Origin of the sequence: Streptomyces noursei (assembly GCF_001646665.1) — a bacterium.
In the GTDB taxonomy this organism is placed as follows: domain Bacteria; phylum Actinomycetota; class Actinomycetes; order Streptomycetales; family Streptomycetaceae; genus Streptomyces; species Streptomyces lavendulocolor.
On record NZ_LWBU01000011.1, the window covers coordinates 241,755 to 291,264 of the forward strand.

The following is a 49,510-nucleotide window of genomic DNA, read 5'->3' on the forward strand; positions in this document are numbered from 1 at the left end:
GTGCCGCCCACCGCCTCCGTGCCGCCCGCCGCGCCCGTGCCGCCCACCGGGCCGGTGCCGCCCGCCTCCGCACCGCCCGCCTCCGCACCGCCGCTCGCCGCCGCGCAGGCGTCCAGGGCCACGTGGGCCGTGATGTCGCACGTCCCGTCCGGCACCGGGGGCACCTCGCGGCCCGCGCGGAAGCCGGTGAGCGTGCCGAACGGGGGCCGGGCGCCCGCCGTGTGTGCGTAGTCCACCGCCACCGCCAGGCCCGCCGCCAGCGTGCCGGTCGCCCGGGCCCACGCCTCGTCGCGCGACCGGCCGATCTCGGCGCGCTCGCCCGGCTCCCGCAGCGGCCACCAGCGGGCCAGCCACGCCGCGTCCGCGCCCGCCACCGGCGCGCCCAGCCGCTCCGTGCCGTCGGGCGCCACCTCCACGTACCGGTCCGTGCCCGACCCGTCCCGCTCCGCCACGTCCACCGGGACGTTGTCCAGCCACTCGTTCGCGAACAGCAGCCCCCGCACCCCCGCCGGCGGCTCGGCCACCCACGCGACGCGCGGGTCGAGCCCCTCGGGCGGAGCGGCGCGCTCGACGGCGTACGCCCGTACGCGCAGCCCCGCCGGCACGGCCGAGAGCACGCCGCTCAGCAGCTCGCCCCGCCCCGCGCCCATGTCCACCACCGCGACGTCGTCCGTGCCCAGCTCCGCCGCGACCTCCGCCAGCAGCCGGGCCACCGCCCCGGCGAACAGCGGCGAGGCGTGCACCGAGGTGCGGAAGTGCCCCGCCGGTCCCTCGGGCCGCAGGAAGAAGCCGCCGGGCCCGTACAGCGCCGTCTCCATGGCCGCCCGCCAGCCGCGCCAGGGCCCCGATCGACCGGTGTCATCATTCACGGGCACCAGTCTCCACCTTGCGGAGTATGCCTCCGCCGCCTGGATCGGCCCTCCGGTTGACCCATGCACCTATCCGGTTTCCCTACGCTGGGTCACGTGCAGCGCCTTTATGACTTCCTCCGCAGACACCCCACGGGCGTCGACAGTTTCTGGGCTGTGATGCTCCTGGGGTTCTCCATGCTGTGGGTGGTCCAGGAGCCCGTGGGAGCCGACCCCCGCCCCGCGGCGGCCGGCGTCGTCCTGCTGCTCTGCCTGGCGCTCGCGCTGCGCCGCCGCGCGCCCGAGAAGATGCTGCTGCTCGTCGCGGGCATCGGGGTCGCCCAGCTCGCGCTCGACATCCACACCAACCCGGCCGACTTCGCCATGCTCGTGGTGATCTACACGGTCGCGGCGCAGGGCGACAGCCCCCGGTGGGCGTCCCGGCTCGCGCTCCTCGGGGGCGTGAGCGCGGCGCCGCTCGCCCAGCTGCGCTGGCCCCCCGAGAACGTCTCGACCGCCGGCAAGGTCTTCTTCACCGTCGTGATGACCGTGCCGTTCGTGCTCGCCTGGGTGCTCGGGGACTCGATGCGCACCCGCCGCGCCTACTTCGACCAGCTGGAGGAGCGGGCCTCCCGGCTGGAGCGGGAGCGCGAGGCGCAGGCCAAGGTCGCCGTCGCCGCCGAGCGTGCCCGCATCGCCCGCGAACTGCACGACGTCGTCGCCCACAACGTGTCCGTCATGGTCGTCCAGGCCGACGGTGCCGCCTACGTCCTGGACGCCTCCCCCGAGCAGGCGAAACAGGCCCTGGAGACCATCTCCGGCACCGGCCGCCAGGCCCTCGCCGAGATGCGCCGGCTGCTGGGCATCCTGCGCACCGGGGAGCCGCAGGACTCCGAGGACTACGTGCCCCAGCCCGACGTCCAGCAGATCGAGCACCTGGTCGAGCAGGTCCGCGCCGCGGGCCTCACCGTCGACTTCAAGGTCGAGGGCACCGCGCGCCCCCTGCCCAGCGGCGTCGAACTCACCGCGTACCGCATCGTCCAGGAGGCGCTGACCAACACCCGCAAGCACGGCGGTCCGGACGCCGGGGCGAGCGTGCGGCTGGTGTACTTCGACGACGGCCTGGGCCTGCTGGTCGAGGACGACGGCCGCGGCGCGGCGCACGAACTGTACGAGGACGGCGGCGCCGACGGCCGGGGCCACGGCCTGATCGGCATGCGCGAGCGGGTCGGTATGGTCGGCGGCACCCTGGACGCCGGCCCCCGGCCGGGCGGCGGCTTCCGGATCAGCGCCCTGCTCCCCCTCAAGCCCGCCCACTGACACCGAGCCCGCCCGACCCCCCCCGAGCCCGCCCACCGCCCCGTGAGGAACCGCATGTCCATCCGCGTGATGCTCGTCGACGACCAGGTGCTGCTGCGCACCGGCTTCCGCATGGTGCTCGCCGCCCAGCCGGACATGGAGGTCGTGGCGGAGGCGGGCGACGGGGCGGAGGCCATCGAGATCCTCCGCTCCACGGCCGTGGACGTGGTCCTGATGGACGTCCGCATGCCGAGGCTCGACGGCGTCGAGGCGACCCGCCGCATCTGCGCCGCCCCGCAGCCGCCGAAGGTCCTCATCCTCACCACCTTCGACCTCGACGAGTACGCGTTCTCGGGGCTGAAGGCGGGCGCCAGCGGCTTCATGCTGAAGGACGTGCCCCCGGGCGAGCTGCTCAGCGCGATCCGCTCCGTGCACAGCGGCGACGCGGTCGTCGCGCCGTCGACCACCCGGCGCCTCCTGGACCGCTTCTCGCCGATGCTCCCGGTCACCGGCAGCGAGCCGCGCGACAAGACGCTGGAGAAGCTGACCGAACGGGAGCGGGAGGTGATGATGCTGGTCGCCCAGGGCCTGTCGAACGGGGAGATCGCGGCCCGGCTGGTGCTGTCGGAGGCCACGGTCAAGACCCATGTGGGCCGCATCCTCACCAAGCTGGCGCTCCGCGACCGCGTCCAGGTCGTGGTCCTCGCCTACGAGACGGGCCTCGTCCGGGCCGGCGGCGGAAACGTGTAGCGGCGGCTGGACCGGGCACCGGCGCCCCGCACGCGCCACTCCCTAGCGCAGGACCGTCTCCAGGAAGTCGCTGCCGATGCGGGCCACCGCGGCCACGTCCAGCTGGTGCAGCACGTACCGGCCGCGGCGCCGGGTCGTCACCAGGGAGGCCTTCTTGAGCACGGCCAGGTGGCGGGAGACCTCCGGCGAGGTGATGCCGTACGTCTCGGCCAGCTCGCCCGTCGTGTACGCGGCGCGCGCCAGCTGCCGGCACATCCGCATCCGCATGGGGTGGGCCAGGGCGTCCATGCGCAGCTGGAGCAGCTCCACGGAGGCCGGGCCGGGCAGCTCGGGGGCGCCGACCGGGTAGTGGACGACGGGGCGCCAGCCCGGGGCGTGCAGCACCATCAGATGGGGCCAGCCGAAGCTGGACGGCACGAACGTCACACCCGCCCCGACGGCGGGGTCGGCGGCGGTGGTCCGGCCGTTGGCGAGCTTGTCCACCTCGATGCGCTGCTGGGCGCCGCCGTCCTCGGAGAGCCCCAGCGTCACGGCGGGCGAGACCGCCCGGAGCGTCTCGGGCAGCCCCTTGCGGCGCAGCAGCTCCGTCTTGTGCCGGGCGTCCGCGGCGAGCGCGGGCGCGACCCTGCGCCAGGTGTCGGCGAAGAACGCCCGGTCGCAGTCCTCGAACAGCCGGCGCAGCCAGGCCCGTACGCCGGCGGGGTCGGCCAGCAGGCGGCGCGTGAAGTCCAGCTGCTTGGGCCCCCGGTTGGCGGCCAGCTCCAGGGCCCGCTCCGTGCGGACGGGGCCGCCGATCGCGTACTGCTCGGAGCAGGTGAACTCCAGTGCCGCGGTGACGAACCGGTCCTCGTCCAGCCGGTCCAGCAGGTCCAGCTCGTCGGCGAGGGTGGCGCCGGTGCGGCCGTCGCCGCCGCGGATGCCGGCGTACGGCATGAAGACGTCCGAGAAGCTGGTCGTCCAGAGGAAGTTCGCCTCGTGCAGCCGGTCGGCCAGGTCGGGCTTGAGGGCGGCGGAGGTGGCGGTCGCCCAGCCGTGCAGGCCCGGGTGGTGGCCGGGTTCGGCCAGCGCGTGCAGCGCCACGCCCAGCTCGGCGAGGGGCGACGGCTCGAAGACGATGCGTTCGGGCGGCAGGCCCGTGATGTCGATGATCACGCTCACGCCCCCATGGTGAGGGGTGCGGCGGCGGACCTCGCGCCGATTGACGGGCCTCGTCAATCCACGCGCCGGTGCCGGACGGGCGGGCGGAGGGTGGGACGCATGAACGCCCTGCACCAGCACATGATCGACGCCTACCGGGCCGCCCGGCACGGCGAGGAGCCCCCGCCGCCCCCCGGCCGCGACGACCTGGCGGCCCTCCGGGCGGCCCGCGACCACCACCTGCGCCGCTCCCGCGCGGGGGACCGGTCCACAGGCTGTGGACAGGGAGGTAGCCCCGCGTAACGCTGGCGTAGCATGACGAGAAATCGTCCGGTACCCCCCGCGGACTGGAACGGAAGGCCGTCGACGCGTGAACGCACCCGCACAACCCCGCCCCGCCCGGCTCTCCGTCGGCGTCGTCGGCGCCGGCCGGGTAGGACCCGCCCTCGCCGCCGCGCTGCGGCTCGCCGGGCACCGCCCCGTGGCCGTCTCCGGCGTGTCCGACGCGTCCCGCCGCCGCGCCGCCGAGCTGCTGCCGGACGTCCCGCTGGTGCCGCCCGCCCAGGTCCTGGAGCGCGCCGAGCTGGTGCTGCTCACCGTCCCGGACGACGCCCTGCCCGGCCTGGTCCAGGGGCTGGCCGAGACCGGCGCCGTACGCCCCGGGCAGCTGCTGGTCCACACCTCCGGGCGGTACGGCACGGCGGTGCTCGACCCCGCCCGCCGGGCCGGCGCCCTCCCGCTCGCCCTGCACCCGGCGATGACGTTCACCGGCACGAGCGTCGACGTCGACCGGCTCGCCGGGTGCTCGTTCGGCGTCACGGCCCCCGAGGAGCTGCGGCTGGCCGCCGAGGCCCTGGTGATCGAGATGGGCGGCGAGCCCGAGTGGATCGAGGAAGCGGCCCGCCCGCTCTACCACGCGGCCCTCGCCCTGGGGGCGAACCACCTGGTCACCCTGGTCGCCCAGTCCATGGAGCTGCTCCGGCAGGCCGGCGTCGCCGCCCCGGACCGGATGCTCGGTCCGCTCCTGGGCGCGGCCCTGGACAACGCCCTGCGCTCGGGTGACGCCGCCCTGACCGGCCCCGTCGCCCGCGGTGACGCGGGCACCGTCGCCGCGCACGTGGCGGAGCTGCGCAAGCACGCGCCCGCCACCGTCGCCGGGTACCTGGCCATGGCCCGTACGACCGCGGACCGCGCACTCGCGCACGGACTGCTCAAGCCGGAGCTCGCGGAGGACCTGCTCGGCGTCCTCGCGGACGGCTCCGCCGGCCCGGGCGGCCCCACCGGCCCCACCGACACCGACCGACCCACCGGCCCCACCGACCCCAGCAGTCCGGGCGGACCCGCCGGGCCGGAAGGAGACAGCGGCCGATGAGCACCGCCTTCGAACTGATCCCCACGCGCGAGGACCTCGAGTACGTCCTCGATCACTTCGCCCCCCGCGGCCGCACCGCCGTCGTGATGACCATGGGCGCCCTCCACGAGGGCCACGCCACCCTGGTCCGCGCCGCCCGCGAGCACGTCGGCCGCGACGGCTACGTCCTGGTGACCGTGTTCGTCAATCCGCTGCAGTTCGGCGCGGGCGAGGACCTCGACCGCTACCCGCGCACCCTGGAAGCGGACCTCGCGACCGCCGAGCGGGCGGGCGCCGACGCCGTGTTCGCCCCGTCCGCCGACGAGGTCTACCCGGGCGGGCAGCCCCAGGTGCGGATCACCGCCGGCCCCATGGGGGAGCGGCTGGAGGGCGCCTCGCGCCCCGGCCACTTCGACGGCATGCTCACCGTCGTCGCCAAGCTGCTGCACCTCACCCGCCCCGACGTGGCGTTCTTCGGCCAGAAGGATGCCCAGCAGCTCGCCCTGATCCGGCGCATGGTGCGCGACCTGAACTTCCCGGTCGAGATCGTCGGCGTGCCGACGGTCCGCGAGCCCGACGGCCTGGCCCTGTCCAGCCGCAACCGGTACCTCTCGCACCGCGAGCGCCGTACGGCCCTCGCCCTGTCGGCCGCCCTGTTCGCCGCCCGCGACCGGCTCGCCGCCCAGACGGCGCTGCTGGCCCGCGCCGAGACGCTGCCCGCCTCCGAGGGCCGCGCCGAGGCCCTGTCCCGGATCGGCGAGGCCCGTGCCGCGGCCGACGCCCACGCGGTGGCGGCGGCCGTCCCGGGCGGCGGCGCCCACGCGGTTCGGGCGGCGGCCCGCGCGGTACTCGACGAGGCGGCGAAGGCCGACCCGCCGCTGCTCCTGGACTACGTGGCGCTGGTGGACCCCGCCGACTTCACCGACGTCCCCGACGACCACACCGGCGAGGCGGTCCTCGCCGTCGCCGCGAAGGTCGGCACCACCCGGCTGATCGACAACCTCCCCCTCACCTTCGGAGCCCCCGCATGACCGGCATACGCCTCCAGGCCCCCGCCCCCGGCTGGTCGATCGACGCCGACGTCGTCGTCGTCGGCTCCGGGGTCGCGGGCCTGACCGCCGCACTGCGCTGCACGGCCGCCGGGCTGCGTACCGTCGTCGTCACCAAGGCCCGCCTGGACGACGGCTCCACCCGGTGGGCGCAGGGCGGCATCGCGGCGGCCCTGGGCGAGGGCGACACCCCCGAGCAGCACCTCGACGACACCCTGGTCGCCGGCGCGGGCCTGTGCGACGAGGAGGCCGTACGCCTGCTGGTCACCGAGGGCCCCGACGCGGTGCGCCGCCTGATCGAGACCGGCGCCCGGTTCGACACCGACGCCTCCGGCACCATCGAGCTCACCCGCGAGGGCGGCCACCACCGCCGCCGCATCGCCCACGCGGGCGGCGACGCGACGGGCGCCGAGATCTCCCGCGCGCTCGTCGACGCGGTGCGCGACCGTGCCGTGCGCACCATCGAGAACGCGCTGGTCCTGGACCTGCTCACCGACTCCGAGGGCCGCACGGCCGGCGTCACCCTGCACGTCATGGGCGAGGGCCAGCACGACGGCGTCGGCGCCGTGCACGCCCCCGCCGTGGTCCTCGCCACCGGCGGCATGGGCCAGGTCTTCTCCGCGACGACCAACCCGGCCGTCTCCACCGGCGACGGCGTCGCCCTCGCGCTGCGGGCCGGCGCCGAGGTCAGCGACCTGGAGTTCGTCCAGTTCCACCCGACGGTCCTCTTCCTCGGCCCGGACGCCGAGGGACAGCAGCCCCTCGTCTCCGAGGCGGTACGCGGCGAGGGCGCCCACCTGGTCGACGCGGACGGCGTCCGGTTCATGGTGGGGCAGCACGAGCTGGCCGAGCTGGCCCCGCGCGACATCGTCGCCAAGGGCATCATGCGCCGCATGCGCGAGCAGGGCGCCCGCCACATGTACCTCGACGCCCGCCACTTCGGGGCCGCCATGTGGGAGTCCCGCTTCCCCACGATCCTCGCCGCCTGCCGCGCCCACGGCATCGACCCGGTGACGCAGCCCATCCCCGTTGCGCCGGCCGCCCACTACGCCTCCGGCGGCGTCCGCACCGACCTGCACGGCCGCACGACCGTCCCCGGGCTGTACGCGTGCGGCGAGGTGGCCTGCACGGGCGTCCACGGCGCCAACCGGCTGGCGTCCAACTCGCTCCTGGAGGGCCTGGTCTTCGCCGAGCGCATCGCCGACGACATCGCCGCCTCCCCGGCGCGGGCCGGCGCCCCCGTCGCGCACCCGGCACCCCGCCCCCTGCCGCTCCTGGACCCCGCCGCCCGCGCCCGCGTCCAGCACGTCATGACCGCCGGCGCCGGGGTGCTGCGGTCCGCCGCGAGCCTCGCGGAGGCCGCGGACGCCCTGGATGCGGTGCACGCCGAGGCGCTGAACGACGCCGGCAAGGCCGCCGAGCCGGGCGTCGAGTCCTGGGAGACCACCAACCTGCTCTGCGTGGCCCGCGTGCTGGTGGCGGCCGCCCGGCGCCGCGAGGAGACCCGCGGCTGCCACTGGCGCGAGGACCGCCCCGACCGCGACGACACCGCCTGGCGCCGCCACCTGGTGGTGCGCCTCGGCCCGGACCGGGCCCTGGACGTCCGGCCCACCGACACCCAAGACTTCCCCCCGACCGACGCCGACGCCCCCAGGGAGCCGTAACCGTGAGCACGCCCGAAGAACGCCCGCAGCCCGTGGACGTACCCCTGATCAACATCAGCGCCCCGGCCGGCCAGGCCGTCGGCGGCTGCGGCGACGGGTGCGGCTGCGGTGGCGACGACGAGGTGTACGAGTGCGGGCTCGACCCGGCGCTCGCCGCGCTTCTGGTGAACGCCGGCCTCGACCCCGTGCTCGTCGAGGACGTGGCGTACCGCGCCATCGAGGAGGACCTGGACGGCGGGGTGGACGTGACGTCCGCCGCGACCGTCCCCGAGGACGCCGTCGCGACCGGTGACTTCACCGCGCGCGAGGCGGGCGTCGTCGCCGGCATCCACGTCGCCGAGGCGATCCTGTCGGTCGTCTGCACCGAGGAGTTCGCGGTCGAGCGGCACGTGGCGGACGGCGACCGCGTCGAGGCGGGCCAGAAGCTGCTGTCGGTCACCACCCGCACCCGCGACCTGCTCACCGGCGAGCGCAGCGCGCTGAACATCATGTGCCGCCTGTCCGGCATCGCCACCGCCACGCGCGCGTGGGCGGACGCCCTGGAGGGGTACAAGGCGCGGGTCCGCGACACCCGCAAGACCACGCCCGGCCTGCGCTCCCTGGAGAAGTACGCGGTCCGCTGCGGCGGCGGCGTCAACCACCGCATGTCGCTGTCCGACGCGGCGCTCGTCAAGGACAACCACGTGATCGCCGCGGGCGGCGTCGCCCAGGCCTTCAAGGCCGTACGGGAGGCCTTCCCCGAGGTGCCGATCGAGGTCGAGGTGGACACCCTGCACCAGGTCCGCGAGGTCCTGGACGCGGGTGCCGACCTGATCCTGCTGGACAACTTCACGCCCGCGGAGACGGAGGAGGCCGTCACGCTCGTCGCGGGACGGGCCGTGCTGGAGTCCTCGGGCCGCCTGACGCTGGAGAACGCCGCCGCGTACGCCGCGACCGGCGTCGACTACCTGGCGGTGGGCGCCCTCACCCACTCGTCCCCGATCCTCGACATCGGCCTCGACCTGCGAGAGGCGGAGCAGGGCTGATGCTGCTCACGATCGACGCGGGCAACACCCACACGGTCCTGGGCCTGTTCGACGGCGCGGAGATCGTCGAGCACTGGCGCATCTCCACCGACGCGCGCCGCACCGCCGACGAGCTGGCCGTCCTCCTCCAGGGCCTGATGGGGATGCACCCGCTGCTCGGCGACGAGCTGGGCGACGGCATCGACGGCATCGCGATCTGCTCGACGGTCCCGTCCGTGCTCCACGAGCTGCGCGAGGTCACCCGGCGGTACTACGGCGACGTCCCGGCCGTCCTCGTCGAGCCGGGCATCAAGACGGGTGTGCCGATCCTGACGGACAACCCCAAGGAGGTCGGCGCCGACCGCATCGTGAACGCGGTCGCGGCGAACGAGCTGTACGGCGGTCCGGCGATCGTCGTGGACTTCGGTACGGCGACGACGTTCGACCCGATCAGCGTGCGCGGCGAGTACATCGGCGGGGTGATCGCCCCGGGCATCGAGATCTCCGTCGAGGCGCTCGGCGTCAAGGGCGCCCAGCTCCGCAAGATCGAACTGGCCCGCCCGCGGAGCGTGATCGGCAAGAACACGGTCGAGGCCATGCAGGCGGGCATCGTCTACGGCTTCGCCGGCCAGGTCGACGGCATCGTCAGCCGTATGAAGCGCGAGCTCGTCGGCCGGGACGGCGACCCCTCGGACGTACGGGTCATCGCCACGGGCGGGCTGGCGCCGATGGTCCTCGGCGAGGCCAAGGAGATCGACGAGCACGAGCCGTGGCTGACGCTGATCGGCCTGCGCCTGGTCTACGAGCGCAACGTCTCCCGCATGTGACACCGCACGCCGCCCGACGTCCCCGCATGTGACACCGCACGCCGCCCGACGTCCCCGCATGTGACACCGCCCCGCCCGCCGGCGGTCCTCCCCGCCCGCCGGGGGTCGGGCAGGCCGGGCGGGCCGTGCGCAACGCGCCCACAGGCATCCGTTAAACGAATTTTGTCTGATTAGACCGTATTGTCATGCCATGCCCACGCCCTACGGATCCCGCGGCGGCCTGGCGTTCGGCGCAGACGAGCTGCGTGTGCTCCGACGCGCCCTCGCCCATGCCCTCCACCCCACGCCCCTCGACGACGAAGACGTGCAGGACTGCCTGCGACTCGCCGGCTCCGTGGACGAGGCCGTCCGCGAAGCCGGCCGGATGCGGGCCTTCCTCCTCGCCGACCTCGCCCGGTACCGCGACGCGCTGCCCGGCTCGGCGGCCGGGTACCTGGAACTGCTCCAGGACGCCCTCGCCGCCGGCTACGACCCCCGCCCCGAGGATCTGGCGGCCCTCCGCGGCCTCAGCGGCAGCCCCGTCGGCGCCGCCCTCCTGGCGCGGTGCCGGACGCTGGCCGAGCACTCCGTGCGGGCCCGGCTGGCCGGACGGCACGTCGCCCCCGCACCGCGCACCCGGCTGCTGGCCCTCCCCGGCGGGCGCGCCGCCGCGGCGGACGAGCCCGAGCCGCGCCCGGCGAAGCCCGCCCCGGGGCCGGCGCCCACCCCGCCGCCGTCCGACCGCCCGGTGCCCAAGCCCTCCGAGGTGTTCCCGCCCCGCCGCCGCCCCGCCGCGCCCCCGCCCGAGGAACGCGCCGCCGGCTAGCTACCCTGGATCCATGGAATACGTATCCGCGCTCCTGCCCCCCGTGGTGATGGCCGCCTTCTTCACCGCGCTCGTGGTGACGATCGTCAAGAGCCAGGGCGGCCCGAACAAGGCCAAGGAGGACGCGGTCGTGGACGCGGCGTTCGCCCGCGCCGAGGCCACCCGCCAGGCGGACGGCAGCGCCGAGCCCAGCGGCGCCTGACCGCTCGCTCCCGCACCCGCACCGCACCCGTACCAGCGCCGAGGGCGTACGACCCACCCGTCGTACGCCCTTTTTGCTCCGTCAATAGCCAGTTATTCGGACATCTCCCACTATGGTGAAGATGTGCCCCGTCAATTGGGAGAGCTGGAAGACGCCGTCATGACGCGCGTCTGGCAATGGAACCGGCCCGTCACCGTCCGGGAAGTCCTGGAGGATCTCCAGCAGGAACGGTCCATCGCCTACACGACCGTCATGACCGTAATGGACAATCTCCATCAGAAGGGCTGGGTGCGCCGGGAAGTCTCGGGCCGCGCCTATCGATATACGGCGGTCTCCACCCGCGCCGCCTACTCGGCCGCACTGATGAACGAGGCCTGGTCGAAGAGCGACAACCCCGCCGCCGCACTCGTGGCCTTCTTCGGCATGATGTCCGCGGAGCAACGCGAGGCCCTCAACGACGCGGTCCGCATCGTCCAGCGGGACACCCCCGAACAGGGCGGCGAAGAACCGCGGGAAGAACCGCGGGAAGAACCGTCGGCGGGCGAGGCCGCCGAGGGGGAGGCGGGGGCGGGGCGATAACGTCCAGCCATGCCGTCCTCCTCCTCCCCGTCCCCCGAGCTCCCGCCTCCCGGACCGGCGAAAGCCGTGACCGTGCGCCGGGCCCGGACCAGTGATGTGCAGGCGATCCGCCGGCTCGTCGATCCGTACGTCACCGAAGGCATCCTGCTCGACAAAGCACCCGTGACGCTTTACGAGGACATCCAGGAGTTCTGGGTCGCGGAACGCGACCAGGACGGCACCGTCGTCGGCTGCGGCGCACTGCACGTGATGTGGGAAGACCTCGCCGAAGTGCGCACTCTCGCCGTCGATCCCGACTTCACGGGCGCCGGCATCGGGCATCACGTGCTCGACAAGTTGCTGCACACCGCCCGCTGGCTCGGCGTCCGCAGGGTTTTCTGCCTGACCTTCGAAGTCGACTTCTTCGCGAAGCACGGCTTCGTCGAGATCGGTGAGACCCCGGTCGACGGAGATGTCTACACCGAGCTGCTCCGTTCCTATGACGAGGGCGTCGCCGAGTTCCTCGGTCTCGAACGAGTGAAGCCGAACACCTTGGGCAACAGCCGGATGCTTCTGCATCTGTGATCTGCCGATCCCCGATCCCGGCACCCTATGTCCGAATCGCGCATGTTTCCCGCTCTCCCGGGGATCTGAACCTCTCCCAGGGGTTTGTGTTTTCCAGGGAAAAGCGGTTTCCTTTCCGCGTACTGCATTTTCGATGAAAGGAAATCCGGTGGCACAGAAGGTTCAGGTCCTTCTTGTCGACGACCTCGACGGCGGCGAGGCGGACGAGACGGTGACGTTCGCTCTGGACGGCAAGACCTACGAGATCGACCTCACCACCGCCAATGCGGACAAGCTTCGTGGGCTGCTCGAGCCGTACACCAAGAGCGGCCGTCGCACCGGTGGCCGTTCCTCGGCCGGGCGGGGCAAGGGCCGTGCCGCGACGAGCGGCAGCCCCGACACCGCGAAGATCCGCGCGTGGGCCAAGGAGAACGGTTACAACGTGAACGACCGCGGCCGCGTCCCCGCCGACATCAAGCAGGCCTACGAGGACGCCAACCGCTGAGTGCGGTACGCACCCAGCAGCCGGACCCGGTGGCATTCCGATGCCGCCGCGTCCACGAGCCGCACCAGGCAGGGGGCGCCGGCGCCGCCCGCCACGGCGGACACGGCCGCGAGTGTCGGCTCCACCTCGCGCCCGGGCTCGGGGGGGCGCAGCCACGAGACGGCGTCGGGCGAGCCGGATCCGCTCCATCCTGGGGGAACAGGAGCGGCCATCCGGTCACCGGCGCCCAGGGCCACCAGGTCCAGGGCGATCCCGCCCCAGTCCAGCCAGTCGAGCAGCCCCGGCAGCTCGTCCGCGGACCCCGCGGCCACCAGCAGCCGCATCCTGCTCCCCGCGAGGGCGACCGGCCACCGGCCCCCGAGCCGCCCCAGCACGGCGAACCCGGCCGCGGCCGGCAGCTCGAGGACGTCGAAGCGCAGCCCCGTGAGCAGCTCCACCGGACCGCCGGCGTCCCCGCGCGCGGTGGCCCAGCCCAGCTCGTGCGCGTACCACCGCGCGACACCCTCGCCGTCGAACGGTGAACGGGGTGCCGGGAGGGGAAGGGTGAACGCCATGACCGGGGAACTCGTCACCCGCGCTCCGGGTTACGCAGGGCGTCCGTGCGAACACTCTCCGTGTTTTCCAGGGGTACGCGCGAAGGCATGGCCGAGCGCAAGGGTGTTCGCCCGTAGCTGAGGGAACCGGGGTGTGCCGCATGGAGTGTCCGTGCTTACGGGTAAGACATTCCTAGTGAGGAGGGGCGACACGCAGGATCGGGCGGTCTCACGTTCGCCATCGGCGTACTGCCGTTGAGGGTAAGTGCCTGGCCTGCGGGAACATCGTCTCGGACCATTGGGTTGGAGCATTTGTCGGCGTTCGGGTCAGGAGGCCAGAGACGGGTGTCGGCAGTTGGAATGAGCGGTCCCCGCTTGCGGGACTAAGCTGCGGAAGGACAGGGAGGGGACCGACCCCTTACTGCCTGACCGCTCTGAGGAGCGATTAACGATGTTCGAGAGGTTCACCGACCGCGCGCGGCGGGTTGTCGTCCTGGCTCAGGAAGAAGCCCGGATGCTCAACCACAACTACATCGGCACCGAGCACATCCTCCTGGGCCTTATCCACGAGGGTGAGGGTGTCGCCGCTAAGGCCCTGGAGAGCCTCGGGATTTCGCTCGAGGCGGTCCGCCAGCAGGTGGAGGAGATCATCGGCCAGGGCCAGCAGGCCCCGTCCGGGCACATCCCCTTCACGCCCCGTGCCAAGAAGGTCCTGGAGCTGTCGCTCCGCGAGGCCCTTCAGCTCGGCCACAACTACATCGGCACCGAGCACATCCTGCTCGGCCTGATCCGCGAGGGCGAGGGCGTCGCCGCCCAGGTCCTCGTGAAGCTGGGCGCCGATCTCAACCGGGTGCGGCAGCAGGTCATCCAGCTGCTCTCCGGCTACCAGGGCAAGGAAGCCGCCACCGCCGGTGGCCCTGCCGAGGGCACCCCCTCCACGTCCCTGGTCCTCGACCAGTTCGGCCGCAACCTCACCCAGGCCGCCCGTGAGTCCAAGCTCGACCCGGTCATCGGGCGCGAGAAGGAGATCGAGCGGGTCATGCAGGTGCTGTCCCGCCGGACCAAGAACAACCCGGTCCTCATCGGCGAGCCCGGCGTCGGCAAGACGGCGGTCGTCGAGGGCCTGGCGCAGGCCATCGTCAAGGGCGAGGTGCCCGAGACCCTCAAGGACAAGCACCTCTACACCCTGGACCTCGGCGCCCTCGTCGCCGGCTCCCGGTACCGCGGTGACTTCGAGGAGCGCCTGAAGAAGGTCCTCAAGGAGATCCGCACCCGCGGCGACATCATCCTGTTCATCGACGAGCTCCACACCCTGGTGGGTGCGGGCGCCGCCGAGGGCGCGATCGACGCGGCCAGCATCCTCAAGCCGATGCTCGCCCGCGGCGAGCTGCAGACCATCGGTGCCACGACGCTGGACGAGTACCGCAAGTACCTGGAGAAGGACGCGGCCCTGGAGCGCCGCTTCCAGCCCATCCAGGTCGCGGAGCCGTCGCTGCCGCACACCATCGAGATCCTCAAGGGTCTGCGCGACCGCTACGAGGCCCACCACCGCGTCTCCATCACGGACGAGGCGCTGGTCCAGGCCGCCACCCTGGCCGACCGGTACATCTCGGACCGCTTCCTCCCGGACAAGGCGATCGACCTGATCGACGAGGCCGGCTCCCGGATGCGCATCCGCCGGATGACCGCGCCGCCGGACCTCCGCGAGTTCGACGAGAAGATCGCCGGTGTCCGCCGGGACAAGGAGTCCGCGATCGACTCCCAGGACTTCGAGAAGGCGGCGTCTCTCCGCGACAAGGAGAAGCAGCTGCTGGCGGCGAAGGCCAAGCGGGAGAAGGAGTGGAAGGCCGGCGACATGGACGTCGTCGCCGAGGTCGACGGCGAGCTGATCGCCGAGGTCCTCGCGACCGCCACCGGCATCCCGGTCTTCAAGCTCACGGAGGAGGAGTCCTCCCGCCTGCTCCGCATGGAGGACGAGCTCCACAAGCGCGTCATCGGGCAGAAGGACGCCATCAAGGCCCTCTCGCAGGCGATCCGCCGTACGCGCGCCGGCCTGAAGGACCCCAAGCGCCCCGGTGGCTCGTTCATCTTCGCCGGCCCGTCCGGTGTCGGTAAGACCGAGCTGTCCAAGACGCTCGCCGAATTCCTCTTCGGCGACGAGGACGCGATGATCTCCCTCGACATGTCGGAGTTCAGCGAGAAGCACACGGTTTCCCGTCTCTTCGGTTCCCCGCCCGGATACGTGGGTTACGAAGAGGGCGGCCAGCTCACCGAGAAGGTCCGCCGGAAGCCGTTCTCCGTCGTCCTCTTCGACGAGGTCGAGAAGGCCCACCCCGATATCTTCAATTCCCTTCTCCAGATCCTGGAGGACGGTCGCCTGACCGACTCCCAGGGCCGGGTCGTGGACTTCAAGAACACGGTCATCATCATGACGACCAACCTCGGGACCCGGGACATCTCCAAGGGTTTCAACCTGGGCTTCGCGGCACAGGGCGACGTCAAGACCGGCTACGACCGGATGAAGGCGAAGGTCAACGAAGAGCTGAAGCAGCACTTCCGGCCCGAGTTCCTCAACCGAGTCGACGACACGGTCGTCTTCCACCAGCTCAGCCAGGAAGACATCATCCAGATCGTCGACCTGATGATCGCCAAGGTGGACGAGCGCCTGAAGGACCGCGACATGGGCATCGAGCTCAGCGGTTCCGCCAAGGAGCTCCTCGCCAAGCACGGCTACGACCCCGTGATGGGCGCCCGGCCGCTGCGCCGGACGATCCAGCGCGAGATCGAGGACATCCTGTCGGAGAAGATCCTCTTCGGCGAGCTGCGCCCCGGTCACATCGTGGTGGTCGACACCGAGGGCGAGGGTGCGGAGAAGAAGTTCACCTTCCGCGGCGAGGAGAAGTCCGCCCTGCCGGACGTCCCCCCGATCGAGCAGGCCGCCGGCGGCGCCGGTCCGAACCTGTCGAAGGACGCGTAAGCGGTAACCTCCGCTGACTGAAGGGTCTGCCCCGGGCGAGAACGCCCGGGGCAGACCCTTGTCGCTTTTCAGCAGCGCACCGGCTTCGCCCACGAGCATTCCAGCCCGCCGGGGGCCTCGGCGGTCCGCGCGCGGTCCGGGCGGACGGGGGCGATCGTGCCCTTGGCGGTGTCGGACGCCGCCAGGGTCACCACGATGGCGTCCTCGACGCTCTTCACGGACGGGGCCAGGTGGTTGTTGAGCACGACGCTGTAGACGAGCAAGCGGCCACCGGCGTCCGTGACGTACCCGGAGAGGGCGGAGGCGCCGGTCAGGGTCCCCGTCTTGGCCCGGGTGTTGAGGGCGGCGGCCGTGCCGCACATCCGGGTGCGGAGCGTGCCGCCCGTGGCCCGGTCGGGGGCGCAGGCGACGGGCAGGGACGCGTACCAGTCGGCGAACCAGGGGGCGTCCTGGACGGCGAGGAGCAGGCGCGTGAGCTCGGCGGCCGGGAACAGGTTCATCCGGGAGAGGCCCGAGCCGTCGACCTGCCGGACGGTGGACGTCCGGACGCCCTCCTCGCGCAGGTACGCGTCGACGGCGGCGAGCCCCGCGCCCCAGGTGCCGCGGCCGGCCGTCTCGTACCCGATCGTCTTGGTGAGGGCCTCGGCGTGCATGTTGTTCGACAGCTTCATGAACGGGCGCACGAGGTCCTTGAGCGGCATGGAGCTGTGCGTGGCGAGGACCCTCGCGGCCGGGGGAGTGGCCATCCCGAGCCGGGGCGGCCCCCCGACCCGTACGCCCCGGGCGGCGAGGGCGTCGGCGAAGACGGCCGCCGCGTACCCGGTCGGCTCCCAGACGGTGATCCACTCCTTGGTGGGCGCGCCCTCGAGGGGAATCTCGCCGGTCACGGTGAGGGTGTTCGTGCCGTGCTCGCGCTCGATCGTGAGCGTGTCCGGGCGGCCGGCGGGGACGGTGACGGCGCGGTTGTCGACGCGTACGTAGTCGGTCGCGGGCGTCACGGTCACCCGGGGTCGCGCGCCCGCCCCGGCCGCCGGAGCCGCCTCGACGACGACCGTGCCGGAGTCGTAGTCGGTGTCGGGGGCGACCGTGAGCGGGGAGATCTGCGCCGAGTAGTACGACGACTCGTCGTCGGCGGCCCAGGAGCGTCCCAGCCGGTTCGCGTCGAAACGGGTGTCGTCGGCGACCAGCCGGCCGGCCACCCGCCGGACGCCGGCGGCCGCGACCTGGGCGGCCAGTGCCTCGTAGTCCCTGGCGAGGGTGGTCGGGTCGCCCGTGCCGCGCAGGTACAGGTCGCCGAGGAGGACGCCGCTCCTGGGGCGGGCGGTGGCCAGGACCTCCGTACGGAACCGGTACTCCGGGCCGAGCAGCGCCATGGCGGCGACGGAGGTGGCGATCTTCGTGTTGGAGGCGGGCATGAGCCGGTCGCCCCCGTCGCGCTGGTACAGGGTCTCGCCGGTCCGGGCGTCCGCGACGACGACCCCCGCCGCGCCGCCGTCCAGCCGTGGGTCGGTGAGGATCGTGTCGATGGCCCCCTTGAGCCCGGTGTCGGAAGGTCCCGCCCCGGCGGTGAGGGTGCTCGCCGTGAGGAGTCCGGCAAGCCCTAACGCGAGGATGGTGACGCGCGTCACATGTCTGCTCATGAGGAGGAGGATGGCGGAGCGTGCCCGGGCTGGGAAGGAGGCGTGTCAGGCGGGCGGGTGCACCTCGACGTACATCTCGGCGGGGAGGCGGTCCGCGCCGGTGACCTGAAGCCGTCGCGTCTCGATCCGCCGCAGCGAGCGCAGCCCGGCGAGGGGGGAGAGGTCGACCGGGGCCGCCGGGCCCGGTCCCGGGCTGATCAGGCTGAGGTTTCGCAGGTGGGGGAACACGTCGGCCAGTCGGTGGAGCGTCCGGTCGCCGTCGGCGATAACGAGGCCGATCCCCGTGACGCCGGGAAGCGCGAGGGACGCGGGGCAGGACGCCAGGGAGGCGGACGCGCAGGCCAGGTACTCCAGGCTCGGCAGCTCGGCCAGGTCCTGCCAGTCGTCCGCCGACAGCCGGCCCAGATAGGCGGCGAACCGGAGCGCGGGGTAGCGGCGCAGCCCGCCCAGCCCCTCCTGGGGAGGCGCCGGCATCTCCAGGTGCTCGAGCGGGGCCTTCGGCGGCAGGCAGGCGAGGCTCCACGTGGTGTCCTCGGAGACGTACACGCGCAGCGTCCGCAGTTGGTCGAGTGAGGCCAGACAGTCCAGGTCGGGGTGCGCCCTGGGCCTCGCCACCCGGAGCCCCTCCGGGGAGACGTGCCGCAGCACGGCGGCCAGTCCGGTGGCGGAGACGCCCTCCCGTACGTCGAGCCGGGGCATCCGCAGGCCGAGGCGCAGCAGGGCGTCGGCCTGGTCGTCGGAGGCGATCGTGAAGTCGAGCCCGTCCGGGTCGACCCGGGAGACGATCTCCTCGGCGTAGGCGGCGGTGTCGAACCGGGACCACGCCCAGATGAGCTGTGACCGCACCGGGAGGTACGGGTGGCCGGCGAACCGTGCCAGGTAGGGCAGGGCGGCGTCCGACGCGATGTGGGTGGCGGTGATGACCACCATCCGGGCCTGTTCGTCGTCCAGGTCCTCCGGGCCCGGGAGCAGGTCCAGTACGAGGGGGCCGACCGAGGCCAGTTCGCGGGCCTCCTCCGGGCTGCGGGGCGGGATGACCTCCGCCGTGCGGTCCAGCAGGGCGCGCCGGAGGCCGGGGGCCAGTTCCGTGGCGTGTTCGAGGGCGGCCGCCGCGACGAAGAGGATGCGGAGCCGGGTGCGGCGGTCGGTGGCGCGGTCGGCGGCGGCCAGCAGCTCGGTGAGGATCTCGGCGCATTCGCGCGGGCGGGCGTGGGCGACCGCCATGCGGATGACGTCCTCCCACTGGTCGTCGCCCGCGTGGTCGGTCAGGACCCCGATGTGCCAGTCGTCGACGATGGCCTTGGCGGCGAGGTAGTCCTGGAAGGTCCGGTGGACGAAGTCCACGGCGTCCGGGCCGGGCTCCCGCAGCAGGCCGCTGCGGTGGAGCAGGTGCTGGAAGACGGCCTCCGGTTCGCCGGCGGCGGCCGCGTCCGGGATGGCCGCGATCGCGTCGAGCACGATCGTCCGGGCGCGGGACCGGTCCATCTCGGTGCGGCCGTTGATCGTGAGCCAGTACGCGAGCCGCTGGATCAGCCGGATCTGCGGGGCCTCGCCGAGGTCGACGCCGGTCGGGTCGCCCATGTCGCGCTCGCGGTCGCGGCGGGCGAGCAGCATGTCGAGCGCGGCGTCGTACAGGCCCTTGCGGCCGCGCGGGAGGAAGCCGCGCCGGTCGCGGTGCAGGGCGCAGATCAGGCCGCACATCAGGGGGTTGGTGGCCAGCCTGGCGAGGTCCTGCTTGGTGCGCAGGGCGTCGAGCAGCGGCTGCTCGTACGACGTGGCGTCCGGGCCGGCGGCCGCGTGCCAGCGGCGGACGAACGCGGTCGCTTCCGTGCGGCTCATCGGGGTCAGCGCCAGCTCGGTGAAGCCGTCCGCAGCCAGCCAGTCGTCGCGTACGGCGGACGGGCGGGAGGTGACGAGCCAGCGGTTGCCGGTGCCGTACGCGGCGAGCAGGTCGCGCAGCCAGCGGCGGGTGCGGTCGCGCTCCGGTTCGGGCACCTCGTCGATGCCGTCGACGAGGATCAGCCCGCGCCCGGAGGACAGCACGCGGTCGGCCCAGCCGTCGGGCGGGGCGAGGGGGCAGCCGACGGCCGGCAGGAAGCGGTCGGGGGCGGGCAGCCGTTCGCCGTGCCGGGTGAGGGTGCGCAGAGGCAGGACGAAGGGCACGCGGTCCCCCAGGTAGGCCATGCGCGCGTCCGGGTCGCCCTTCGAGGCCGAGACCGCCAGCCACTGGACCAGGGTGGTCTTGCCGGAGCCGGCGACCCCGCGCAGCAGGACCCGGTCGTGCTGGGCGAGCGCCTGGTCGGCGGGGCGCGGGGCGGGTGCGGCCTCCTGGTCGCACACCGTGCAGGAGAAGCCCGGCCGGGGCGCCGGCCGCGTGTCCGGGGTGCTCGCCTCCAGGGACAGGTACGCCGCGTCCAGTGGCCAGGCGTCCGGGGTGGTGTGCAGGTCGATGCCGTAGATGGTCAGGCTGCCGTGCTTCTTCGCGACGTAGGCGCGGTAGCGGAGCTCGAACGAAGCGTCCCGGGCGAAGGGCCGGGGCGTACGGGCGATGAGGGCGTCGACCTTGGCGATCAGCTCCGCCTGGGTGTGGGCCTGCTCCACGAGGGTGCGGGCGACGAAGGTGGAGCGCTGGGTGAAGAAGTGCAGGATGTGCAGGCAGGCCCACTCGGTGAGGGAGTCCAGGAAGCCGGCCGCGTCGGTCGAGAGCCCCGCGGGGCCGGGTGCCGCGCGGCGCAGCCTGCCCGCGAGCTCGCGGTGGCCGAGGTGCACCGCCTGGACGTCGTCCATGTCCAGGTCGCCGAGGGCGAGCAGGGTCCGGGTGAGGGCGTCGGTGACGGCTTCGGCCTCGTCGTGCGGGAAGGGCGGCTCGCCGGGGGTGGCGAGCGCGTCGGCGACGAGCCGTGCGGCCAGCCTGCGGACGTCCCGTTCGGTGAGCGTCCGCTTCTCGCCCCGGAAGGAGACGAGCCGGGTCAGGCGGACGCGCTGCTCGGCCAGCCCGGCGCCGGGGCCGTCCTGGACCAGGAGCTTCCTGATCAGTGGCGCGATCGCGCTCGACGCGAGGCGGGTCCCGATGAGTGCTGGATCCACGTGCGTCCCCCCGGAGCCACGGCGTGATCGTCGACGCGTCGAGACTAGCCCGGGTCGCGTGGCCCCCGTCACGATTCCGGAGGACTTCCGGGCCGGTGGCCGTGACAAGGCGCACAGGTGTTTTGGGCGGTACTACGTGGAATAGTGCGTTCCGCCGGGTAGGAGGGGCGGCCCCGTGGGCGCGGGCGGGGGGCCGGGGCGGGTGCGGTGGCCGAGGGGGCGGTGACCGGGGCGGAAAGCGCCAGGCTGTCGGGGCCCGGAGAGGGATGAACCTTGCTTTCTTCGGACATTTCGGGCTGTTGCCCTGCGGTGAGGTGGCGCGTCAAGCGTCCAGGTCACACCGGACGGCCTACGACCAGATGTCGTAGATGGGCGGTTTGAGGCGGGATGGGTGGGCGGGTTACCAAGGATGAGCCCAACCACCCGGCGCACTCTTCGCGTCGGGTCCGCTCTTGTCCGGAGGACTTCCCCGTATGTCGAAGCGCGTCAAGCACCCCGCCCGTAACGCCGTCGTCGCCCTTGCCGCCGCCGGCGTGGGAGCGTCGATGGTGTTCGGAGGCGGTGCCGCCGTCGCCGCCGACAGCAAGACGGTTCCCGCCGCGGGTCCCGCGGCCGCCGTCGCGGCCCAGGCCCACACGCAGGCGGCGCAGGCCAAGGCCGCCCAGGTGAAGGCGGCCCAGGTCGCCGCCGCGAAGAAGGCCGCCGCCAAGAAGGCCGCCGCGGCCAACGCCGCCAAGAAGGCCGCCCTCGCCAAGAAGGCCGCCGCCAAGAAGGCCGCGTCCTGGGTCAAGCCGGTCGCCCGGTACACCCTGACCGCCAGCTTCAACCAGGGCGGCGCCATGTGGTCCCACAAGCACTCCGGCCAGGACTTCGCCGTGCCGGTCGGCACCGTGGTCAAGGCCGCCCACTCCGGCGTCGTCGTGAAGGCCGGCCCGAACGGCGGCGGCGACGGCTCCGCGTACGGCAACGCCGTCGTGGTGAAGCACGCGGGCGGCACGTACACCCAGTACGCCCACCTGTCGAAGATCAACGTCCGTGTCGGTGAGACGGTGAAGACCGGCGAGACCATCGCCCGCTCCGGCAACACCGGCAACTCCTCCGGCCCGCACCTGCACTTCGAGATCCGTACGACCCCGAACTACGGTTCCGCGCTGAACCCGGCGAAGTTCCTGCGCGGCGAGGGCGTCGTCATCTGACGACCGCGCTCAGCCCCGGGCTCCCTGGTGGGCCCGGGTCACCAGATCGACGGCGACTTCGAGGACGGCGGCACGCTTCTCCTCGGGGTCGCCGTCGACGTGCTGCATGAAGAACATCCCGGCGTGCATGGTGAACAGCGCGCTGATGCACCGCACCCGGTCCGCCATCGGGAAGTCCGGTTCCTGGATCAGTTGCGTGAGCGTGACCATGCGCTCCTTGAACGTCTCGCCGATGCTCAGGTCCCGCACGGTCGCCTGGTTCTCCTGCATGAAGCGGAAGAGCGGGGCGGCGCCGATGAGGGCCGCGTGGTAGCGCCGCAGGATCTCCTGCTTGGCCTCCAGGGTGCGCGGCTGCTGCTCGGCCCAGGCGATCAGCTCGTCGATCGGCCGCGTCAGATCGCGGAAGAGGCTGATGACGATGTCTTCCTTGGTCTTGAAGTGGTAGTAGAGCGCCGCCTTCGTGACGTCGAGGTGCTCGGCGATCTCGCGCAGCGAGGTCTTCTCGTATCCCTGCTCCGCGAAGAGTTCGAGGGCCACGTCCTGGATGCGCTGACGGGTGTTGCCTCTGGCCATGGTCCGCTCCCACGAAACTTGCTTGACGCCCGGCTAGTAACGGGTCTACCGTCCCCAGTCTAGTAACTAGCCGGGCGGCAAGTAAGTAACGGGAGTAGGGATCATGTCGGAACCCCTGGAGAAAGCGGCGCCGGTGCCCGAGGCGGCACCACCGCGCAGCGTGCGAGTCGTCCTGCTGGCACTCATGATCGCCATGCTGCTGGCCATGCTCGACAACATGATCATCGGCACCGCGATGCCGACGATCGTCGGTGAACTGGGCGGCCTCGCCCACCTGTCCTGGGTGGTCACCGCGTACACCCTCGCCACCGCCGCCTCCACCCCCATCTGGGGCAAGCTCGGCGACCTCTACGGCCGCAAGGGCACCTTCCTCACCTCGATCGTCATCTTCCTCATCGGCTCCGCGCTCAGCGGCATGGCCCAGGACATGGGCCAGCTCATCGGCTTCCGGGCCGTGCAGGGCCTCGGCGCCGGCGGTCTGATGGTCGGCGTCATGGCGATCATCGGCGACCTCATACCGCCGCGCGAGCGCGGCAAGTACCAGGGCATGATGGCCGGCGTGATGGCCCTCGCCATGATCGGCGGACCGCTCGTCGGCGGCACCATCACCGACCACTGGGGCTGGCGCTGGTCCTTCTACATCAACCTCCCCCTCGGCGCCGTCGCGCTCACCATGGTCACCACTGTCCTGCACCTGCCGAAGCGCGACCGGGACCACCGGCCCCGCATCGACTACCTCGGTGCCGTGCTGCTCACCGTCGGCATCACCGCGATCGTGCTCGTCACCACCTGGGGCGGCACCGAGTACGCCTGGGGCTCCTCCGTCATCGTGGGCCTGAGCACCCTCGGCGTCGCCGCCCTGGCCGGCTTCCTCCTCGTCCAGACCCGCGCGCCCGAGCCGATCATGCCGCTGCACATCTTCCGCAACCGCAACTTCACCCTCATGTCGGTGATCGGCTTCCTCACCGGCTTCGTGATGTTCGGCGCCATCCTCTTCCTGCCGCTCTACCAGCAGGCCGTGCAGGGCGCGTCCGCCACCAACTCGGGCCTGCTGCTCCTGCCGATGCTGCTGGCGATGATGGCCGTCTCGCTGATCGCCGGACGCGTCACCACCGACACCGGCAAGTACAAGATCTTCCCCATCATCGGCGGCGCGCTGATGGTCGCCGGACTCTTCCTGCTCGCGCAGATGGACACCGAGACCTCCCGGCTCACCTCGGGCGTCTACATGGCGGTCCTCGGCGCCGGCATGGGCTTCCTCATGCAGATCACCATGCTCGTCGCACAGAACAGCGTCGAGATGAAGGACATGGGCGTCGCCTCCTCCTCGACCACCCTCTTCCGCACGCTCGGATCGTCCTTCGGCGTCGCCATCATGGGCGCGCTGTTCACCGGCCGGGTGCAGGACGAGATGGCGGCGCGCGGCGGCGGCGCGGCCACCCAGCAGTCGGCCCAGCTGGACGCGGCGAGCCTGGCGAAACTGCCGGAACAGCTCCGCGAGGCGTACCAGGTCGCCGTGTCGTCCGGCACGCACCTCGCGTTCCTGGTGGGCGCGGCGGTGGCCGTCCTCGGCTTCGTGGCGGCCCTCTTCGTCAAGGAGGTCCCCCTCAGGGGCGCGGGCCCGCGCAGCGCCCCCGCCGAGGAGGACCGCGAGGACGACGGCACGCAGCGGGAGCAGAAGGAGGGCCGGCTCGCGGACACCGCGGTCTGACCCGATCGCCCTTCCGGCCGGCGGCCTTCCGCGGATCCCCCGCTCCGGCCGCGGTCCGACCCGACCCTCTGCACGACGGCCGAGGGGCCCCACCCGGTACCGGGCGGGGCCCCTCGGCCGTCAGGGCGCGTCGGGCAGCCGCAGTATCGGGAAGCTGCCCGTCGTCGTCGGCGCGTGCTCCGGCAGCCACAGCACCGCGATCGCGCCGCCCGTCCCCGGCGCGGTCCCCGTGGGCGCCGCGTTGCGGAAGGTGAGCCGCGCGCCCAGCACCCGCGCCTGGCCCGCCGCGATGGTCAGGCCCAGGCCGTGCCCCTGGCCGGCCCGGTCGCTCGCGCCCGTACGGAACCGGCTCGGCCCCTCGCGCAGCAGGTCCTCCGGGAACCCCGGCCCGTGGTCGCGGACCCGCACCACCCGGCCCTCGACCGTCACCTCCACCGGCCCCTTGCCGTACTTCACCGCGTTCGCCAGCAAATTGCCCAGGATCCGCTCCAGCCGGCGCGGATCGGTGTTCACCCACGACTCGTGCACCACCCGCACCACCGCGTCCGGGTACAGCGCCACCACCCGGCGCTCGACGAACTCCCCGAGCGCGACCTCCTGGAGCTCGGCCCGCTCCGAGGCGCTGTCCAGCCGGGCCACCTCCAGCACGTCCTCCACCAGCGTGCGCATCGCCTGCGCCCGGTCCCGCACCAGTTCCGTCGGCCGGCCCGGCGGCAGCAGCTCGGCCGCCGTGAGCAGCCCGGTCACCGGGGTCCGCAGCTCGTGCGCGATGTCCGCGGTCACCCGCCGCTCGGCCTCGATCCGCTCGTTCAGCGCGTCCGTCAGGGCGTCCACCGCCCGGGCCAGCTCGTCCGTCTCGTCGCGCACGACACCGCCGATGGCGTCCCGTACGCGCACCTCCGTATTGCCCTGGGCGACCTTCCCCGCCGCGGTCGCCGCCTTGCGCAGCCGCCGCGACAACTGGCCACCGATCAGCACACCCAGCGCGCACCCGCCGAACACCACCGACACCGAACCGACCATCAGGGCCTCGTCCAGGTCCCTCATGATGGTCGTGCTGCGGCTGGCGAACTGGCTGTGCAGCGACAGCACGTCCCCGTTGCCCAGCGGCACCGCGGCCCACACGTCCGGCGGCCCCTCCGGGTGCTCCTGCACGTACGTACCGCGCCGCCGCTCCGCCATCAGCTCGTCCAGCTGCTCCGGGAGCGCCGGGTCGTTGAGCTTCGCCCCGAACTTGGGGTCGGTCTTCGGCTTGGCCGACTCGTACATCCGCTGGGCGAACAGCAGCCGTTCCATCTGTACGTCACGGGCGTTGCCCAGCATCGAGACGCGGGCCGCGTTGTGGACGACCAGGCTCAGCGCGACCGCGACCAGCGCGCCCACGGCGGCGATGGCGATCGAGATCTTCCATCTGACACCCGTGCGCAACGACGGCGGCTTCATCCCTTGAGCTTGTAGCCGAAGCCGCGGACCGTCTCGATCCGGTCCTGGCCGATCTTGGTGCGCAGCCGCTGCACATGGACGTCCACCACCCGGGTGTCGCCGCCCCAGCCGTAGTCCCAGACCCGCTCCAGCAGCTTGTCGCGCGACAGGACCGTGCCCGGCGCCGACGAGAACTCCAGCAGCAGCCGCATCTCCGTCGGGGTCAGCGCCACCGGGACACCGCCCCTGCGGACCTCCATGCCGTCGGTGTCGACCTCCAGGTCCCCGAAGACCAGCACCCCGCCCTGGTCCTGCCCCGACCGGTCCCCGTCACCGCCGGGCCCGCCCGCCGGACCGCCCGCGTGCCCGAAGCGGCGCAGCACGGCACGGATGCGGGCCACCAGCACGGCACCGTCGAACGGCTTGGTGACGTAGTCGTCGGCGCCCGCCTCCAGGCCCAGCACCACGTCGATCGAGTCGGCACGCGCCGACAGCATGATCACCGGCACGGTCGACTCGTCGCGGATGCGCCGGCACAGGCTCACGCCGTCCATGCCCGGCAGCATCACGTCCAGCAGCGCGATGTCCGGCTGCCGGCTGCGGAAGGACTCCAGGCCGGACAGCCCGTCCGGCATCGCCGTCACCGCGAAGCCGTCGCGCTCCAGGGCGAGCTGCGTGGCCTCCCGGATGACGTCGTCGTCCTCCACGAACAGGACATGGGTCTCGGCCATCGACGTCTTCTCTCCGTGCTCTCTCAGTTCTTGGGGGGAGCGGTCGGCTCGGCGGGGCCGTCGATGCCACCGTCCCCGACGGTCTTGCTGTACTCGTTGTGGACCCGGTCGTGCTCGGTGAACTTGCTGCCCGCCCACCGGTAGGTGATCACGTCCTCGCCGGACGGGTACGACACCGGGTCGCCCTCCGCGTACACCTGCTTGGTGACGACCAGGTCCCCCCGGTCGATCGTCGAATAGACCGCCGGCTCCTCCAGCGAGAAGACGTTCTCGTACGACGTGCCCTTGACGTCGTCCTTCCCCGGGGCCAGCCGGTAGACGTACGTGCCGACCCCCACGGCGTCACCGCACGTCAGCACGTTCACCACCACGTCGTGCGTACCGGAGTCCGTCAGCGTCCCGTAGGAGGTGTCCACGGGGTAGGCGTCCGCCACGCACGGCTTCAGGTCGTCCTTGACCCGGTCGCTGACCTTCGGGTCCGTCATGATCAGCCGGACCGGATCCACCTTCTTCACCTGCGAGGACGCCGACGACGCCGGGGCGGGCGCGCTCGACGGCGTGCCCTGGTCGGCCCGCGCCGCACCCTCGTCCCGCGTCCCGGTGCCCCCGGTGGAGCACCCGACCGTGAACAGGCCGACGGCGGCGGCCACCGCCATCGCCGTGGTGCCCGCCGCCCGGAACCTGCCGGTGCCGCTCGGGACGCTCCCGCTGTCTCTGGCGCTCAGGCCGCGCACCGCTCCCGCCCCCGTTCGTGGACACGTCCGGCCGCGCGCTCCGCACGGCCGCCACGCTCCAGGACGCGGGCGTCGCTGTCGACGGCCCGGTTCTCCAGCTCCTGCCGGAGACGGGCGAGCGCCCGGTGAAGCGTGGACTTCACCGTACCGGTCGACATGCCCAGCGCGGCGGCCGTCTCCTCGGTGCTCATCTGCTCCCAGTGGCGCAGCACGACGACGCTGCGCTGCTTGGGCGCCAGCACCTTCAGGATGTCCATCAGCAGGGCCCGGTCGGCGTGCTGCTCGGTGGCGTCCTCGACCGACGCGTCCGGCAGCTGCTCGGTGGGCACCTCCTCCAGCTTCCGGGCGCGCCACCACTCCGTACGCGTATTGATCATCACGCGGCGCAGGTAGGCGTCGGCGAGGGACTTGTCCGCTATGCCGTCCCACCGGCCGTACGTCCGGGCCAGCGCCGTCTGCAGGAGGTCCTGCGCGTCGACGGGATCGGGGACGAGACGCCGGGCGCTGCGCAGCAGGGCGTCCTGTCGTGTGCGTACGTACTCCTCGAATTCGAGCACCTCGCCGTGCGACATCCCGAACCGCCTCCGATCCCCGTGAAACCCCGTGTACCGCTTACGTCGGGAGACGCTACGGAGCGGTTGTCACGGGGTTGTCCGCACAGACCGTCGGCGGACGCACGGCTGGCCATCGGTTGTGTAACAGCGGTGGTGTTACACAGCGGGGCGCGGCGCGGAAGGACCCCGCCCCCGGGGCCTCAGCCCGCCGGGAGCCGGTACCGGCCGCCGTCCAGGGGCTCGACCAGACCGTCGGCGACCAGCCCGTCCAGGGCCCGGGCGCGCTGCACCGGCTCGTCCCAGACCGCGTCGAGCGCCGCCTGCTCCACCGGGGTCACCGCCTCCCGCAGGACGGCGAGCAGCCGGCCGCGCACCTGGCGGTCCGTCCCCGCGTACGTCTGGCCGCGCCGGGCCGGGCCGTCGTGGGCGGGCTTGCCCGCCAGCCGCCACGCGCACCGGCCGGCGATCGGGCACCGGGCGCAGTCCTCGTTGCGGGCCGTGCACACCAGGGCGCCCAGCTCCATGGACGCCGCCGCCCAGCGGGCCGCCCTCCGCTCGTCGTCCGGCAGCAGCTCCCGCGCCAGGCGCCGCTCGGCGGCGGTCGTGGCGTTCGGCGGGTACTGCACACCCGTCACCGACCGGGCGAACACCCGCCGCACGTTCGTGTCCAGCACCGCGTGGCGCTGCCCGTACGCGAACGACGCCACCGCCGCGGCCGTGTACTCCCCGATGCCGGGCAGCGCCAGCAGCTGGGCGTGGTCGTCCGGTACGTCGCCGCCGTGCCGCTCCGTTATCGCCACCGCCGCGCCGTGCAGCCGCAGCGCGCGGCGCGGGTAACCGAGCCGGCCCCAGGCGCGCACGGCCTCACCGGGGGCCTCGGCGGCCAGGTCCGCCGGGCGGGGCCAGCGCGCCAGCCACTGCTCGTACACCGGGAGCACACGGCTCACCGGCGTCTGCTGCAGCATGAACTCGCTGACCATCACCCCCCAGGCGCCCGCCTCGGGGCGGCGCCAGGGGAGGTCGCGGGCGTTCTGCTCGAACCAGGCGAGCACGGGCGCGTGCAGGCCCGCGGCGTCGGGCCCGGTCTCGGGGGAGAAGGGGATCGCAGTCATGGCACCCCCGATCCTGGCACGTTCCTCAGGAACGGCGGTGCATCGGCTCCCGGCGCCGCCGGCCCCCGGCACGGCCCGCCCCCGGTGCCGCCCCCGCCCCCGGGGCCGTCACCGGGGCCGGGACCGACGGCCCCGGACCGGCCAGCCACGCGGCGACGGCGGACCGGCTCGTCCGCATCGTGCCGGCCAGCGCCCCCGTGGGCCCGGTCAGCAGCCGGACGAACAGCACCGCCGCCAGCGCGCCCAGCACCAGACCGGCCGCCACGTCGTGCGGGTAGTGGACACCCACGAACACCCGCGAGAAGGCCATGAGCAGAGCCATCGGCACCGTCAGCCAGACGATCCCGCGCCACGCCATCGCGAGGGCCACGGCGGCCGCGCCCGCGATGGCCGAGTGGTTGCTCGGGAACGACCAGTCGCCGTACGGCGGGCACTCCACGATCGACGCGGCCGCCCCCGCCACCGCCCGGCACGGACGCTCCTCGTCCACCACCGACTTCAGCAACTCGCTCACCACGTACCCGAACGCCGTGCCCAGCGGCGCCAGGACGGCCAGCGCCACGGCCCGGGAGTCGGCGGGACGCGCCCGCCACCAGCCGACGAGGAACAGCACGCCGAACAGCAGCAGGCCGGCCTCCGTCCACAGTTCGGCGACGAGCTGCAACCAGCCCGGTGTGTCATGGGCGAAGTCGGTGATGTCGCGATAGAGGTCCTGGCTCATGGTTACGGACGGTACCTGGCCCCCGGAGCCCCCTGGGACCCGAGCCCGGTCCTTCGAGTGTGATCATCGGCAAAACTTGGTGCACAGGCGGCGGGTGGGGCGGGAGTTGGCGTCGATCTCTCGTACAGTTTGGGCGTGGGATCTCTGCGCAATCCGGTCGGGCCGCTTCCCTCCTCCATCTACTGGCGACGGAGGGCAGTCGCGGCGAGCCTGGTCGCGCTCCTCGCGCTGCTGATCGTATGGTTCGTCAGCTCCGGTGACGACAACGGGAAGAACGGCGGCGACACCTCCGACGGAGCCGCGCCCGCCACCACCATCACCCCGGGCCCCTCCCGTCCCGGAGCGGCGATCAGCGAACAGCCGGGCGGCCGCGACGAGTCGAGCGCCGGACAGGGCGACGACGGCGGCAAGAACGGCGACACCTCGGCGCCGGGCGGCCCCGGCGGCGGCACGGACACCGGCGGCGACGGCACGGGCACCGGACCGGGCGGTGCCGGCACGGGCACCACGTCCGGGGGCGGCTCCGGCGGCGGCACGGACACCGGCGCGGGCGCCGGCGGCCAGCAGGTCCCCGCGAACTCCCCCCTCCCCAACTGCACCTCCACCGCACTGCAGTTGACGCTGCGCAGCGTCAAGGTCGGTTACGCGCCCGGCGAGAAGCCCCGCTTCCAGCTGGTCGCCCGCAACACCTCCGCCACCACCTGCAAGACCGACCTCGGCGCGAAGACCGCCGTGCTCACCATCAAGAACGACGAGGCCGACCAGGTCTGGTCGTCGAAGGACTGCCCCAAGGGCTCCGGAACGCTGCTGCTGCGCGTCCCCGCGGGCGGCAGCGTCACCCACACCGTGGAATGGGACCGCCGCCCGAGCGCCCCGCGTTGCGCGACGCCCCCCGCGACGGCCGCCGGACCGGGCACCTACCTGGTCGAGGCGGCGGTGCCGGGCGTGAAGGTCATGCCGGCGTCGTTCACCCTCACCAAGGACTGACGGGGCGGCCGGCGGGTCAGACGTACCGCTCGAGGATCGACGACTCGGCCAGTCGCGACAGCCCCTCGCGCACGCTGCGGGCCCGCGCCTCGCCGACACCGTCGACGGTCTGGAGGTCGTCGACGCTCGCGGCGAGCAGCTTCTGCAGACCGCCGAAGTGCTCCACGAGCCGCTCGATGATGGCACCGGGCAGCCGCGGGACCTTCGCCAGCAGCCGGTAACCCCGCGGCGAGACCGCCGAGTCCAGGGCCTCCGGCGACCCGGTGTACCCCAGGGCACGCGCCACGATCGGCAGCTCCAGCAGCTCGGCGTGGCTGAGCGCGTCCAGCTCGGTGAGCGCCTCGGCGACCGTGCGCGACCGCTTGGCCGTCGGCTCCGGCACGTAGTCGCGCACCACCAGCTCCCGCTCCGGCTCCACGCCCGCGATCAGCTCGTCGAGCTGGAGCGCGAGCAGCCGGCCGTCCGTGCCGAGCTCGACGACGTACTCGGCGATCTCGGTGGCGATCCGGCGCACCATCTCCAGGCGCTGGGCGACGGCGGTGACGTCCCGGACCGTCACCAGGTCCTCGATCTCCAGCGCCGACAGCGTCCCGGCGACCTCGTCGAGGCGGAGCTTGTACCGCTCCAGCGTGGCGAGTGCCTGGTTGGCGCGGGACAGGATCGCGGCCGACTCCTCCAGGACGCGGCGCTCACCGTCGACGTAGAGGGCGATCAGCCGCATCGACTGCGACACCGACACGACCGGGAAGCCGCACTGCTTGCTGACCCGGTCCGCCGTGCGGTGGCGCGTACCGGTCTCCTCGGTCGGGATCGACGCGTCCGGCACGAGCTGCACGCCCGCGCGGAGGATCTTGGTGATGTCCTTGTCGATGATGAGCGCGCCGTCGAGCTTGCACAGCTCGCGCAGCCGGGTCGCGGTGAACTCCACGTCCAGCACGAACCCGCCCGTGCACATCGACTCGACGGTCTTGTCCATGCCCAGCACGATGAGACCACCGGTGTTACCGCGGAGGATGCGCTCCAGGCCGTCACGCAGGGACGTACCCGGCGCGACCGCGCTGAGGGAAGCGCGCATCAGCGCTTCGTTGCCGGAGCCCGCGCCGGACTTTCCGGGAGCTGCTGCCCCGTCCTTGGCTGCCACTGCACTCCTCCGGCTCGTACGGATGGGCGAGACCTGGGCAAAGTCTAGCGACCCCGCCCGCAGCCGTCGGGCTCCCGCCCGGTCCGCCCGGTAATCGGACGCGCCCGGCACCGGACCGGCGGGGTGCGATGCGGTTCCCACCGGCCGACCTGCGCGAACCCCTATGTCCCGTTCCATCCCGGTCCGTTCCGGGTGGCCGCTCGCCTCCTCACGGTCCCGCCCCGGTGCGGTGCCTGTCCGGCAGGCGGCAGGGTGCGGCCCCTCCGGGCTCACCCCCCGGTCGCCCGGCGACCGGTTTCTGCGCGGTTCCGCCCGGTGCGGCACCTGTCCGGCGGGTGGCGGGGTGTGGCCCCTCCGGGCTCACCTCCTCGGGGCCGGCGGCCCTGGGTCACATGCAAGGGAGCCCACCCCTTGCCGCCAACCCCTGCGGGGGCGACCCTGCACGGCCCCACCCCGGGCCGTCGCCCGCCTGCGGGCCGGTGGGTGGAGGGCTCGGCCTCGTACCACCGCGTTTGCTGTCTGCGCGCTGTGTTGCGACGGCGAGTCGTGGCACGGAGTACGGCGAGGAGGGGCCGTGCAGGGTCGCCCCCGCAGCGGATTGGCGGCGAGTGACGGTCACTGGACCGGCTGGGCGCCCCGCCAACCGCGAGGAGGTGAGCCCGGAGGGGCCCCGTACCCGGCCCACCGGCAGAAAGCACCCCTGCCGCGAGCACCGCACCGCACCGGTGACCGCCCCGCCCCCGGCCCACCGGCAGAAAGCACCCCGGCCACGCCCGGCACCGGACACCGACAGCAGCCGCCCCTGCCGCGAGCACCGCACCGCACCGGTGACCGCCACCGCGAGCGGGGCCGGGGCCGGGTGTCAGGACTGGGGGGCGTCCTCCCGGGCTGGGGCGCGGCGGCGGGCGCGGGGCAGGACCCGCAGCGCGTCGCCCATGTCGGCGACCTCCGTGACCTTCATGCCCGGCGGGACCTTGCCGGGGTCGACCGGGACCAGCGCGTGCGTGAAGCCCAGCCGGTGGGCCTCGGCGAGCCGCCGCTGGACGCCCGTGACGCGCCGGACCTCGCCCGCGAGGCCGACCTCGCCGATGGCGACCAGGTTCTTCGGCAGCGGGGTGTCGCTGGCCGCCGAGGCCAGCGCCAGCGCGACCGCCAGGTCGGCGGCGGGTTCGGAGAGCTTGACCCCGCCGACCGTCGCGGAGTAGATGTCCCGCTTCCCGAGCGCGGTGATCCGCCCGCGCTGTTCCAGGACCGCCAGCATCATGGAGACGCGGGAGGTCTCCAGGCCGGAGGTGGTGCGGCGGGGTGACGGGATCTGCGAGTCGACCGTGAGCGCCTGCACCTCGGCGACCAGCGGGCGGCGGCCTTCGAGGGTGACGGTCAGGCAGGTGCCGGGGACGGCTTCCGCGCGGCGGGTGAGGAAGAGTCCGCTCGGGTCGGCGAGGCCCGTGATCCCTTCGTCGTGCAGTTCGAAGCAGCCGACCTCGTCCGTCGCGCCGTACCGGTTCTTCACGCCCCGGACCAGCCGCAGCCGGGCGTGGCGGTCGCCCTCGAAGGACAGGACGACGTCCACCAGGTGCTCCAGCAGGCGCGGGCCCGCGATGGCGCCGTCCTTGGTCACGTGGCCGACGAGCAGGGTGGACATGCCCCGCTCCTTGGAGGCGCGGATGAGCGCGCCGGCGACCTCGCGGACCTGGGCCATGCCGCCCGGGGCGCCGTCGATCTCGGGGGAGGCCACCGTCTGGACGGAGTCGAGGATCAGGAGGGACGGCTTGACGGCGTCGAGGTGGCCGAGGACGGCGGACAGGTCGGTCTCGGCCGCGAGGTACAGGTGGTCGTCGATCGCGCCGATCCGGTCGGCGCGCAGCCGGACCTGGCTCGCGGACTCCTCGCCGGTCACGTACAGCGTGCGGTGGTCGTCGCTCGCGGCCTTCGCCGCGACGTCGAGGAGGAGGGTGGACTTGCCGACGCCGGGCTCGCCCGCGAGGAGGACGACGGCGCCGGGCACCAGTCCGCCGCCGAGGACGCGGTCCAGTTCGTCGACGCCGGTGCTGCGGGCGGTGGCCTGCCGGCCGTCGACCTGGCCGATCGGGAGCGCGGCGGTGGAGACCCGGCCGGCGGACGTGGTACGGACGGCGGGCGCGCCGTACTCCTCCACCGTGCCCCAGGCCTGGCACTCGGGGCAGCGGCCGAGCCATTTGGCGGTCGTCCACCCGCACTCGGTGCAGCGGTAGGAGGGCCTGTCCTTGGCGGATTTCGTACGGGCAGCCATGCCGAAGACCGTAGCGGGCCCCACTGACAACGCCTCCCGCGCGCCCCGGTGAGGGCTTCCCGTACGGGACCCGCGGGGCGGTGGGGGCCCCAGGGGTGCTGGTGGGTGACCGGCGCGGAATCTGCGCTTCCTGTCCCCTTTTGAGGGATACGTTCACCCGTAAGGATTAAAAGTGCGCAAGGGGTACGAAGGGTGTGCCGTCCACTGCCTACGGTCGCCGGGTGATGAGCAGCAGGCTGGAGACCCCCACGCACACCACCGGCGCACACCGGGCACTGCGTCGCGCGCCCCGCACCCTGGCCCAGCGCCCGCCGGCCCGGTACGAGCCGTACCTGGACGGCCTGTTCACGTACTGCCTGTCCGTGCTGTGCGACCACGACGCGGCGACCGAGGTGCTGGGCGACGTACTGGCCGTCTCCGAGCGGCAGTTCGGACGCTGCCCCGCCGCCGACCCGGAGCGCAGGGCATGGCTGTACGCCCTCGCCCGCTGGGCCTGCCTGCGCGAGCTGGGCGAGCAGCGGCGCCGCCGCGCGCAGCAGGGCCGGGGGGCGCACGCCGCGCGCCCGACCCCGTCGGTGCCCCCGCCCGCCCCCGCGCCGTCCGCCCCCGTCCCGCCCCCCGCCGGGGACACCGTGCACGCCCCGTCCGGTATCACCGAGCACCGCCTGCGCGAGCTGGCCGTGCTCGCCTGGCCCGAGGCGGCCGGGACCACGCCCGAGCAGCGCGAGGCGCTGGAGCTGGCCGTACGGCACCAGCTCGCCGCTCCCCAGGTCGCCGCCGTCCTCGGCATGGAGCCCTCCGCCGCCCGCGAGCTGCTGTCCGCCGCCGCCTGCGAGGTGGAGCGCACCCGCGCCGCCCTGGCCGTCGTCGAGAGCGGCACCTGTCCCGCGGTCGCCCGGCTCACCGGCGACCACGAGCTGCTGCTCTCCGCGACCCTCCGCCGCGAGCTGGTCCGGCACGTCGACGACTGCCCGCGCTGCCGAAGAGCCGCCGAGCGCGCGGGCGCGGGCGGCCCCTGGCCCGGCTCCTCCGTCACCCCCGCGAAGCTGCCGCTCGTCGAGGCGCCCAGGGCGGCGGCGTACATGGCGATGCTGCACGTCCCGCGGGCCCGGGCGGCCGGCCCGAGGTTCGGGCGCGACGGCTTCCCGCTGGACCCCCGCGACCACGCGGCCCGCCGGGACCGGCTGCGGGCGCGGGCGGTGACCACGACCGTGGTGGCCACCGTCGTCGCGGCGCCGGTGTTCGCCCTGTGGGCCGCCTACCGGGGCGCGCCGCTGACGGGGGAGGGGCGCGACGGCACCGCGGTCAGCGCGGCCGAGGCCGGCGACCGGGCCCCGGACGAGGGCGGGCCGGACGGCCGTCCCGACCACTACCAGAACGCCGGCAGCGCCCGGAGCGACCGGGGCGGCCGCTCCGCCCTGCCCGGGCCGTCGCACCTGTCGGTGGAGGTGATCAGTCCGGGCACGCCCCCGCCGGCCGCGCCCGGAGCGCGCGGCCCGGGCCGTGTCACGGTCACCGCGCAGCCGTCCGGCCGCGACACCACGGTGCTCACGCTCACCGCGTCGGGCGGCGCCCCGGTCTCCTGGTCCCTGTGGACGAACGCCCCGTGGCTCTACGCCGACCGCGCCTCCGGCACCCTCGCCCCCGGGCACTCGGTCACCGTGCACGTCACGGTCGACCACGCCCGCGAACCGGCCGGCGCCTGGACCGCCCGCGTCGGGGTCGACCCGGCGGGCGCGGTGGTGGAGATCGACGGCCACGGCGCGCGCCGCCCGCCGTCCTACCCCCGCCCCGGTACGCACACCGCGCCGACGACCGTGCCGGCGACGAGGCCCGCGACGAGCCCGCCGCCGTCACCGGACCCCACGCCCACGCCGGCGCCCCCACCGACGCAGTCGGCGCCCCCGTCGACCCCGCCGCCGTCACCGGACCCGGCGCCCTCGGACACCCCGCCGCCCGCCACCGGGGACCCGGCGCCGGAGCCCCCGCCGGCATGAGAGGCCTCAGGCCACCGGGTCCGCGGGGTGCGGCGCCACCAGCGGCAGCTGCGACGCCAGGCGGGCCTCGCACAGCTCCACCAGCACGTCGTACGCCTCCTTGCCCATCAGCTCCGTCAGCTCCGGGCGGTACGTCACGTACACCGGCTCGCCCGCGCCGTGCGCCGATGTCGCCGAGGTGCACCACCAGTGCAGGTCGTGCCCGCCCGGACCCCAGCCCCGCCGGTCGTACTCACCGATCGAGATCTGCAGCACCCGCGTGTCGTCGGGGCGGTCGATCCAGTCGTAGGTGCGCCGCACCGGCAGCTGCCAGCACACGTCCGGCTTGGTCTCCAGCGGCTCGCGGCCCTCCCGCAGCGCCAGGATGTGCAGCGCGCAGCCGGCCCCGCCCGCGAACCCGGGACGGTTCTGGAAGATGCAGGAGCCCTCCCAGCGGCGCGTCTGGCGCTCGCCGTCCTCGTCGAGCTGCACCCACCCGCCGGCCGAGGTGCCCTCGTCGTGGAACTGCCACAGCTCGGGCGTGAGCCGCGCCACGTGCGACGCGACGCGCGCCTCGTCGTCCTCGTCGGAGAAGTGCGCGCCCAGGGTGCAGCAGCCGTCGGCCGCGCGCCCCGCCTGGATGCCCTGGCAGCCGCTGCCGAAGATGCAGCTCCAGCGCGAGGTCAGCCAGGTCAGGTCGCAGCGGAAGACCTGCTCGTCGTCGGCCGGGTCGGGGAACTCCACCCACGCACGGGGAAAGTCCAGACCCTTTTCATCGGAAACGCCCGGAATGGGCAGTTCGGGCAGTACGGGGGACTTCTCGTGCTTCTTGGCGGGCTTCGCCTTCTTCGTCTTGGGCACACACCAAGCGTATGCGCCCGGCGCAGTAGCGTTCGGGGCATGAGACTCGGAGTTCTCGACGTCGGTTCGAACACGGTGCACCTGCTGGTGGTGGACGCCCACCCCGGCGCCCGGCCCCTGCCCGCCCACTCCCACAAGGCGGAGCTGCGGCTCGCCGAGCTGCTGGACGCGGACGGCTCCATCGGCGAGCGGGGCGTCGAGCGCCTCGTCACCATCACCCACGACGCGGTGCGCACCGCCGAGGACAAGGGCTGCGAGGAGGTTCTCCCCTTCGCGACCTCCGCCATCCGCGACGCGGCCAACGCCGACGCCGTACTGAAGCGGGTCAAGGACGAGACCGGCGTGGACCTCCAGGTCCTCTCCGGCCCGGAGGAGGCCCGCCTCACCTTCCTGGCCGCCCGCCGCTGGTTCGGCTGGTCCTCGGGGAAGCTGCTCCTGCTCGACATCGGCGGCGGCTCCCTGGAGATCGCGTACGGATTCGACGAGGAGCCCGACGCGGCCGTCTCCCTGCCCCTGGGCGCCGGACGCCTGACCGCCGGCTGGCTGCCCGGCGACCCGCCGGACCCGGCCGACGTGAAGGCGCTGCGCCGCCACGTGCGGGCGGAGATAGCCCGTACGGTCGGCGAGTTCGCCCGCTTCGGGCGACCGGACCACGTCGTCGCCACCTCCAAGACGTTCAAGCAGCTGGCCCGGCTCGCCGGGGCGCCCGGCTCCGGCGAGGGCCCGTACGTGCAGCGCGAACTGAGCCGCACCTCGCTGGAGGAGTGGGTCCCGAAGCTCTCCGTCATGACCACCGCCCAGCGCTGCGCCCTCCCCGGCGTCTCCGACGGCAGGGCGCCCCAGCTGCTGGCGGGAGCGCTGGTCGCGGAGGGGGCGATGGACCTGTTCGGCATCGAGGAACTGGAGATCTGCCCGTGGGCCCTGCGCGAAGGAGTCATCCTGCGTCGGCTGGACCACCTCCCGACCTCCTAGCCGGTGCCCGTAGGCTGTCCCTCGTGGCTGAAACGTCGGAATCAGTGGTGCGCATCCCGGACGCGAAGGTCGCCCTGTCCACGGCCTCGGTCTATCCGGAGTCGACCGCGACGGCCTTCGAGATCGCCGCGCGCCTGGGCTACGACGGCGTCGAGGTCATGGTGTGGACCGACCCCGTCAGTCAGGACATCGAGGCGCTGCGCCGCCTCTCCGACTACCACCGGGTGCCGATCCTCGCGGTCCACGCGCCGTGCCTGCTGATCACCCAGCGCGTCTGGTCGACCGACCCGTGGGTGAAGCTCCAGCGCGCGCAGGCCGCGGCGGAGAAGCTCGGCGCGTCGACCGTCGTCGTCCACCCGCCGTTCCGCTGGCAGCGCCAGTACGCCCGGGACTTCATCGACGGCATCTGGCGGATGGCGAACGAGACGGACGTGCGGTTCGCGGTCGAGAACATGTACCCCTGGCGCTACCGCGACCGCGAGATGCTGGCGTACGCGCCCGAGTGGGACGTCAGCCAGGACGACTACCGCCACTACACGATCGACCTCTCGCACACGGCGACCGCCCGCAGCGACGCCCTGGAGATGGTCGCCCGCATGGGCGACCGCCTCGGCCACGTCCACCTCGCCGACGGGCGCGGCTCGGCGAAGGACGAGCACCTGGTCCCCGGCCGCGGCACGCAGCCGTGCGCCGAACTGCTGGAGCACCTCGCGGGCTCCGGTTTCGACGGCCACGTCGTCATCGAGGTCAACACCCGGCGCGCGATGTCGGCGGCCGAGCGCGAGGCCGACCTGGCGGAGGCGCTGGCCTTCACCCGGCTGCACCTCGCCTCCTCGGCCCGCGTCCGATGACCCCGCCGGGAGCGCGGCGGTGACCGGACCGCGCAGGGGGCGGGGACGCCCGTCACGGGCCGAGGCCGCCGCGGGCCCCGGCACCCGGGAGCGCATCCTGGAGGCCGCCCGCGCGGAGTTCGCCGAGCGCGGCTACGACAAGACGTCGGTGCGCGGCATCGCCAAGGCCGCGGGTGTCGACCCGGCGCTCGTCCACCACTACTTCGGTACGAAGGACGAGGTCTTCGCCGCCGCCATCGAGCTGTCCTTCGAGCCCGCGCTGATCATCCCGGCGATCGTCGGCGGGCCGGCCGAGGGCATCGGCGAACGGCTCGCCCGGTACTTCCTCTCCGTGTGGGAGAACCCGGTGACCAGGGCCCCACTGCTCGCCGTCATCCGTTCCGCGCTCACCCACGAGGCCGCGGCGAAGGTGCTGCGCGGCTTCGTGCTGCGCCGGCTGCTCCAGCGGGTGGCCGCCGACCTCGACGTACCGGATCCGGAGTTCCGGGCGGAGCTGGCCGCGTCGCACATGATCGGCATCGCGATCCTGCGCTACGTCGTGCAGGTCGAGCCGCTGGCCTCCGCGCGGCCCGAGGACATCGTGGCCATGGTCGCCCCGACGCTCCAGCGGTACCTGACCGAGGACTGAGCCGTCCGTCCCGCTATGCGGACAGCCTGTCCAGATCTTGGAGCCGAGGCGTACGCTCGAAGTGTCCACATCCGTCCGAAGGAGCGAGCGACGATGCCCGAGCTGAGGTCCCGCACTGTCACCCACGGCCGCAACATGGCGGGCGCCCGCGCCCTTATGCGGGCCTCCGGTGTACCGGGCGCGGACATCGGCCGCAAGCCGATCATCGCCGTCGCCAACTCCTTCACCGAGTTCGTGCCCGGCCACACCCACCTCCAGCCGGTCGGCCGGATCGTCTCCCAGGCGATCAGCGAGGCGGGCGGCATCCCGCGCGAGTTCAACACCATCGCCGTCGACGACGGCATCGCCATGGGCCACGGCGGGATGCTCTACTCGCTGCCCTCCCGCGACCTGATCGCGGACAGCGTCGAGTACATGGTCGAGGCGCACTGCGCCGACGCCCTGATCTGCATCTCCAACTGCGACAAGATCACCCCCGGCATGCTGATGGCCGCGCTGCGCCTCAACATCCCGACGGTCTTCGTCTCCGGCGGCCCCATGGAGGCCGGCAAGGCCACCCTCGTGGACGGCACGGTCCGCACGCTCGACCTGGTCGACGCCATGTCGGACGCCGTCAACGACAAGATCTCCGACGCGGACATGCTCCGTATCGAGGAGAACGCCTGTCCGACCTGCGGCTCGTGTTCCGGCATGTTCACCGCCAACTCGATGAACTGCCTCACCGAGGCCATCGGCCTGTCCCTCCCCGGCAACGGCTCGACCCTCGCCACCCACACGGCCCGCCGCGCCCTCTACGAGAACGCCGCCCGCACGGTCGTCGAGCTGACCGACCGCTACTACGCCCAGGGCGACGAGTCCGCCCTGCCGCGCAACATCGCCACCACGGCGGCCTTCGAGAACGCCATGGCCCTCGACATCGCCATGGGCGGCTCCACCAACACGATCCTGCACCTGCTGGCCGCCGCCCAGGAGGCGGGCGTCCCCTTCGGGCTGGACGAGATCGACGCCGTCTCGCGCCGCGTGCCGTGCCTGGCCAAGGTCGCCCCGAACGTCGCGAAGAACCGCACGTACTACATGGAGGACGTGCACCGCGCCGGCGGCATCCCCGCCCTGCTCGGCGAACTGCACCGCGCGGGTCTGCTGAACGAGGACGTCCACAGCGTCCACAGCCCCTCGCTCTCCGACTGGCTCAAGACGTGGGACGTCCGTGGCGGCTCGCCGTCCGCGGAGGCCGTCGAGCTGTGGCACGCCGCCCCCGGCTGCGTCCGTTCCGCCGAGGCGTTCTCCCAGTCCGAGCGCTGGGAGACCCTGGACGTCGACGCCGCAGAGGGCTGCATCCGCTCCGCCGAGCACGCCTACTCCAAGGACGGCGGTCTCGCCGTGCTGAAGGGCAACCTGGCGGTCGACGGCTGCGTCGTGAAGACCGCCGGTGTCGACGAGTCGATCTGGACCTTCGAGGGCCCGGCGGTCGTCTGCGAGTCGCAGGAGGAGGCCGTCGAGAAGATCCTGCTGAAGGAGATCAAGGAGGGCGACGTCGTCGTCATCCGCTACGAGGGCCCCAAGGGCGGCCCCGGCATGCAGGAGATGCTCTACCCGACCTCGTATCTGAAGGGCCGGGGCCTGGGCAAGACCTGCGCCCTGATCACCGACGGCCGCTTCTCCGGCGGTACGTCGGGCCTGTCGATCGGCCACGCGTCGCCGGAGGCGGCGAGCGGCGGCACGATCGCGCTGGTCGAGAACGGCGACCGCATCCGTATCGACATCCCGAACCGCGGCATCGAACTCCTCGTCGACGACGCCACGCTGGCCGCCCGCCGCGAGGCCCTCGGAGGCGTGTACGCGCCGAAGAACCGCGACCGCAAGGTCTCGGCCGCCCTGCGCGCCTACGCGGCGATGGCCACGAGCGCCGACAAGGGCGCCGTCCGGGACGTCAGCAAGCTCGGCTGAGCCCCCGCGCTCCCGGCCCCCCGGCCCGATGCCCTTCGGGCCCGGGGGTCACCAGGCCGCCGGATCGCCCGCGTCCACCGCGAACACCGACCCGTCCGGCGCCGTCGCGAACACCCTGCCGTCCACCACGGCCGGCGCGGGCAGCAGCGGAGCGAACGTGTACCGCCCGCCGTCCATGCGCGGCTTCGTCATCCCCAGCAGTACGCCGCGCCCGGCGTCCACGGCCAGCAGCCGTCCGTCGGCCGCCGTCAGATGGACGTGCCCGCCCGCCACGACCGGGCGGGACACGTGCGTCACGCCCGTCTCCAGCCGCCAGCGCTGCGCCCGCTGGGCGCTCCCGCCGGTCATGTCCACGGCCGCGAGCGAACCGCCCGACCCGACGACGTACACCGTGTCGCCCGCCATCACGGCCTGCGCCTGGTCGGCCGGGACCGTCAGCGGCACGCGCCGGGCGGTGCGCCCCGACAGGTCCAGCCGTACGACCGCGTCGGTGTACAGGTCCGCGTCCGTGGACAGCAGCAGCAGCGCGTCCGACGACGCCTGTACGGGGCCGAGGGCCCCCGTCAGCCGCTCGGTCCACCGCACCCGCCCGTCCGCCGGGTCGACCGCGGTCACCAGCGTGGCCGCCGCGTCCGGCGAGGCGGCCGCGGCGTACACGCCCCCGCCGCCGGTGATCCACTGGGCGCCGGGCGCGGCGAGCCGCCGCTTCGTCCAGCGCTCGGCGCCGGTCGCCCCGTCCAGCGCCCGCACGGTGCCGTCGGCGGTCACCAGCAGCACCGTGTCGCCGGAGTGCAGGACGTTGGCGTACGCGGACACGTCCTCGGCCCACCGGACGGCGCCGGTGTCGGGCGCGAGCGCCTCCAGGCGGGCGCCGCCCGGCACCATCACGTGGACCAGCCCGCCGCTGATCACGGGCGCGGTGCCGGGCGCGGCCCCGGCGGCCCCGGGGGCCCCGGCGGCTCCCGCCGTGTGCGCCGCACCGGCCGGGGCCGCGTCCACCGCCCAGGCGGTGGCACCGTCCGCGGGGCGGAGGCGGGCCGCCTTGAGTCCGGGCGCGGTGCAGTACAGGGCGCGGTCCGCGTCGGCCGCGCACAGCGGCGTGAGGCTCTCGCCGCGGGCCGCGCCCGGAGTGACGGCCCAGGGGCGGAACGCCGGGGCGGCGGCCTCCCGCCCCCCGCCGGAGGTGGCCGGCCCGTCCGCCGGGCCGCCGCCCCGCACCCCGGCGACCCCGCCGGCGATCACCGCGGCGAGCACGGCGAGCCCCGCCGCCGCCAGGCGCAGCCGCCGCGTCCGGCGCGGCACGGCCCGGGCGCCGCCCCCGGCACCCGCGCCGGCCCCGTCCCCCGGTGCGCCCTCCATGCCGGCGGCTTCCGTGCCAGTCGCTTCCGTTCCGGCCGTGTCCTCCGCCCGCCGCTGCCCCGGCACGAACGCGACCGCACCGGCACCGGCACCGCTCCCGGCGCGACCGGCACCGCCCCCGGAACCGTCCGCACCGACACCGACCCCGCCATCCTCGGCACCGCCTCCGACCCCGGCACCCCCGTCAGCCCGCAGTTCGCCCATCAGCTCGTCGGCCGTGGGCCGCTCCGCCGGGTCCTTCGCCAGGCACCGCCGCAGCAGCGGGACCAGGTCCTCGGGGACACCCGCCAAGTCGGGCTCGTTGTGGACGACCTGGTAGGCCACGATGTACGGCGAGTTCGAGTCGAACGGACCGCGCCCGGTCGCCGCGTGGACCAGCACGGCGCCCATCGCGAACACGTCCGCCGCCGGCCCCACGTCCCGGGGCCGCTGGAACTGCTCGGGCGCCATGAACGGCGGCGTGCCGATCAGCTTCCCCGTCTCGGTGCGCAGGTCACTGTCCGCAGGGCGCGAGATCCCGAAGTCGATGACCTTCGGGCCGTCGGCGGCCAGCAGCACGTTGCTGGGCTTCAGATCGCGGTGCACCACGCCGGCCCGGTGGATGTCGCGCAGCGCCTCGGCGAGCCCGGCGCCCACCCGCCGCAGCTCCCCGGAGCCCAGCGGGCCGTTCCGCTTCACCCGCTCCGAGAGCGTCGGCCCGTCGATGAACAGGGTGGCCATCCAGGGCCGGCCGGCATCCGGATCGGCGTCCACCACGGGCGCGGTGAACGCCCCGCTGACCCGCCGCGCGGCCATGACCTCCTGCCGGAAACGCGCCCTGAACTCGGCGTCCGCCGCGTGCTCGGCGTGCACGACCTTGACCGCGAGCCGCAGCCCCGAAGCGGACCTCGCCAGGTGGACGACCCCCATGCCGCCCGCACCCAGGCACTCCTCCAGCCGGTAACGGCCGGCGTACTCCGGATGCTCCGCTTCCGGGAACGGCCCGGAAGCCGGTCCGGTACTGCGCAACGGCGGCATCGCCACCCCCGTGTGTGTTCGTCCGCGCGCGTCCCGCGTCCAGCGCGACGCACGGAGCCTAGTCGATGATGCGTGCGATCCCCTCAGGGCTTGTTAGCCTGCGCGCGGCGCGCGTGCACGGGGCACGCGCTCGACGGGGGAGGGGCCGTACGGCCATGGAAGAAGTGACGGAAGAAGCGGTCGGGACCACGGCGTACACCGTGAAGCGCTACCCGGTGGCCCCCGGCCACCGACTGAACGTGCGCAGCGGCCCGGGCACGAACTACAGCCTGGTCAAGGTCCTGGCCGAGGGCGTGCGCGTCCCCATCAACTGCCAGAAGCCGGGCCAGACGATCACCGGCCCGTACGGCACGACCAACCTGTGGGACAACATCGCCAACGGCCAGTACGTCTCCGACGCCTACGTGAACACCGGCAGCGACGGTTACGTGGCCGTGCGCTGCTCCTGACCGCCCGGCGGTCCGCCCGGGGATAATCGACCCCGTGAGCGACCACACCAGCACCACCACGCACGGCACCCCCGCCGGGCCGCAGCCCGAGCCCCTCCGCTTCTTCGGTACGACCTGGGTCGGCCACGACGGCGGATACGGGCTGCGGCGCGCCGGGGTCGCCGTCGGCTCGCTGGCCTGTGCCGTGGCCGGCGCGTTCGTCCTCCGCTTCGCCCACCAGGGCCTGGCCATCGCCGACATCGGCGGCTTCGTCAACACGCTGCTCGTCGTGATGTTCGCCGTCTGCACCACCATCGCCTTCAGCCGGACCTGGCAGGGCTTCACCCGCCGCCCGGCCGACCCGGCCCGCGAGGACGCGCTGCGCAGCCTGAAGGCGATCGGCTTCATCGGCTCCCTGCTCGCGTATTTCCTCCGCTCCCTGGTCGAGGCGCCCGGCGAGAAGCTGCTGCGCACCGAGTACGAGACGGCCCGCGCCCAGTACGACAAACGCCGCTCCACCCGCGCGGGCAACCCGGCCGCCCGCAAGAAGCCCCGCAAACGCTGACAAGCGCCCATCCCCGCCCCGGCGGCCCGCGATCGACCACCCGCCGAGCGCATCCGCTCCCCCGATGCCCCGGCCGCCGACGCCGCGCCGCCACCCCGGCCCAGCCGCCGGCTCCCCGCCCGGGCCATACCTCCCGCCCGAGCCGCCGACGCCGCCGAGCGCTCGCCCCCGCTCCAGCGGACCCGCCCCGCAGACGCCGTAATGGATCACCCCCGCGCGCAGCTGTCCCCAGCCGCCCGGACCCGGCCGCCGCCCCGCCCAGCCGCTCCCGGGCTGTCCCATCCGCGCCGCGACGCCGCCCGCCGGACACCGCCCGCTCCCTCCCTTCCCCCCGCCGTAAGCCACACCCCCCGCCGTAAGCAACACCCCGGCACGCACCCACGCGGCCGCCACCGCTCCCTTGACGCGCCTCCCTCCACGCGCAATATTCATCACATGGTGAATATTATCGGCCACGCCATCGAGGCACACGCCCTCAGCGCCGTACGCGGCCGCCGCACCGTCCTGCGCGACCTGGGCTTCACCGTGCCGCGCGGACAGGTCACCGGCCTCCTCGGCCCCTCCGGCTGCGGGAAGTCCACGCTGATGCGCGCCGTCGTCGGCACCCAGGCCCAGGTCACCGGCACCCTCACGGTCCTCGGCCGCCCCGCCGGCGACGCCTCCCTCCGCGCCCGGATCGGCTACGTCACCCAGGCGCCCTCCGTCTACGACGACCTCACCGTCCGCCAGAACCTCGACTACTTCGCCGCCGTCCTGCTCCCCGGCCGCCACCGGCGCGACACCCGGGCGGAAGCGGTCACCCGCACCCTCACCGACGTCGACCTCACCTCGCACGCCGACGCCCTCGCCGGAAACCTCTCCGGCGGCCAGCGCAGCCGCGTCTCCCTCGCCGTCGCCCTGCTCGGCACCCCGGAACTGCTCGTCCTCGACGAACCGACCGTCGGCCTCGACCCCGTGCTCCGCCGCTACCTGTGGGACCTCTTCCACCGCCTCGCCGACGAACGCGGCGTCACGCTCCTCGTCTCCTCGCACGTCATGGACGAGGCCGAGCGCTGCCACCGCCTCCTCCTCATGCGCGCCGGAGAACTCCTCGCCGACGACACCCCCGAAGCCCTGCGCCGCCGCAACGACACCCCCACCGTCGAGGGCGCCTTCCTCCGCCTCGTCGACGCCGCCACCGCCGCCGACGCCGCCGACACCCTCCAGGAGACCCGGCGATGAACGCCTCCCGCGTGCTCGCGACCGCCGCCCGCGTCCTGCGCCAGCTGCGTCACGACCCCCGCACCATCGCCCTGATGCTGCTCGTCCCGGTGCTGATGATCACCCTGCTCCGGTACGTCTTCGACGGCAGCCCCGGCACCTTCGACTCCGTCGGCGCCTCCCTGCTCGGCATCTTCCCGCTGATCACCATGTTCCTGGTGACCTCGATCGCCACCCTGCGGGAACGCACCTCCGGCACCCTCGAACGGCTCCTCGCCATGCCCCTCGGCAAGGCCGACCTCATCGCCGGCTACGCCCTCGCCTTCGGCCTGCTCGCCGTCGTCCAGTCCGCCCTCGCCACCGCGACCGCCCTCTGGCTCCTCGACCTCACGGTCACCGGCTCCCCCTGGCTGCTCCTCCTGGTCGCCCTGCTCGACGCCCTCCTCGGCACCGCCCTCGGCCTCTTCGTCTCGGCCTTCGCCGCCTCGGAGTTCCAGGCCGTCCAGTTCATGCCGGCCGTGATCTTCCCCCAGCTCCTCCTCTGCGGCCTGTTCACCCCGCGCGACACCATGCAGCCCGCCCTCGAAGCCCTCTCCGACGCACTGCCCATGTCGTACGCGGTCGACGGGATGAACCAGGTCCTCCGCCACACCGACATGACCGCCGACTTCGTCCGCGACGCCCTCGTCGTCGCCGGCTGCGCCCTCCTCGTCCTCGTCCTCGGCGCCGCCACCCTCCGCCGCCGCACCCCTTAGCCTCCCCACATGATCGACAACGTGATCGACCTCGGACTGTGCGACACCACCGGCCGCCCCGTCACGCTCCACGGCGTGGACGACCACAACTGGCGCGCCGTCGCCGACACGGCCCCCCGCGACGACCAGCGGGACCACGTCCCCGCCCTCGCCGCCCGCTACCTCCTGCTCTCCCTGCGCGAGGACGTCTGGCACTCGCTCGCCGTCCTCGCCGGCGACGAGGTGACCGGCCACGTCATGTGGGCCCGCGAGGACGACGGCACGCACTGGATCGGCGGCATGCTCGTCGACGCCGCCCACCAGGGAACCGGCATCGGCCGGGCCGCCGTGCGCACCCTCGCGGCCTGGCTCACGGACAAGGACGACTGCCGCGCCGTCCGCCTCTCCTACCACCCGGACAACACCCCGGCCCGCGCGCTCTACGAATCGCTCGGCTTCGTCCCCACCGGCACCGTCGAGGACGACGAGATCGTCGCCGAACTCGACCCCACCCGTACCGCCCCTCGGACAACCGCGCCCTGCCCCCCGCCCCGGTGCGAGGATGGCGACACGTACCCCCACCCGGCGAGGTGAACAGCAGCCATGACCCAGACCGTCGCAGTCCTCGGTACCGGCAAGATCGGTGAAGCCCTGCTCAGCGGCATGATCCGGGCCGGCTGGCCCACCGCCCACCTCCTGGTCACCACGCGCCGCGCCGACCGCGCCGAGGAACTGCGCACCCGCTACGGCGTGGAGACCGTCACCAACGCCGAGGCGGCCAAGCGCGCCGACACCCTCATCCTGGCCGTGAAGCCGCAGGACATGGGCAGGCTCCTCGACGAGCTCGGCCCCCACGTCGCCCCCGACCGCCTCGTGGTCAGCGCCGCCGCCGGCATCACGACCGCGTTCATCGAGGAGCGGCTGCCCGCCGGCGCGCCCGTCGTCCGCGTCATGCCCAACACCCCCGTCCTGGTCGACGAGGGCATGTCCGTCATCTCCGCCGGCAGCCACGCCACCGGCGACCACCTCGCCCACACCGAGGAGATCTTCGGCGGCGTCGGCAAGACCCTCCGCGTCCCTGAGTCCCAGCAGGACGCGGCCACCGCCCTCTCCGGCTCCGGCCCGGCGTACTTCTACTTCCTCGTCGAGGCGATGACCGACGCGGGCATCCTCCTCGGCCTGCCCCGCGCCCAGGCCCACGACCTGATCGTCCAGGCCGCCATCGGCGCCGCCGTGATGCTCCGCGACAGCGGCGAGCACCCGGTCAAGCTCCGCGAGGCCGTCACCTCCCCGGCCGGCACCACCATCAGCGCCATCCGGGAGCTCGAGAACCACGGCGTACGCGCCGCCCTGATCGCCGCCCTCGAAGCGGCCCGCGACCGCAGCCGCGAGCTCGCCACCGGCAACGGCTGACCCCGCCCGCCGTCGGCCCCACCACCCGGGGCCGGCGGCACGCGCCCGCCACCACCCGCCACCACCCGGCGGTCACCCCGGCGGCAGCAGCCCCACCGCCCGGTACGCCCGGTCCACCACCGGGCGCGCCACGGCCCGCGCCCGCTCGGCGCCCTCCCGCAGCACCGCATCCACGTACCCGGGCTCGGCCACCAGCGACGCGTGCCGCTCCCGCAGCGGCCGCAATACCTCCACCACCGCCTCGGCCACGTCCCTCTTCAGCGCGCCGTACGACGTGTAGGCCCCGGCCAGCTCCGCCGGCTCCCCGCCCCCGCACGCCGCGAGCACGTCCAGCAGGTTCGCCACGCCCGGCCTGTTCTCCCGGTCGTAGGCCACTTCCCGCCCGCTGTCGGTCACCGCCCGCATGACCTTCCGGCGCACCACGTCCGGTTCGTCGAGGAGATAGACGATCCCGGCACCGTTCTCGTGCGACTTCCCCATCTTTCCGGTCGGGTCCTGGAGGTCCATCACCCTCGCCCCCACCTTCGGGGGCGTGGCCCTCGGCACTGTGAAGGTGTGCCCGTACCGCTGGTTGAACCGCACCGCCAGGTCCCGCGTCAGCTCCACGTGCTGCGTCTGGTCGTCCCCCACCGGCACCTCGTCGGTCTCGTACGCCAGGATGTCCGCGGCCATCAGCGCCGGGTACGTCAGCAGCGACACCCGCACGCTCTGACCGGCCGCCCGCGCCGCCGCCGACTTCTCCTTGTACTGGATCATCCGCCGCAGCTCGCCGTCCGTGGCCGTGCACTCCAGCAGATAGGAGAGCCGCGCGTGCTCGTCCACATGGCTCTGTACGAAGAGGGTGCACCGCCCGGGGTCGAGTCCGGCCGCCAGCAGCAGCGTCACCGCCTGCCGGCTGAGCCGCCGCACCCGCGCCGGATCGTGCTCCACGGTCAGCGCGTGCAGGTCCACCACGCTGAACAGCGCGTCGGCCCGGTACTGGTCCACCTCGGCCCACCGGCGCACGGCTCCGAGGTAGTTCCCCAGCGTCAGGTGTCCGGTCGGCTTGATCCCACTGAAGATCCGCGTCATGGCGTCCTCCTCCATCCTTCGGTGGAGGCCGCCGCCACCGCGGCCGGGCCTCCCCCGGGGAGAAACGCGAACGGCCGCCGAAGCGGCGGCCGTTGAGTGCATGCGTGTCTGCGCGGCCGCCGTCAGGCGGCCCACCACAGGGTCGTGAACGCACGCGATGTCATGCCCGCAGAGTACGGCAGGGGACCCGGGGTTGACACGGCTTTGCTCCGTCCGTACTGTTCTCCGGGTTGTCCGACGTGAGCGCCGACCCCGGTCGGTCCCCGGACAGCCATTCCGCAAGAACCACTCCAAGCGAGCGACGATCCGTCGCCCCGCTTTCCGTGCGCTTTTGCGAAATGAGGAATCCGCGTTCGAACGGACGCAGCCCGATTAGCGTCGGGGCCACGGAATCCGCTAAAGTCTCACTCGTCGGAACGGCCCAACAGCCGGAAAGACAACCCCCTCTGACTGGGAATCAGGCCCGAAAGGATCTGATAGAGTCGGAACCGCCGGAAAGGGAAAGCGCGAAAGCGCAGAACAGCCCGGCAGCCC

Annotated in this window: 45 protein-coding genes (1 of these 45 running past the window's edge); 28 read left to right on the forward strand and 17 right to left on the reverse strand. The window is 73.5% G+C overall.

Features of this window, described 5'->3' with window-relative positions; all coding sequences use genetic code 11:
• A protein-coding gene (locus A4V12_RS01900) for an SAM-dependent methyltransferase (protein WP_079136731.1) crosses the window boundary here: on the reverse strand, positions 1 to 818 show its 5' portion. It extends 259 nt beyond the left edge of the window; the window shows 818 of its 1,077 coding nt (coding positions 1-818); it begins with the start codon at positions 816 to 818; its stop codon lies beyond the left edge, outside the window.
• A 147-nt stretch (positions 819 to 965) separates the two neighbouring features.
• Here A4V12_RS01900 and A4V12_RS01905 point away from each other — a divergent pair, with 147 nt between their 5' ends.
• Together A4V12_RS01905 and A4V12_RS01910 are read left to right on the forward strand one after the other, a co-directional pair.
• Complete coding sequence (locus A4V12_RS01905) at positions 966 to 2,168, forward strand: sensor histidine kinase (RefSeq protein ID WP_079136732.1); 1,203 nt, start codon at positions 966 to 968, stop codon at positions 2,166 to 2,168.
• Between the two features lie 54 nt (positions 2,169 to 2,222).
• A complete protein-coding gene (locus A4V12_RS01910; protein ID WP_064067371.1) occupies positions 2,223 to 2,897 on the forward strand; it encodes a response regulator in 675 nt (224 codons plus the stop codon).
• 42 nt (positions 2,898 to 2,939) lie between these two features.
• On the opposite strand, the gene A4V12_RS01915 is transcribed toward A4V12_RS01910, so the two are convergent.
• Positions 2,940 to 4,049 carry a DUF5937 family protein gene (locus A4V12_RS01915; RefSeq protein WP_064067372.1) on the reverse strand — a complete coding sequence of 370 codons (1,110 nt, stop codon included), beginning with the start codon at positions 4,047 to 4,049 and terminating at the stop codon, positions 2,940 to 2,942.
• Between the two features lie 105 nt (positions 4,050 to 4,154).
• On the opposite strand from A4V12_RS01915, the gene A4V12_RS01920 reads away from it, so the two are divergent.
• The 11 genes from A4V12_RS01920 to A4V12_RS01970 all read left to right on the forward strand — a co-directional run bounded on the left by A4V12_RS01920 (position 4,155) and on the right by A4V12_RS01970 (position 12,563).
• Entirely contained in the window at positions 4,155 to 4,337 is a 183-nt protein-coding gene (locus A4V12_RS01920; RefSeq protein ID WP_064067373.1) for a hypothetical protein, read from the forward strand.
• Between the two features lie 67 nt (positions 4,338 to 4,404).
• Positions 4,405 to 5,406, forward strand: a complete 1,002-nt coding sequence (locus tag A4V12_RS01925) for a Rossmann-like and DUF2520 domain-containing protein (RefSeq protein ID WP_064067374.1) — start codon at positions 4,405 to 4,407, stop codon at positions 5,404 to 5,406.
• A complete protein-coding gene (gene panC, locus A4V12_RS01930; RefSeq protein ID WP_064067375.1) occupies positions 5,403 to 6,416 on the forward strand; it encodes a pantoate--beta-alanine ligase in 1,014 nt (337 codons plus the stop codon). The genes A4V12_RS01925 and panC overlap by 4 nt, the downstream gene beginning before the upstream one ends.
• Positions 6,413 to 8,098, forward strand: coding sequence for an L-aspartate oxidase (locus A4V12_RS01935; RefSeq protein ID WP_064067376.1), 1,686 nt, complete (start codon positions 6,413 to 6,415; stop codon positions 8,096 to 8,098). The genes panC and A4V12_RS01935 overlap by 4 nt, the downstream gene beginning before the upstream one ends.
• A gap of 2 nt (positions 8,099 to 8,100) precedes the next feature.
• Positions 8,101 to 9,123, forward strand: coding sequence for a carboxylating nicotinate-nucleotide diphosphorylase (nadC, locus tag A4V12_RS01940; protein ID WP_064067377.1), 1,023 nt, complete (start codon positions 8,101 to 8,103; stop codon positions 9,121 to 9,123).
• The gene (locus A4V12_RS01945; RefSeq protein WP_064067378.1) at positions 9,123 to 9,929 is read left to right on the forward strand and encodes a type III pantothenate kinase; all 807 of its coding nucleotides are present in this window, start codon (positions 9,123 to 9,125) and stop codon (positions 9,927 to 9,929) included. Before nadC ends, A4V12_RS01945 begins: the two co-directional genes overlap by 1 nt.
• 220 nt (positions 9,930 to 10,149) lie before the next feature.
• Entirely contained in the window at positions 10,150 to 10,734 is a 585-nt protein-coding gene (locus A4V12_RS01950; RefSeq protein ID WP_064067438.1) for a hypothetical protein, read from the forward strand.
• 13 nt (positions 10,735 to 10,747) lie between these two features.
• On the forward strand, positions 10,748 to 10,936 hold the full coding sequence (locus A4V12_RS01955) for a hypothetical protein (RefSeq protein WP_064067379.1): 189 nt from the start codon (positions 10,748 to 10,750) through the stop codon (positions 10,934 to 10,936).
• Positions 10,937 to 11,059: 123 nt separating this feature from the next.
• Entirely contained in the window at positions 11,060 to 11,515 is a 456-nt protein-coding gene (locus tag A4V12_RS01960) for a BlaI/MecI/CopY family transcriptional regulator (RefSeq protein WP_079136733.1), read from the forward strand.
• Between the two features lie 9 nt (positions 11,516 to 11,524).
• The gene (locus A4V12_RS01965) at positions 11,525 to 12,079 is read left to right on the forward strand and encodes an amino-acid N-acetyltransferase (protein ID WP_079136734.1); all 555 of its coding nucleotides are present in this window, start codon (positions 11,525 to 11,527) and stop codon (positions 12,077 to 12,079) included.
• A 148-nt stretch (positions 12,080 to 12,227) separates the two neighbouring features.
• Positions 12,228 to 12,563, forward strand: a complete 336-nt coding sequence (locus tag A4V12_RS01970; protein ID WP_064067382.1) for a histone-like nucleoid-structuring protein Lsr2 — start codon at positions 12,228 to 12,230, stop codon at positions 12,561 to 12,563.
• Here the strand turns inward: A4V12_RS01970 and A4V12_RS01975 are convergent.
• Entirely contained in the window at positions 12,542 to 13,117 is a 576-nt protein-coding gene (locus tag A4V12_RS01975) for an SCO3374 family protein (RefSeq protein WP_064067383.1), read from the reverse strand. The two genes, A4V12_RS01970 and A4V12_RS01975, sit on opposite strands and share 22 nt — an antisense overlap.
• A gap of 430 nt (positions 13,118 to 13,547) precedes the next feature.
• On the opposite strand from A4V12_RS01975, the gene A4V12_RS01980 reads away from it, so the two are divergent.
• Entirely contained in the window at positions 13,548 to 16,073 is a 2,526-nt protein-coding gene (locus tag A4V12_RS01980) for an ATP-dependent Clp protease ATP-binding subunit (RefSeq protein WP_064067384.1), read from the forward strand.
• Positions 16,074 to 16,141: 68 nt separating this feature from the next.
• Here A4V12_RS01980 and dacB read toward each other — a convergent pair whose 3' ends face one another.
• Together dacB and A4V12_RS01990 are read right to left on the reverse strand one after the other, a co-directional pair.
• Positions 16,142 to 17,713, reverse strand: coding sequence for a D-alanyl-D-alanine carboxypeptidase/D-alanyl-D-alanine endopeptidase (dacB, locus tag A4V12_RS01985; protein WP_064067385.1), 1,572 nt, complete (start codon positions 17,711 to 17,713; stop codon positions 16,142 to 16,144).
• Between the two features lie 45 nt (positions 17,714 to 17,758).
• Entirely contained in the window at positions 17,759 to 20,800 is a 3,042-nt protein-coding gene (locus tag A4V12_RS01990; protein WP_064067386.1) for an NACHT domain-containing protein, read from the reverse strand.
• 473 nt (positions 20,801 to 21,273) lie between these two features.
• On the opposite strand from A4V12_RS01990, the gene A4V12_RS01995 reads away from it, so the two are divergent.
• Positions 21,274 to 21,996 (forward strand): M23 family metallopeptidase, encoded by a 723-nt coding sequence (locus A4V12_RS01995; protein WP_064067387.1) that lies wholly within the window; start codon positions 21,274 to 21,276, stop codon positions 21,994 to 21,996.
• Positions 21,997 to 22,005: 9 nt separating this feature from the next.
• On the opposite strand, the gene A4V12_RS02000 is transcribed toward A4V12_RS01995, so the two are convergent.
• On the reverse strand, positions 22,006 to 22,569 hold the full coding sequence (locus tag A4V12_RS02000) for a TetR/AcrR family transcriptional regulator (RefSeq protein WP_064067388.1): 564 nt from the start codon (positions 22,567 to 22,569) through the stop codon (positions 22,006 to 22,008).
• A 103-nt stretch (positions 22,570 to 22,672) separates the two neighbouring features.
• Between A4V12_RS02000 and A4V12_RS02005 the strand changes: the two genes are divergently transcribed.
• A complete protein-coding gene (locus A4V12_RS02005) occupies positions 22,673 to 24,280 on the forward strand; it encodes an MDR family MFS transporter (RefSeq protein WP_064067389.1) in 1,608 nt (535 codons plus the stop codon).
• A gap of 120 nt (positions 24,281 to 24,400) precedes the next feature.
• On the opposite strand, the gene cseC is transcribed toward A4V12_RS02005, so the two are convergent.
• The 6 genes from cseC to A4V12_RS02035 form a co-directional block, all read right to left on the reverse strand.
• On the reverse strand, positions 24,401 to 25,723 hold the full coding sequence (cseC, locus tag A4V12_RS02010) for a two-component system sensor histidine kinase CseC (RefSeq protein WP_064067390.1): 1,323 nt from the start codon (positions 25,721 to 25,723) through the stop codon (positions 24,401 to 24,403).
• Positions 25,720 to 26,433, reverse strand: a complete 714-nt coding sequence (gene cseB, locus A4V12_RS02015) for a two-component system response regulator CseB (RefSeq protein ID WP_064067391.1) — start codon at positions 26,431 to 26,433, stop codon at positions 25,720 to 25,722. Before cseB ends, cseC begins: the two co-directional genes overlap by 4 nt.
• A gap of 23 nt (positions 26,434 to 26,456) precedes the next feature.
• Positions 26,457 to 27,167 (reverse strand): hypothetical protein, encoded by a 711-nt coding sequence (locus tag A4V12_RS02020; RefSeq protein ID WP_423543916.1) that lies wholly within the window; start codon positions 27,165 to 27,167, stop codon positions 26,457 to 26,459.
• A complete protein-coding gene (locus A4V12_RS02025; protein WP_064067392.1) occupies positions 27,155 to 27,739 on the reverse strand; it encodes a SigE family RNA polymerase sigma factor in 585 nt (194 codons plus the stop codon). Before A4V12_RS02025 ends, A4V12_RS02020 begins: the two co-directional genes overlap by 13 nt.
• Positions 27,740 to 27,921: 182 nt before the next feature.
• Positions 27,922 to 28,833 carry an A/G-specific adenine glycosylase gene (locus tag A4V12_RS02030; protein ID WP_064067393.1) on the reverse strand — a complete coding sequence of 304 codons (912 nt, stop codon included), beginning with the start codon at positions 28,831 to 28,833 and terminating at the stop codon, positions 27,922 to 27,924.
• A gap of 25 nt (positions 28,834 to 28,858) precedes the next feature.
• On the reverse strand, positions 28,859 to 29,554 hold the full coding sequence (locus tag A4V12_RS02035; RefSeq protein ID WP_079136735.1) for a phosphatase PAP2 family protein: 696 nt from the start codon (positions 29,552 to 29,554) through the stop codon (positions 28,859 to 28,861).
• A 135-nt stretch (positions 29,555 to 29,689) separates the two neighbouring features.
• Between A4V12_RS02035 and A4V12_RS02040 the strand changes: the two genes are divergently transcribed.
• Positions 29,690 to 30,541, forward strand: a complete 852-nt coding sequence (locus tag A4V12_RS02040) for a hypothetical protein (RefSeq protein ID WP_064067394.1) — start codon at positions 29,690 to 29,692, stop codon at positions 30,539 to 30,541.
• A gap of 16 nt (positions 30,542 to 30,557) precedes the next feature.
• On the opposite strand, the gene disA is transcribed toward A4V12_RS02040, so the two are convergent.
• Complete coding sequence (gene disA, locus A4V12_RS02045) at positions 30,558 to 31,682, reverse strand: DNA integrity scanning diadenylate cyclase DisA (protein WP_031077317.1); 1,125 nt, start codon at positions 31,680 to 31,682, stop codon at positions 30,558 to 30,560.
• An 862-nt stretch (positions 31,683 to 32,544) separates the two neighbouring features.
• A complete protein-coding gene (gene radA / locus A4V12_RS02050; protein ID WP_064067395.1) occupies positions 32,545 to 33,954 on the reverse strand; it encodes a DNA repair protein RadA in 1,410 nt (469 codons plus the stop codon).
• A gap of 224 nt (positions 33,955 to 34,178) precedes the next feature.
• Here radA and A4V12_RS02055 point away from each other — a divergent pair, with 224 nt between their 5' ends.
• On the forward strand, positions 34,179 to 35,951 hold the full coding sequence (locus A4V12_RS02055) for a BACON domain-containing protein (RefSeq protein WP_079136736.1): 1,773 nt from the start codon (positions 34,179 to 34,181) through the stop codon (positions 35,949 to 35,951).
• Positions 35,952 to 35,957: 6 nt separating this feature from the next.
• Here the strand turns inward: A4V12_RS02055 and A4V12_RS02060 are convergent, their stop codons facing one another.
• On the reverse strand, positions 35,958 to 36,791 hold the full coding sequence (locus A4V12_RS02060; RefSeq protein WP_064067397.1) for a hypothetical protein: 834 nt from the start codon (positions 36,789 to 36,791) through the stop codon (positions 35,958 to 35,960).
• 39 nt (positions 36,792 to 36,830) lie between these two features.
• On the opposite strand from A4V12_RS02060, the gene A4V12_RS02065 reads away from it, so the two are divergent.
• The 4 genes from A4V12_RS02065 to ilvD all read left to right on the forward strand — a co-directional run bounded on the left by A4V12_RS02065 (position 36,831) and on the right by ilvD (position 41,189).
• Complete coding sequence (locus A4V12_RS02065) at positions 36,831 to 37,763, forward strand: Ppx/GppA phosphatase family protein (RefSeq protein ID WP_064067398.1); 933 nt, start codon at positions 36,831 to 36,833, stop codon at positions 37,761 to 37,763.
• A gap of 44 nt (positions 37,764 to 37,807) precedes the next feature.
• Positions 37,808 to 38,614, forward strand: a complete 807-nt coding sequence (locus tag A4V12_RS02070; RefSeq protein ID WP_079136737.1) for a sugar phosphate isomerase/epimerase family protein — start codon at positions 37,808 to 37,810, stop codon at positions 38,612 to 38,614.
• Positions 38,615 to 38,633: 19 nt separating this feature from the next.
• Positions 38,634 to 39,242, forward strand: coding sequence for a TetR family transcriptional regulator (locus A4V12_RS02075; RefSeq protein WP_064067400.1), 609 nt, complete (start codon positions 38,634 to 38,636; stop codon positions 39,240 to 39,242).
• A 93-nt stretch (positions 39,243 to 39,335) separates the two neighbouring features.
• Complete coding sequence (gene ilvD / locus A4V12_RS02080; protein ID WP_064067401.1) at positions 39,336 to 41,189, forward strand: dihydroxy-acid dehydratase; 1,854 nt, start codon at positions 39,336 to 39,338, stop codon at positions 41,187 to 41,189.
• A 48-nt stretch (positions 41,190 to 41,237) separates the two neighbouring features.
• Here the strand turns inward: ilvD and A4V12_RS02085 are convergent, their stop codons facing one another.
• Complete coding sequence (locus A4V12_RS02085) at positions 41,238 to 43,565, reverse strand: protein kinase domain-containing protein (RefSeq protein ID WP_064067440.1); 2,328 nt, start codon at positions 43,563 to 43,565, stop codon at positions 41,238 to 41,240.
• 155 nt (positions 43,566 to 43,720) lie between these two features.
• Between A4V12_RS02085 and A4V12_RS02090 the strand changes: the two genes are divergently transcribed.
• The 6 genes from A4V12_RS02090 to proC all read left to right on the forward strand — a co-directional run bounded on the left by A4V12_RS02090 (position 43,721) and on the right by proC (position 47,905).
• Positions 43,721 to 44,014 (forward strand): hypothetical protein, encoded by a 294-nt coding sequence (locus tag A4V12_RS02090; RefSeq protein ID WP_064067402.1) that lies wholly within the window; start codon positions 43,721 to 43,723, stop codon positions 44,012 to 44,014.
• 34 nt (positions 44,015 to 44,048) lie between these two features.
• The gene (locus tag A4V12_RS02095) at positions 44,049 to 44,558 is read left to right on the forward strand and encodes a hypothetical protein (protein WP_064067403.1); all 510 of its coding nucleotides are present in this window, start codon (positions 44,049 to 44,051) and stop codon (positions 44,556 to 44,558) included.
• A gap of 435 nt (positions 44,559 to 44,993) precedes the next feature.
• Entirely contained in the window at positions 44,994 to 45,779 is a 786-nt protein-coding gene (locus A4V12_RS02100; RefSeq protein WP_064067404.1) for an ABC transporter ATP-binding protein, read from the forward strand.
• Complete coding sequence (locus A4V12_RS02105) at positions 45,776 to 46,513, forward strand: ABC transporter permease (protein WP_064067405.1); 738 nt, start codon at positions 45,776 to 45,778, stop codon at positions 46,511 to 46,513. The genes A4V12_RS02100 and A4V12_RS02105 overlap by 4 nt, the downstream gene beginning before the upstream one ends.
• A gap of 9 nt (positions 46,514 to 46,522) precedes the next feature.
• On the forward strand, positions 46,523 to 47,086 hold the full coding sequence (locus tag A4V12_RS02110) for a GNAT family N-acetyltransferase (RefSeq protein ID WP_199831200.1): 564 nt from the start codon (positions 46,523 to 46,525) through the stop codon (positions 47,084 to 47,086).
• A gap of 9 nt (positions 47,087 to 47,095) precedes the next feature.
• Positions 47,096 to 47,905: a pyrroline-5-carboxylate reductase gene (gene proC, locus A4V12_RS02115; protein WP_064067406.1), complete on the forward strand. Its 810-nt coding sequence runs from the start codon at positions 47,096 to 47,098 to the stop codon at positions 47,903 to 47,905.
• Between the two features lie 72 nt (positions 47,906 to 47,977).
• Here the strand turns inward: proC and trpS are convergent, their stop codons facing one another.
• The gene (trpS, locus tag A4V12_RS02120; protein WP_064067441.1) at positions 47,978 to 48,976 is read right to left on the reverse strand and encodes a tryptophan--tRNA ligase; all 999 of its coding nucleotides are present in this window, start codon (positions 48,974 to 48,976) and stop codon (positions 47,978 to 47,980) included.
• Positions 48,977 to 49,510 lie beyond the last annotated feature (534 nt).

Bases quoted from the DNA above. Each gene is read 5' to 3' on its own strand.
- A4V12_RS01980 (WP_064067384.1), top strand. From the start codon at position 13,548: ATGTTCGAGAGGTTCACCGACCGCGCGCGGCGGGTTGTCGTCCTGGCT.
- A4V12_RS01955 (WP_064067379.1), top strand. From the start codon at position 10,748: ATGGAATACGTATCCGCGCTCCTGCCCCCCGTGGTGATGGCCGCCTTC.
- A4V12_RS01995 (WP_064067387.1), top strand. From the start codon at position 21,274: ATGTCGAAGCGCGTCAAGCACCCCGCCCGTAACGCCGTCGTCGCCCTT.
- A4V12_RS02005 (WP_064067389.1), top strand. From the start codon at position 22,673: ATGTCGGAACCCCTGGAGAAAGCGGCGCCGGTGCCCGAGGCGGCACCA.
- A4V12_RS02030 (WP_064067393.1), bottom strand. From the start codon at position 28,833: ATGACTGCGATCCCCTTCTCCCCCGAGACCGGGCCCGACGCCGCGGGC.
- cseB (WP_064067391.1), bottom strand. From the start codon at position 26,433: ATGGCCGAGACCCATGTCCTGTTCGTGGAGGACGACGACGTCATCCGG.
- A4V12_RS01920 (WP_064067373.1), top strand. From the start codon at position 4,155: ATGAACGCCCTGCACCAGCACATGATCGACGCCTACCGGGCCGCCCGG.
- trpS (WP_064067441.1), bottom strand. From the start codon at position 48,976: ATGACGCGGATCTTCAGTGGGATCAAGCCGACCGGACACCTGACGCTG.
- A4V12_RS01975 (WP_064067383.1), bottom strand. From the start codon at position 13,117: ATGGCGTTCACCCTTCCCCTCCCGGCACCCCGTTCACCGTTCGACGGC.
- A4V12_RS02085 (WP_064067440.1), bottom strand. From the start codon at position 43,565: ATGCCGCCGTTGCGCAGTACCGGACCGGCTTCCGGGCCGTTCCCGGAA.
- A4V12_RS01935 (WP_064067376.1), top strand. From the start codon at position 6,413: ATGACCGGCATACGCCTCCAGGCCCCCGCCCCCGGCTGGTCGATCGAC.
- cseC (WP_064067390.1), bottom strand. From the start codon at position 25,723: ATGAAGCCGCCGTCGTTGCGCACGGGTGTCAGATGGAAGATCTCGATC.
- A4V12_RS01910 (WP_064067371.1), top strand. From the start codon at position 2,223: ATGTCCATCCGCGTGATGCTCGTCGACGACCAGGTGCTGCTGCGCACC.
- A4V12_RS02100 (WP_064067404.1), top strand. From the start codon at position 44,994: ATGGTGAATATTATCGGCCACGCCATCGAGGCACACGCCCTCAGCGCC.
- A4V12_RS01965 (WP_079136734.1), top strand. From the start codon at position 11,525: ATGCCGTCCTCCTCCTCCCCGTCCCCCGAGCTCCCGCCTCCCGGACCG.
- ilvD (WP_064067401.1), top strand. From the start codon at position 39,336: ATGCCCGAGCTGAGGTCCCGCACTGTCACCCACGGCCGCAACATGGCG.
- A4V12_RS01945 (WP_064067378.1), top strand. From the start codon at position 9,123: ATGCTGCTCACGATCGACGCGGGCAACACCCACACGGTCCTGGGCCTG.
- proC (WP_064067406.1), top strand. From the start codon at position 47,096: ATGACCCAGACCGTCGCAGTCCTCGGTACCGGCAAGATCGGTGAAGCC.
- dacB (WP_064067385.1), bottom strand. From the start codon at position 17,713: ATGAGCAGACATGTGACGCGCGTCACCATCCTCGCGTTAGGGCTTGCC.
- A4V12_RS02035 (WP_079136735.1), bottom strand. From the start codon at position 29,554: ATGAGCCAGGACCTCTATCGCGACATCACCGACTTCGCCCATGACACA.
- A4V12_RS02105 (WP_064067405.1), top strand. From the start codon at position 45,776: ATGAACGCCTCCCGCGTGCTCGCGACCGCCGCCCGCGTCCTGCGCCAG.
- A4V12_RS02110 (WP_199831200.1), top strand. From the start codon at position 46,523: ATGATCGACAACGTGATCGACCTCGGACTGTGCGACACCACCGGCCGC.
- A4V12_RS02025 (WP_064067392.1), bottom strand. From the start codon at position 27,739: ATGTCGCACGGCGAGGTGCTCGAATTCGAGGAGTACGTACGCACACGA.
- panC (WP_064067375.1), top strand. From the start codon at position 5,403: ATGAGCACCGCCTTCGAACTGATCCCCACGCGCGAGGACCTCGAGTAC.
- radA (WP_064067395.1), bottom strand. From the start codon at position 33,954: ATGGCTGCCCGTACGAAATCCGCCAAGGACAGGCCCTCCTACCGCTGC.
- A4V12_RS02090 (WP_064067402.1), top strand. From the start codon at position 43,721: ATGGAAGAAGTGACGGAAGAAGCGGTCGGGACCACGGCGTACACCGTG.
- A4V12_RS02055 (WP_079136736.1), top strand. From the start codon at position 34,179: ATGAGCAGCAGGCTGGAGACCCCCACGCACACCACCGGCGCACACCGG.
- A4V12_RS02065 (WP_064067398.1), top strand. From the start codon at position 36,831: ATGAGACTCGGAGTTCTCGACGTCGGTTCGAACACGGTGCACCTGCTG.
- A4V12_RS02000 (WP_064067388.1), bottom strand. From the start codon at position 22,569: ATGGCCAGAGGCAACACCCGTCAGCGCATCCAGGACGTGGCCCTCGAA.